General features: G+C 73.9%; 52 protein-coding genes, 1 tRNA gene and 1 pseudogene (2 of these 54 cut by a window edge). 24 read left to right on the top strand and 30 right to left on the bottom strand.

Going from position 1 to position 55,074, the window contains the following annotated elements; all coding sequences use genetic code 11:
- Positions 1–232: the end of a phosphoribosyltransferase family protein gene (locus VQH23_RS25515; protein ID WP_338663496.1), read on the top strand. It extends 440 nt beyond the left edge of the window; only the last 232 of its 672 coding nucleotides appear in the window; its start codon lies beyond the left edge, outside the window; it ends in the stop codon at positions 230–232.
- A gap of 28 nt (positions 233–260) precedes the next feature.
- Here the strand turns inward: VQH23_RS25515 and VQH23_RS25510 are convergent, their stop codons facing one another.
- From VQH23_RS25510 to fsa, 3 genes are read right to left on the bottom strand one after another with little or no spacing between them, the layout of a single operon-like run.
- Positions 261–938, bottom strand: a complete 678-nt coding sequence (locus VQH23_RS25510) for a DUF1963 domain-containing protein (protein ID WP_338663495.1) — start codon at positions 936–938, stop codon at positions 261–263.
- Between the two features lie 56 nt (positions 939–994).
- The gene (locus VQH23_RS25505; protein WP_338663494.1) at positions 995–1,234 is read right to left on the bottom strand and encodes a hypothetical protein; all 240 of its coding nucleotides are present in this window, start codon (positions 1,232–1,234) and stop codon (positions 995–997) included.
- Positions 1,234–1,890, bottom strand: a complete 657-nt coding sequence (fsa, locus tag VQH23_RS25500; protein ID WP_338663493.1) for a fructose-6-phosphate aldolase — start codon at positions 1,888–1,890, stop codon at positions 1,234–1,236. The genes VQH23_RS25505 and fsa overlap by 1 nt, the downstream gene beginning before the upstream one ends.
- 39 nt (positions 1,891–1,929) lie before the next feature.
- Here fsa and VQH23_RS25495 point away from each other — a divergent pair, with 39 nt between their 5' ends.
- A complete protein-coding gene (locus VQH23_RS25495; protein ID WP_338663492.1) occupies positions 1,930–4,257 on the top strand; it encodes a primosomal protein N' in 2,328 nt (775 codons plus the stop codon).
- Positions 4,258–4,267: 10 nt separating this feature from the next.
- On the opposite strand, the gene VQH23_RS25490 is transcribed toward VQH23_RS25495, so the two are convergent.
- Both VQH23_RS25490 and VQH23_RS25485 read right to left on the bottom strand, forming a co-directional pair.
- Positions 4,268–4,555, bottom strand: a complete 288-nt coding sequence (locus VQH23_RS25490) for a hypothetical protein (RefSeq protein WP_338663491.1) — start codon at positions 4,553–4,555, stop codon at positions 4,268–4,270.
- Positions 4,556–4,571: 16 nt separating this feature from the next.
- The gene (locus tag VQH23_RS25485; RefSeq protein ID WP_338663490.1) at positions 4,572–4,814 is read right to left on the bottom strand and encodes a hypothetical protein; all 243 of its coding nucleotides are present in this window, start codon (positions 4,812–4,814) and stop codon (positions 4,572–4,574) included.
- A 327-nt stretch (positions 4,815–5,141) separates the two neighbouring features.
- On the opposite strand from VQH23_RS25485, the gene VQH23_RS25480 reads away from it, so the two are divergent.
- The 7 genes from VQH23_RS25480 to VQH23_RS25450 all read left to right on the top strand — a co-directional run bounded on the left by VQH23_RS25480 (position 5,142) and on the right by VQH23_RS25450 (position 12,272).
- Complete coding sequence (locus tag VQH23_RS25480; protein WP_338663489.1) at positions 5,142–5,738, top strand: F0F1 ATP synthase subunit delta; 597 nt, start codon at positions 5,142–5,144, stop codon at positions 5,736–5,738.
- Between the two features lie 2 nt (positions 5,739–5,740).
- Complete coding sequence (gene atpA / locus VQH23_RS25475; protein ID WP_338663488.1) at positions 5,741–7,273, top strand: F0F1 ATP synthase subunit alpha; 1,533 nt, start codon at positions 5,741–5,743, stop codon at positions 7,271–7,273.
- A gap of 25 nt (positions 7,274–7,298) precedes the next feature.
- On the top strand, positions 7,299–8,186 hold the full coding sequence (locus tag VQH23_RS25470; RefSeq protein ID WP_338663487.1) for a F0F1 ATP synthase subunit gamma: 888 nt from the start codon (positions 7,299–7,301) through the stop codon (positions 8,184–8,186).
- Between the two features lie 13 nt (positions 8,187–8,199).
- Positions 8,200–9,630 (top strand): F0F1 ATP synthase subunit beta, encoded by a 1,431-nt coding sequence (gene atpD, locus VQH23_RS25465; protein ID WP_338663486.1) that lies wholly within the window; start codon positions 8,200–8,202, stop codon positions 9,628–9,630.
- A gap of 4 nt (positions 9,631–9,634) precedes the next feature.
- A complete protein-coding gene (atpC, locus tag VQH23_RS25460; protein WP_338663485.1) occupies positions 9,635–10,045 on the top strand; it encodes an ATP synthase F1 subunit epsilon in 411 nt (136 codons plus the stop codon).
- Positions 10,046–10,260: 215 nt separating this feature from the next.
- The gene (locus tag VQH23_RS25455; RefSeq protein WP_338663484.1) at positions 10,261–11,121 is read left to right on the top strand and encodes a ferritin-like domain-containing protein; all 861 of its coding nucleotides are present in this window, start codon (positions 10,261–10,263) and stop codon (positions 11,119–11,121) included.
- On the top strand, positions 11,118–12,272 hold the full coding sequence (locus VQH23_RS25450; RefSeq protein ID WP_338663483.1) for an endo-1,4-beta-xylanase: 1,155 nt from the start codon (positions 11,118–11,120) through the stop codon (positions 12,270–12,272). The genes VQH23_RS25455 and VQH23_RS25450 overlap by 4 nt, the downstream gene beginning before the upstream one ends.
- Here the strand turns inward: VQH23_RS25450 and VQH23_RS25445 are convergent.
- The 5 genes from VQH23_RS25445 to gpmI form a co-directional block, all read right to left on the bottom strand.
- Complete coding sequence (locus VQH23_RS25445) at positions 12,269–12,769, bottom strand: RNA pyrophosphohydrolase (protein WP_338663481.1); 501 nt, start codon at positions 12,767–12,769, stop codon at positions 12,269–12,271. The genes VQH23_RS25450 and VQH23_RS25445 overlap by 4 nt on opposite strands.
- Positions 12,766–13,935 (bottom strand): divergent polysaccharide deacetylase family protein, encoded by a 1,170-nt coding sequence (locus tag VQH23_RS25440; protein ID WP_338663480.1) that lies wholly within the window; start codon positions 13,933–13,935, stop codon positions 12,766–12,768. Before VQH23_RS25440 ends, VQH23_RS25445 begins: the two co-directional genes overlap by 4 nt.
- 25 nt (positions 13,936–13,960) lie before the next feature.
- On the bottom strand, positions 13,961–15,445 hold the full coding sequence (locus VQH23_RS25435; protein WP_338663479.1) for a S41 family peptidase: 1,485 nt from the start codon (positions 15,443–15,445) through the stop codon (positions 13,961–13,963).
- Positions 15,446–15,557: 112 nt separating this feature from the next.
- The gene (locus VQH23_RS25430) at positions 15,558–16,880 is read right to left on the bottom strand and encodes a peptidoglycan DD-metalloendopeptidase family protein (protein WP_338663478.1); all 1,323 of its coding nucleotides are present in this window, start codon (positions 16,878–16,880) and stop codon (positions 15,558–15,560) included.
- Between the two features lie 7 nt (positions 16,881–16,887).
- Complete coding sequence (gene gpmI, locus VQH23_RS25425; RefSeq protein ID WP_338663476.1) at positions 16,888–18,435, bottom strand: 2,3-bisphosphoglycerate-independent phosphoglycerate mutase; 1,548 nt, start codon at positions 18,433–18,435, stop codon at positions 16,888–16,890.
- Between the two features lie 158 nt (positions 18,436–18,593).
- On the opposite strand from gpmI, the gene VQH23_RS25420 reads away from it, so the two are divergent.
- Positions 18,594–19,655 (top strand): acyltransferase, encoded by a 1,062-nt coding sequence (locus VQH23_RS25420; protein WP_338663475.1) that lies wholly within the window; start codon positions 18,594–18,596, stop codon positions 19,653–19,655.
- On the opposite strand, the gene VQH23_RS25415 is transcribed toward VQH23_RS25420, so the two are convergent.
- From VQH23_RS25415 to VQH23_RS25365, 11 genes and pseudogenes are all read right to left on the bottom strand, one after another.
- Positions 19,637–20,395 (bottom strand): class I SAM-dependent methyltransferase, encoded by a 759-nt coding sequence (locus VQH23_RS25415; RefSeq protein WP_338663474.1) that lies wholly within the window; start codon positions 20,393–20,395, stop codon positions 19,637–19,639. The two genes, VQH23_RS25420 and VQH23_RS25415, sit on opposite strands and share 19 nt — an antisense overlap.
- Positions 20,396–20,496: 101 nt before the next feature.
- Positions 20,497–21,171, bottom strand: coding sequence for an NnrU family protein (locus VQH23_RS25410; RefSeq protein WP_338663473.1), 675 nt, complete (start codon positions 21,169–21,171; stop codon positions 20,497–20,499).
- Positions 21,172–21,230: 59 nt separating this feature from the next.
- Positions 21,231–21,698: a 23S rRNA (pseudouridine(1915)-N(3))-methyltransferase RlmH gene (locus VQH23_RS25405; RefSeq protein WP_338666161.1), complete on the bottom strand. Its 468-nt coding sequence runs from the start codon at positions 21,696–21,698 to the stop codon at positions 21,231–21,233.
- Positions 21,699–22,192: 494 nt separating this feature from the next.
- Positions 22,193–22,612, bottom strand: a pseudogene (gene rsfS / locus VQH23_RS25400) (ribosome silencing factor); the annotation flags it as partial.
- Between the two features lie 947 nt (positions 22,613–23,559).
- Entirely contained in the window at positions 23,560–24,333 is a 774-nt protein-coding gene (locus tag VQH23_RS25395; RefSeq protein WP_338663472.1) for a nicotinate-nucleotide adenylyltransferase, read from the bottom strand.
- 37 nt (positions 24,334–24,370) lie between these two features.
- Positions 24,371–25,243 (bottom strand): hypothetical protein, encoded by an 873-nt coding sequence (locus VQH23_RS25390; RefSeq protein WP_338663470.1) that lies wholly within the window; start codon positions 25,241–25,243, stop codon positions 24,371–24,373.
- 47 nt (positions 25,244–25,290) lie between these two features.
- A complete protein-coding gene (locus VQH23_RS25385) occupies positions 25,291–26,565 on the bottom strand; it encodes a glutamate-5-semialdehyde dehydrogenase (protein ID WP_338663469.1) in 1,275 nt (424 codons plus the stop codon).
- 88 nt (positions 26,566–26,653) lie between these two features.
- Positions 26,654–27,109: a DUF4126 family protein gene (locus tag VQH23_RS25380; RefSeq protein ID WP_338663468.1), complete on the bottom strand. Its 456-nt coding sequence runs from the start codon at positions 27,107–27,109 to the stop codon at positions 26,654–26,656.
- Between the two features lie 60 nt (positions 27,110–27,169).
- The gene (proB, locus tag VQH23_RS25375) at positions 27,170–28,288 is read right to left on the bottom strand and encodes a glutamate 5-kinase (protein ID WP_338663467.1); all 1,119 of its coding nucleotides are present in this window, start codon (positions 28,286–28,288) and stop codon (positions 27,170–27,172) included.
- 48 nt (positions 28,289–28,336) lie between these two features.
- Positions 28,337–28,573 (bottom strand): hypothetical protein, encoded by a 237-nt coding sequence (locus tag VQH23_RS25370; protein ID WP_338663466.1) that lies wholly within the window; start codon positions 28,571–28,573, stop codon positions 28,337–28,339.
- A 46-nt stretch (positions 28,574–28,619) separates the two neighbouring features.
- Positions 28,620–30,134, bottom strand: a complete 1,515-nt coding sequence (locus VQH23_RS25365) for an MDR family MFS transporter (protein WP_338663465.1) — start codon at positions 30,132–30,134, stop codon at positions 28,620–28,622.
- Positions 30,135–30,310: 176 nt separating this feature from the next.
- Here VQH23_RS25365 and VQH23_RS25360 point away from each other — a divergent pair, with 176 nt between their 5' ends.
- From VQH23_RS25360 to VQH23_RS25320, 9 genes are all read left to right on the top strand, one after another.
- Complete coding sequence (locus tag VQH23_RS25360) at positions 30,311–32,347, top strand: NAD(+) synthase (RefSeq protein ID WP_338663463.1); 2,037 nt, start codon at positions 30,311–30,313, stop codon at positions 32,345–32,347.
- 127 nt (positions 32,348–32,474) lie between these two features.
- Positions 32,475–32,843, top strand: a complete 369-nt coding sequence (locus VQH23_RS25355; RefSeq protein ID WP_209375196.1) for an HU family DNA-binding protein — start codon at positions 32,475–32,477, stop codon at positions 32,841–32,843.
- A gap of 386 nt (positions 32,844–33,229) precedes the next feature.
- Positions 33,230–34,684 carry a replication protein RepA gene (locus tag VQH23_RS25350; RefSeq protein WP_338663459.1) on the top strand — a complete coding sequence of 485 codons (1,455 nt, stop codon included), beginning with the start codon at positions 33,230–33,232 and terminating at the stop codon, positions 34,682–34,684.
- 64 nt (positions 34,685–34,748) lie between these two features.
- Positions 34,749–35,801 carry a type III polyketide synthase gene (locus tag VQH23_RS25345; RefSeq protein WP_338663457.1) on the top strand — a complete coding sequence of 351 codons (1,053 nt, stop codon included), beginning with the start codon at positions 34,749–34,751 and terminating at the stop codon, positions 35,799–35,801.
- Between the two features lie 32 nt (positions 35,802–35,833).
- Positions 35,834–36,496, top strand: a complete 663-nt coding sequence (locus tag VQH23_RS25340) for a methyltransferase domain-containing protein (protein ID WP_338663456.1) — start codon at positions 35,834–35,836, stop codon at positions 36,494–36,496.
- The gene (locus VQH23_RS25335; RefSeq protein ID WP_338663455.1) at positions 36,493–37,572 is read left to right on the top strand and encodes an FAD-dependent monooxygenase; all 1,080 of its coding nucleotides are present in this window, start codon (positions 36,493–36,495) and stop codon (positions 37,570–37,572) included. Before VQH23_RS25340 ends, VQH23_RS25335 begins: the two co-directional genes overlap by 4 nt.
- Before the next feature lie 43 nt (positions 37,573–37,615).
- Positions 37,616–38,800, top strand: a complete 1,185-nt coding sequence (locus VQH23_RS25330; protein WP_338663454.1) for a hypothetical protein — start codon at positions 37,616–37,618, stop codon at positions 38,798–38,800.
- 60 nt (positions 38,801–38,860) lie between these two features.
- Positions 38,861–40,027 (top strand): aminotransferase class I/II-fold pyridoxal phosphate-dependent enzyme, encoded by a 1,167-nt coding sequence (locus tag VQH23_RS25325; RefSeq protein WP_338663453.1) that lies wholly within the window; start codon positions 38,861–38,863, stop codon positions 40,025–40,027.
- Positions 40,024–40,950 carry a GNAT family N-acetyltransferase gene (locus VQH23_RS25320; protein WP_338663452.1) on the top strand — a complete coding sequence of 309 codons (927 nt, stop codon included), beginning with the start codon at positions 40,024–40,026 and terminating at the stop codon, positions 40,948–40,950. Before VQH23_RS25325 ends, VQH23_RS25320 begins: the two co-directional genes overlap by 4 nt.
- Here the strand turns inward: VQH23_RS25320 and VQH23_RS25315 are convergent.
- On the bottom strand, positions 40,910–42,850 hold the full coding sequence (locus tag VQH23_RS25315; protein WP_338663450.1) for a diguanylate cyclase domain-containing protein: 1,941 nt from the start codon (positions 42,848–42,850) through the stop codon (positions 40,910–40,912). The genes VQH23_RS25320 and VQH23_RS25315 overlap by 41 nt on opposite strands.
- A gap of 206 nt (positions 42,851–43,056) precedes the next feature.
- On the opposite strand from VQH23_RS25315, the gene VQH23_RS25310 reads away from it, so the two are divergent.
- A complete protein-coding gene (locus tag VQH23_RS25310; RefSeq protein ID WP_338663448.1) occupies positions 43,057–44,592 on the top strand; it encodes an alkaline phosphatase D family protein in 1,536 nt (511 codons plus the stop codon).
- 24 nt (positions 44,593–44,616) lie between these two features.
- On the opposite strand, the gene VQH23_RS25305 is transcribed toward VQH23_RS25310, so the two are convergent.
- Both VQH23_RS25305 and VQH23_RS25300 read right to left on the bottom strand, forming a co-directional pair.
- Positions 44,617–44,820, bottom strand: coding sequence for a hypothetical protein (locus tag VQH23_RS25305; protein WP_338663446.1), 204 nt, complete (start codon positions 44,818–44,820; stop codon positions 44,617–44,619).
- A gap of 154 nt (positions 44,821–44,974) precedes the next feature.
- Positions 44,975–45,064, bottom strand: a tRNA-Ser gene (locus VQH23_RS25300).
- Positions 45,065–45,299: 235 nt separating this feature from the next.
- On the opposite strand from VQH23_RS25300, the gene rplU reads away from it, so the two are divergent.
- From rplU to obgE, 3 genes are all read left to right on the top strand, one after another.
- Positions 45,300–45,614 (top strand): 50S ribosomal protein L21, encoded by a 315-nt coding sequence (gene rplU / locus VQH23_RS25295; RefSeq protein WP_338663444.1) that lies wholly within the window; start codon positions 45,300–45,302, stop codon positions 45,612–45,614.
- A 25-nt stretch (positions 45,615–45,639) separates the two neighbouring features.
- Complete coding sequence (rpmA, locus tag VQH23_RS25290; RefSeq protein WP_338663442.1) at positions 45,640–45,909, top strand: 50S ribosomal protein L27; 270 nt, start codon at positions 45,640–45,642, stop codon at positions 45,907–45,909.
- 72 nt (positions 45,910–45,981) lie between these two features.
- Complete coding sequence (gene obgE, locus VQH23_RS25285) at positions 45,982–46,986, top strand: GTPase ObgE (protein ID WP_338663440.1); 1,005 nt, start codon at positions 45,982–45,984, stop codon at positions 46,984–46,986.
- Here obgE and VQH23_RS25280 read toward each other — a convergent pair.
- Together VQH23_RS25280 and VQH23_RS25275 are read right to left on the bottom strand one after the other, a co-directional pair.
- The gene (locus VQH23_RS25280) at positions 46,983–47,741 is read right to left on the bottom strand and encodes a hypothetical protein (RefSeq protein ID WP_338663438.1); all 759 of its coding nucleotides are present in this window, start codon (positions 47,739–47,741) and stop codon (positions 46,983–46,985) included. The two genes, obgE and VQH23_RS25280, sit on opposite strands and share 4 nt — an antisense overlap.
- Before the next feature lie 5 nt (positions 47,742–47,746).
- Positions 47,747–48,856 carry an OpgC domain-containing protein gene (locus VQH23_RS25275; protein ID WP_338663437.1) on the bottom strand — a complete coding sequence of 370 codons (1,110 nt, stop codon included), beginning with the start codon at positions 48,854–48,856 and terminating at the stop codon, positions 47,747–47,749.
- Positions 48,857–48,944: 88 nt separating this feature from the next.
- Between VQH23_RS25275 and VQH23_RS25270 the strand changes: the two genes are divergently transcribed.
- Positions 48,945–50,165 carry a tetratricopeptide repeat protein gene (locus tag VQH23_RS25270; RefSeq protein WP_338663436.1) on the top strand — a complete coding sequence of 407 codons (1,221 nt, stop codon included), beginning with the start codon at positions 48,945–48,947 and terminating at the stop codon, positions 50,163–50,165.
- Here the strand turns inward: VQH23_RS25270 and VQH23_RS25265 are convergent.
- From VQH23_RS25265 to VQH23_RS25250, 4 genes are all read right to left on the bottom strand, one after another.
- Positions 50,162–50,905, bottom strand: coding sequence for an AAA family ATPase (locus tag VQH23_RS25265; protein ID WP_338663434.1), 744 nt, complete (start codon positions 50,903–50,905; stop codon positions 50,162–50,164). The two genes, VQH23_RS25270 and VQH23_RS25265, sit on opposite strands and share 4 nt — an antisense overlap.
- Positions 50,902–51,777 (bottom strand): hypothetical protein, encoded by an 876-nt coding sequence (locus VQH23_RS25260; RefSeq protein ID WP_338663433.1) that lies wholly within the window; start codon positions 51,775–51,777, stop codon positions 50,902–50,904. Before VQH23_RS25260 ends, VQH23_RS25265 begins: the two co-directional genes overlap by 4 nt.
- An 83-nt stretch (positions 51,778–51,860) precedes the next feature.
- A complete protein-coding gene (gene flhA / locus VQH23_RS25255; protein WP_338663432.1) occupies positions 51,861–53,912 on the bottom strand; it encodes a flagellar biosynthesis protein FlhA in 2,052 nt (683 codons plus the stop codon).
- Positions 53,913–53,918: 6 nt separating this feature from the next.
- Positions 53,919–55,074, bottom strand: partial view of a sigma-54 dependent transcriptional regulator gene (locus VQH23_RS25250; RefSeq protein ID WP_338663431.1) — the 3' portion only. It continues 224 nt past the right edge of the window; the window shows 1,156 of its 1,380 coding nt (coding positions 225–1,380); the start codon falls outside the window, past its right edge — the gene reads right to left on this strand; the stop codon is at positions 53,919–53,921.

Raw genomic sequence — 55,074 nt, 5'->3', positions numbered from 1 at the left:
GCACGCCCTCTGCCTCTTCCACCACGGCACCTTCCCCGGCGGGGCGGAGCGGATGGCGCATCTCGGGTTGGACCTGATGGCGCTGGCGAGCTGGCGCGACGTGCTGGCGGTGGAAGGCCCGGCGGCGCTGCCGGAGACGGACCGGGCGGTGCTCGGGGCCTTCCTGGCGGACCCGGTGGGGTGGTCCGCCGCGCATGGCGGGCGGGCGACGCTGGCGCGGCCAGCCCTTTAAGGGCGGGGCCGGGCCAGGGCCGGGCGGCCTACAGGAACTGGCAGGAGAACCGCCACCCGCCATCCGCGGGGCGATGGAAATACGCGATCCCCCGGTCGCCCCACATGAACCCGACCTTCGGCTCGGACCCGACCTGGAACACGAAGTCCTCCACGCCCGCCCCGTGCTGCACCTCGCGCGGGTAGCCGCCGACCTTGGTGCCATCGTAGCGCCGAAACTCGGAGAAGAACCTCTCGCTCGCCGCCTCGTCCCGGTTGATGGGGGTCAGGTCCATCAGCGACCAGGCGTCTTCCCAGCCCGGCGCGTCGTCCTCCACCGCATCCCAGCGGACCGGGAAAGGGCGGTAGGGCGTCTCCGGCCCGGGCAGCGGCACGAGCCCGTCGAGGGCCGGGTACTCGCGGATCAGCCAGCCCTCGCCGTGCGGGGCGTCGAGGGACAGGTCGAGCGTCACGAAGAGGACGAGCATCGCCGTCGCCTCAAGCTGGGGCGGGACGAAGGGCAGCTCGTCCACGCGGATCTGCAGCAGCGGGAACATCGCCCCGCCCCGCCATTCCGGCAGCGCCTCGCCGGGCCGCCCGGTGCCGTGGAGGAACCAGGAGGTGAGCGGGTCCTCCGGCGGGCGGAAGCCGCCGACGGTGGCGACCGAGGCGGGGCGCAGAAGGCGCCGCAGCCCTGCCAGGGCCTGATCTGCCGTGCTTCCGGTCATCCCATCCTCCTCCCGCTTCCCGCCGCGATCGGATGGGAAGCCCTGGCGCGCTTTACCTACGGCCCCCGGCCGCGCCCGATGATCCGGGACGCGACCATCAGCACCACCCCCAGCGCGATCACCGCGAAGGTGAGGGGCGCGGCGGCGATCGCGTCCATCAGGGCCAGCGGCACCCAGAACAGGGAGTCGAGAGCCCAGCGCGGGAACCAGAGCAGGGCGTCCCACCCCACTGCGTGGGCTGCGACGCCCACCGCCACGAGGAGGACGCCGAGCGACCAGAGCGCCTTGGAGTGCATCAGAGAATGGACTGGCCGGTCTTCTTCCAGTCCGCCAGGAAGCTCTCCAGCCCCTTATCCGTCAGCGGGTGCTTGTAGAGGGACTTGATGACCGCCGGCGGCAGGGTGGCCACGTGGGCGCCGAGCTTCGCCGCCTGGATCAGGTGAATCGGGTTGCGGATGGAGGCCACCAGCACCTCCGTCCGGATCGCGTCGTAGTTCTCGTAGATCTGCATGATGTCGGCGATCAGCTCCATGCCGTCCTGCCCGATATCGTCCAGCCGCCCTACGAAGGGGGAGATGTAGGTCGCCCCCGCCTTGCCGGCGAGCAGCGCCTGGGCCGGGGAGAAGCACAGGGTGACGTTGACCATCACCCCGTTGTTCACCATATGTTTGCATGCGCGCAGCCCCGCTTCCGTCAGCGGCAGCTTGATCACGACGTTGGGCGCGATGCGGCCGAGGTGCTCGCCCTCCCGCATCATGCCGTCGTAATCGGTGGCCGTGACCTCGGCGGAGACGGGGCCGGGGGTGATGTCGCAAATCTCCTTGATCACCTCGGCCATGGGGCGACCCGCCTTGGCGATCAGGGAGGGGTTGGTGGTGACGCCGTCGAGCAACCCGCTCTCGGCGAGGGCACGGATCTCGGAGACCTCGGCGGTGTCCACGAAGAATTTCATGATGGGGGTCCTGAAGGGCCTGCGGTCGGACAGATAGCCATGGAAGAGGCCGAGGCCAACGCCAACCAGCCGAGCTTCGACGGCGGCCTCTTCGGGGACGGCCTTGTTTCCGCCCCTGCGGCGACCGCCAAGGGCAAGCGCGGCGCCGCGCCGAAGGGCCCGCCGGTCCGCCGCATCCGCGTGCTGCTGCCCCTGCCCCTCGATACGCCGGGCGGCGGGGCCTACGACTACCGCGTGCCGAACGGCGCCCCCCTTCCGGAGATCGGCAGCTTCGTCACCGTGCCGCTGGGCGGGCGGGAGATGCTCGGCGTGGTGTGGGACGGCGATCCCGACCCGAACCTGCCGGAGGGCAAGCTGCGCGACATCCTCGGCGTGCTTCCCGCGCCGCCGATGCGGCCGGCGCTGCGCCGATTCGTCGAGTGGGTCTCGGCCTACACGCTTTCCCCGCCCGGCGCTGTGCTGCGGATGGCCATGTCCGTCCCCTCCGCCCTGGAACCGCCGGGGCAGCAGGCCGGGTGGAAGCTCTCCGCCGCCGGGAGGGCCGCGCAGGGCGGCGCCCCGGGCTACCGCATGACGCCCCAGCGCCGCCGCGTGCTGGACGTGATGGAGCCGGACGAGCCCCGCGCCGGCGCCGACATCGCGGACGAGGCGGGGGTCTCCACCGCCGTGCTGCGCGGGCTGGCCGATAACGGCCTGATCGAGCCCGCCCTGCTGCCGCGCCCGCGGGCCTTCGCCCGCCCCGATCCCGATCATCCCGGCCCCGTGCTGGGCGAGGAGCAGGCCGGGGCCGCCGCCACGCTGCGCGAATCCGTGGCGAAGCGCGCCTTCGGCGTCACCCTGCTCCAGGGCGTCACCGGCTCCGGCAAGACGGAGGTGTACCTGGACGCCGTGGCGGAGTGCCTGCGCCAGGGGCGGCAGACCCTCGTCATGCTGCCGGAGATCGCCCTCTCCACCCAGTGGCTGGACCGCTTCCGGGAGCGCTTCGGCTGCGCCCCCGCGCTCTGGCACTCCGAGCTCTCCGGCCGCCAGCGCCGGGCCACCTGGCGCGCGGTGGCGGATGGCGAGGCGGGGGTGCTGGTCGGCGCCCGCTCCGCCCTGTTCCTGCCCTACCCGGACCTCGGCCTCATCATTGTGGACGAGGAGCACGAGACCGCCTTCAAGCAGGAGGACGGGGTGATTTACCACGCCCGCGACATGGCCGTGGTGCGCGCCCGCATGGCGGAGGCCACCTGCGTCCTCGTCTCCGCCACCCCGAGCCTGGAGACGCTGACGAACGCGGAGCAGGGCCGCTACACCGCCCTGAACCTGCCCACCCGCCACGGCAGCGCCGGCCTGCCCGAGGTGACGGTGCTGGACCTCCGCAAGACCCCGCCGGAGCGCGGCCGCTTCATCGCCCCGCCGGTGATCGAGGCGATCACCGAGACCCTGGCGCGGGGGGAGCAGGCGATGCTCTTCCTCAACCGCCGGGGCTACGCGCCGATGACGCTGTGCCGCGCCTGCGGCCACCGCATCCGCTGCCCCAACTGCACGGCCTGGCTGGTGGAGCACCGCGCCCAGCGCCGCCTGCAGTGCCACCACTGCGGCCACGCCGAGCCCATCCCCCCGCACTGCCCGGAATGCGGCGCGGAGGGCAGCCTGACCGCCATTGGGCCGGGGGTGGAGCGGGTGCAGGAGGAGGCGGCGGTGCTCTTCCCCGACGCCCGACGCCTCGTGATGGCGAGTGACACCATTCCCGGCCCTGCCGCCGCCGCGGAGGCGGCGCGGCAGATCCAGGACCGGGAGGTGGACCTGCTGATCGGCACCCAGATCGTCGCCAAGGGCTGGCACTTCGCCCATCTGACGCTGGTGGGGGTGGTCGACGCCGATCTCGGCCTCGCGGGCGGCGACCTGCGCGCCGCGGAGCGCACGGTGCAGCTCCTCCACCAGGTTTCCGGCCGTGCCGGCCGTGCCGAGAGCCCGGGGCGGGTGCTGCTGCAATCCTGGAACCCGGACCACCCCGTCATGGAGGCCCTCGTCTCCGGCGACCTGCCCGCCTTCATGGCGGAGGAGGCGGAGGCGCGCCGCCCCGGCAACTGGCCGCCCTTCGGCCGTCTGGCGGCGCTGATCGTCAGTTCGGAGGATGAGCGCGCGGCGGACCGGGTGGCGCGCGATCTCGGGCTGTCGGCACCGGGCGGGACGGGGGTGGAGGTGCTGGGCCCGGCGCCGGCGCCGCTGGCCATGCTGCGGGGCCGCCACCGCCGCCGCCTGCTGTTGAAGGCGCGGCGCGACGTGGCGGTGCAGCCGCTGCTGCGGGAATGGCTCTCCCGCGTGGAGGTGCCAAACGCCGTGCGGGTCCAGGTGGACGTGGACCCCGTCAGCTTCCTCTAGAGGGAAGGACCTACCCCTGGCGGGGCAGGTCTTCCGTCGCGTTCCGCGCCATCGCGGTGGCCTCGCCCTCGACGATCTCCTCGGTGGCGTCGGGCGCCTCAGTGAAGCCGGGGAGGGGGGAGCGGGTTGCCGGATCGGCCTCCGGCGCGCCCTCGGCCGCGGCCTTGTCCAGCTCGTCGCCCCGCCCGGTCCCGGGCTGGAGACCGGGCCGCCAGCCGCCGGTCTCGCGCAGGGCCTTCTCCTCCGCGGCGCCCTCGTAGGACGCCGCGGAGGAGGGATCGGCCTTCGGGCCGCTCATGGCCGGCCCGCCCGCCTCAGGGCTTGCCGCCGGAGGGCGAACCCGGCCCGCCCTCGCCCTTCTCGGTCGAGGCGCCCGTATCCTCGCCCTCCGGCGAGATAAAGCCCGTCGTGCCGCTCTTCACCGCGGGGTCGGAGGCCGGGAAAGTGTCCTCCAGCGCCTTCTCCACCTTGGCGTTGGGGGTCGCGTCGGGCTTGAGGTCGGACACCCAGTGGCCGGTCTCGTGATCCCGCTTCTGGTCGGTCTTGTCGCTGTCCATCTTGTCCTCCTCCGGAGGGCTGTCGTGGGGCCGGTCATGCCCGGTCCCCCATGAAGCGCGGCAGATGGGCCAAGGGTTCCATTCCGGTCGCCGAAGCGGCCAGGGGAGAGCCCAGGAGAGAGCCCAGGAAGCGCCGAGGAGAAGATAGAACCGTTGCAGGGCGATGGACGTCCCGCATTGCACCGTGTTAAGGGGCGCGCGCCGGTGCCGGGGGGATTCTCCGGGCGCCCACTTAAGGCCCGCGAAGGCCCCGCCCGGAGGTACCGCCCCCGGGGCGGGCCGCGGAACGGGCCGGAAGGTTCTCACACCCCTCGAACGGGATCGCCAGTGGCCTCCGAAGCCGTCTCCAACGACAAGACCGCCGCCACCCCGGGCAGCCATGTCACGGGGGGCGCGGCCGGGCGCTACGCCCTGGCTCTGCTGGAGCTGGCCAAGGACAACAAGGCGGTGGACGCCACCGCCGCCGAGGTGGAGAAGCTCTCCGACCTCGTGGGTACCGACGAGGCGTTCCGTGCCTTCCTCGCCGACCCCCGGCTGGACTCCAAGACCCAGCGGGCCGGCGCCTTCGCCGTGCTGGACCGCGCGGGCGTGGGCGGGGAGGTGAAGAAGCTGGTGGGCGTGCTGATCGCCAACCGCCGCCTGGCCGTGCTGCCCGCCGTCCTCCACGCCTTTGGCAACCTGCTCGCCGACCAGCGCGGGCAGCAGACCGCCGAGGTGACCACCGCGCACGCGCTGACGGGCACCCAGCGCGCCCAGATCGCCGCCCGCCTCACCGAGGCCGGGTACTCCAACGTCCGCCTCTCCGAGACGGTGGACCCGTCCATCCTGGGCGGCCTGATCGTTCGCATCGGGTCCCGCCTCTACGACACTTCCATCAAGTCCAGGCTGCAACGCCTGTCATACGCCATGAAGGGGGCCGCCTGACCATGGACATCCGTCCCGCCGAGATTTCCGACATCCTGAAGCAGCAGATCGCTGGCTTTGACACCGAGGCCGACGTGGCCGAGGTGGGCACCGTGCTCACCGTGGGCGACGGCATCGCCCGCTGCTACGGCCTGCAGAACGTCATGGCCGGCGAGATGGTGGAGTTCCCCTCCGCCGGCGTGCGCGGCATGGCGCTGAACCTCGAGACCGACAACGTCGGCATCGTGATCTTCGGCTCCGACCAGCAGATCCGCGAGGGTGACACCGTCGCCCGCACCGGCACTATCGTGGACGTGCCGGTGGGCCGTGGCCTGCTCGGCCGCGTGGTCGATGGCCTGGGCAACCCGATCGACGGCAAGGGGCCGCTGACGGACGTCACGCGCTCCCGCGTCGAGGTGAAGGCGCCGGGGATCATTCCCCGCAAGTCCGTGCACGAGCCGATGCAGACCGGCATCAAGGCGATCGACAGCCTGATCCCGATCGGCCGCGGCCAGCGCGAGCTGGTCATCGGCGACCGTCAGACCGGCAAGACCGCCGTCATCATCGACACGATCCTGAACCAGAAGACCGTCAACGCCGGCACCGACGAGAGCAAGAAGCTCTACTGCATCTACGTCGCGATCGGGCAGAAGCGCTCCACCGTCGCCCAGCTCGTCCGCACGCTCGAGGAGCGGGGCGCGATGGAGTACTCCATCGTCGTCGCCGCCACGGCCTCCGACCCGGCCCCGATGCAGTTCCTGGCGCCCTACACGGGCTGCACCATGGGCGAGTTCTTCCGCGACAACGGCATGCACGCGGTCATCTTCTACGATGATCTCTCCAAGCAGGCCGTGGCCTACCGCCAGATGTCGCTGCTGCTGCGGCGTCCGCCGGGCCGCGAGGCCTATCCGGGCGACGTGTTCTACCTGCACTCCCGCCTGCTGGAGCGCGCGGCGAAGATGGGCGAGGGCGCTGGCCTCGGCTCCCTCACCGCGCTGCCGGTGATCGAGACGCAGGCGGGCGACGTCTCGGCCTACATCCCGACCAACGTGATCTCCATCACCGACGGCCAGATCTTCCTTGAGACCGAGCTGTTCTTCCGCGGCATCCGCCCGGCGGTGAACGTCGGCCTGTCGGTGTCCCGCGTGGGCTCGGCGGCGCAGATCAAGGCGATGAAGCAGGTCGCCGGCAAGATCAAGCTGGAGCTCGCGCAGTACCGCGAGATGGCGGCCTTCGCCCAGTTCGCCTCGGACCTCGACGCCTCCACCCAGGCGCTGCTGGCCCGCGGCGCGCGGCTGACGGAGCTGCTGAAGCAGCCCCAGTACGCGCCGGTGCCGGTCGAGGAGCAGGTGGTGTCGATCTTCGCCGGCACGCGCGGCTTCCTGGACAAGGTCCCGACGAACAAGGTGGGCGAGTTCGAGAGCCGCATGCTCTCCGAGCTGAAGGCGACGAAGCCGGAGATCCTGGAGTCGATCCGCAGCAGCGGGCAGATCACGGGCGACAACGACAAGGCGCTGGCGTCCTTCCTCGACGGCTTTGCCAAGTCCTTCGGCTGAGCAGGGGGCATAGGGAGCAGCCCTCATGGCCAGCCTGAAGGACCTGCGCGGTCGCATCAACAGCGTGAAGTCCACGCGCAAGATCACCTCGGCGATGAAGATGGTCGCCGCGGCCAAGCTGCGCCGCGCCCAGGCCCAGGCCGAGGCGGCGCGGCCCTATGCCCAGCGGATGGAGCGCATGCTCGCCTCCCTCGGCACGGCGGTGGCGGACAGCCCCGACGCGCCGCGCATGCTGGTGGGCACCGGGCGCGACCAGACGCACCTGCTGGTGGTGGTCACGGCCGAGCGCGGCCTCTCCGGCCCCTTCAACACGAATGTCGGCCGCTTCGCGCGCGCCCGCATCCGCGCGCTGGAGGCCGAGGGCAAGACGGTGAAGGTGCTGACGGTGGGCCGCAAGGGCGCGGCCTTCCTGAAGCGCGAGCTCGCCAGCCGCATCATCGGCGAGATCAGCTACGTCAACATCAAGCGCATCGGCTTCGAGCAGGCCGACGAGATCGCCACCCGCATCACCGCGATGCTGGAGGCGGGCGAGTTCGACGTCTGCACGCTGGTCTACAACCGCTTCCAGAGCGTGATCGCCCAGGTGGCGAGCGAGCAGCAGCTCATTCCCGCAGCCCTGCCGGCGAACGACACCGCGAACGCCTCCTCCGAGGCCGGTGCGCTCTATGAGTACGAGCCGGGCGAGGAGGAGCTTCTCGCCGCCCTGCTGCCCAAGAACCTCGCCATCCAGATCTATCGCGCGCTGCTGGAGAGCCAGGCCGGCTTCTACGGAAGCCAGATGACGGCCATGGACAACGCCACCCGCAACGCCGGCGACATGATCAACAGGCTGACGCTGAACTACAACCGCACGCGACAGGCCAACATCACCAAGGAGCTGATCGAGATCATCTCCGGTGCTGAAGCCGTCTGAAGGAACCCGCCCCATGAAGAACAACGTTGGCAAGGTTACCCAGATCCTTGGCGCCGTGGTGGACGTCCAGTTCCCCTCCGAGCTGCCCTTCATCATGAACGCGCTGACCACCACCGTGGGCGACCGCACCCTGGTGCTGGAAGTGGCCCAGGAGTTGGGCGAGCGCACCGTGCGCTGCATCGCCATGGACACGACCGACGGCCTGGTCCGCGGCACCGAGGTGGTGGACACGGGCAAGGGCATCGCCGTGCCGGTGGGTGAGGGCACGCTGGGCCGCATCGTGAACGTCATCGGCGAGCCGATCGACGAGCGCGGCGCCGTTCCCCACGACAAGACCTACACCATCCACCGCGACGCCCCCGCCTTCGACGAGCAGGCGACCGCGGCCGAGATCCTGGTGACGGGCATCAAGGTGGTGGACCTCCTCGCCCCCTACCTGAAGGGCGGCAAGATCGGCCTCTTCGGCGGCGCCGGCGTCGGCAAGACGGTGACGATCCAGGAGCTGATCAACAACATCGCCAAGGGCCATGGCGGCGTGTCCGTCTTCGCCGGCGTGGGCGAGCGCACCCGCGAGGGCAACGACCTCTACCACGAGATGATCGACGCCGGCGTCATCAAGCTCGGCGAGAATGGCGGCACCGAGGGTTCCAAGGTGGCGCTGGTCTATGGCCAGATGAACGAGCCGCCGGGCGCCCGCGCCCGCGTCGCCCTCTCCGGCCTGTCCATGGCGGAGTACTTCCGCGATGAGCAGGGCCAGGACGTGCTCTTCTTCATCGACAACATCTTCCGCTTCACCCAGGCGGGCGCCGAGGTGTCCGCGCTTCTCGGCCGCATCCCCTCCGCGGTGGGCTATCAGCCGACGCTGGCCACCGACATGGGCGCGCTGCAGGAGCGCATCACCTCCACGAAGAAGGGCTCCATCACCTCGGTGCAGGCCATCTACGTGCCCGCCGACGACCTGACGGACCCGGCGCCTGCCACCTCCTTCGCGCACCTTGACGCGACGACGGTGCTGAACCGCTCCATCGCCGAGCTCGGCATCTTCCCGGCCGTGGACCCGCTTGACTCCACCTCCCGCGCGCTCGACCCGCGCGTGGTGGGCGAGGAGCACTACCGCGTGGCCCGCGAGGTGCAGCGCGTCCTGCAGACCTACAAGTCCCTGCAGGACATCATCGCCATCCTGGGCATGGATGAGCTGTCCGAGGAGGACAAGCTGGTCGTGGCGCGCGCGCGCAAGATCCAGCGCTTCCTCTCCCAGCCCTTCCACGTGGCCGAGGTCTTCACCGGCACGCCGGGCGTCTTCTGCAAGCTCGAGGACACGATCCGCTCCTTCGCGGGCATCGTGGCCGGCGAGTACGACCACCTCCCCGAGGCCGCCTTCTACATGGTCGGCACCATCGAGGAGGCCGTGAAGAAGGCCGAGACCCTCAAGGCGAACGCCTAGTCCCATGGCCACCTTCGACCTCGAGCTGGTGAGCCCGGAGCGCCTGCTCCTCTCGCGCCCCGTCGAGATGGCGGTGATCCCGGCGCATGAGGGCGAGATGGGCGTGCTGCCCGGCCATTCCCCGATGATCGTCGCCCTCCGGGGCGGCGTGATCCGGGTGACGGAGGGCGGGCGTGAGACCGAGAGCCTGTTCATCATGGGCGGCTTCGCGGAAATCACCCCCACCCGGATGACGGTGCTGGCCGACGAGGCGACGCCGCTCGCCAGCCTCTCCCGCGCTGCCGCCGCGCAGCGCGTGGCGGAGGCGGAGGCCGCGCTGGCCGCCGCCGCGAACGACGCGCCGGAGGTGCGGGAGCGCGCCGCCGACCGCCTCCTGGCCGTGCGCGCCATGCAGGACGCCGCCGGGGCCGCCTGAGGCGGGCTCGCCGAAGAATTGAAGCGCCCGGCGCCGCTCGGTGCCGGGCGCTTCGTCGTTCGGGCTCGCCGCGTTCCGGGCGGAACGATCCGGGTGGCGGGGCGGTCACAACCCGACGTTGAAACCCGGTGGGACTTGAAAGAATCACCCCGGGACCTGCAAATGCGGAACAGGCGCGGCCCATCCTCCGGCCGCCCCGCGGGAAGACGGATTAAATGAAGCACTGGACGCTCGATCAGATCGCCTGGGACAGTTTCGATCCCTCCAAGGTCGATCCGGAGATCGTGCCACTGGTGAAGGCCGCCGCCCTGGTGGAGAAAAACGGGGTGGACTACGCCGTGTACCTGAACAACGTCTTCGTCGGCGATCCCGACTTCTCCAGGGCCGCCGACAACTGGGCGGTGGAGGAGGTTCAGCACGGCGACGCGCTCGGTCGCTGGGGCGAGATGGCCGATCCCGGTTGGTCCTTCGACGACGCCTTCGCCCGCTACCGCGCCGGCTACAAGATCGACATCAAGGCGGATGCCTCCATCCGCGGCTCCCGCACGGGCGAGCTGATCGCGCGCTGCATGGTGGAGACGGGCACCTCCTCCTACTACACCGCGCTCGGCGACAGCACGGAGGAGCCGGTGCTGCGCCAGGTCTGCCGGTTGATCGCGGCCGACGAGTACCGGCACTTTAAGCTCTTCTACGATCACATGAAGCGGTACCTGGCGCGGGAGAAGCTCTCCTTCCCCAAGCGGCTGCGCGTGGCCGCCGGGCGCATCGGCGAGTCCGAGGACGACGAGCTCGCCTTCGCCTACCACTGCGGCAACGAGACCGCGGACACCCCCTACAGCCACGACCGTTGCATCACCGGCTACATGGGCCGCGCAATGTCCTTCTACCGCTTCCGGCACATCGAGAGGAGCATGGGGATGGTGTTCAAGTCGATCGGGCTGGAGCCCCGCGGTCGCATGTCGGACCTCGCGGCCAAGGGCGCCTGGCGGCTGCTGCAATGGCGGCGTGAGAAGTATCGCCAAGCCCTGCTGCGCGCCGCCAACGAGAACGCCGCGCCCGGCCGCGCCGCCGCATGAGCCCCGCGCTTCCCCCGTCCCTCCCGGCGGGGGAGGCGACCCGTCGCACGGCGCTCAGCATGGCGCTGGCGGGCATGGCCGCCACCGCCCACGCCCAGCAGGCCAGCCCGGAGCTCAACCCGCCCCCCGGCCTGTGGCAGGTCGCGCGGGGCCGCGGCTTCACCTTCGGCGCCGCGGTCCAGGCGAACATGCTGGCGACCGACCCGCTCTACGCCGCCGCCTACGAGCGCGAGGCGGGCGTGCTGGTACCGGAGTTCGAGGCGAAGTGGTCCAGCCTGCAGCCGAAGGAGGGGGAGTTCGACTTCTCCGGGCTGGACGCGATCGTCAACTGGGGCCAGGCCCGGGGCCGCCCCGTCCGCGGCCACGCACTGGTCTGGCACGAGGCCTTCCCGGACTGGGCCCTGGCCGCGATCGCGGAAGGCCCGCAGCGCGCCCGCGGCGTGATGGCCGCCCACATCTCCCGCGTGCTGAACACCACCCGCGCGCGGATCCGCGACTGGGACGTGGTGAACGAGATCGTCGCCGATCCGCCCGGGAGCGACACGCCTCAGGCGGATGGCGAGCTCCGCAATTCCCCCTTCTTCCGCGCCCTCGGCCCCGGCTACATCGAGACCGCCCTTCGCATGTCGCGGGAGCAGGACCCGACGCTGCGCCTCGTGCTGAATGATTACGGGGTGGAGGAGGACACGCCCTGGGCGGAGGAGAAGCGCCGCCGCCTGCTGAACCTCGTCCGCGACCTCGTCCGCAAGCGGGTCCCGCTCGACGCAGTGGGCATCCAGGCGCACCTGCAGATGCGGAACCCCTTCAGCCCCGCGATCTTCGGCAGCTTCCTCCGCGCCCTTCGGGCCGAGGGCGTCTCCGTGCTGATCACGGAGCTGGACGTGCGGGAAGGCGACAGCGTGCCGGAGGACTACGTGGCCAGGGACCGGCTGGTGGCGGACCGCGTCGCCGCCTTCATCTCCGCCTCGGCGGAGGCGGGGGTGCGGACCTTCCTCACCTGGGGCCTCGTGGACCGATTCTCCTGGACGGTGATCCAGGCGGATGTGGCCCGCCGGGACGGCAAGCTGCACCGCGCCCTGCCGCTGGACTGGGAGTACAACCGCAAGGAGATGTGGCGGGCCATGGCCCGCAGCTTCAACACGGCCGCCTAGCCGGGCACGGCGTACCGCGCGAAGTCCAGGGCCAGCCGCTCGTAGATCGGCCGGCGGAAGGGCACGGCGATGGCGGGCAGCTCCGCCAGGGGCACCCAGCGCCAGGCGTCGAATTCCTGGTGCCGGTCGGCATCCAGCCGGATCTCGCTGTCCTCGCCGAGGAAGCGCAGGGCGAACCACAGTTGCGTCTGCCCGCGAAACCGCCCGCCCAGTGCCTTGCCGACGAGGTGGGCGGGCAGGTCGTAGTCCAGCCACTCCTCCATCCGACCCATCACCCGGGCATTGCGCGTGCCGATCTCCTCGGACAGTTCGCGCAGCACAGCGGCCTCGGGCTCCTCGCCCCCGTCCAGCCCGCCCTGCGGCATCTGCCAGGCGCCCGAGGCGGCCTCTCCCGCCGGCTGGTCCGCGCGGCGGCCGATGAAGACCAAGCCTTCGCGGTTGAAGAGGCAGGCGCCGACATTGGGGCGCAAGGGGAGTTGGGTCGAAGGTTGAGTCATCTCGGTTCCCGCGGGATATCCTCGGGGCGACGGATCAGGGCGGTGAGGGGGGCCATCACCGCGCCCCGCTCCGCCAGCCCGGCGGCCCAGGCGGCCACGCGGTCCACCAGCACGGGGGAGACGTCGCCGGCAAGCCCGAGCGCCGTGCCCCTCTCCCGCGCGATGCGCTCCAGCTCCGCCAGCCGGCGGTCGATCTCGCCCCGCGTGGCGGGCTCGTCCACCACCACGTCCACGCTCCGGCCCCAGGCGCGGGCGGGGGAGGGGGCACCGGGGCGTGGATCGACGTAGAGAAGGCCGCGCCCGCGCAGCACGTCCTGCAGCCCGCCCAGGGATTCCGGCAGCGCCGCAAAGCGCTCCCCCCGCATCGGCCCCAGCGCCCCGACCGCCCCCACCTGGCCGGCGATGCGGGAGAGGGACCAGGCCAGCCGGTCCGCGTTCTCCGCCACCGGCAGGGTGGTCAGCAGTGCGCGGTCGCCGGGATCGTTCACCGGGTAGTTGGCGGGTTCCAGCGGCAGCGCGCTGAGCACCTCCATGCCCCGCGCCCGGGCGCGCTCGAGCAGAGGGGCGGGGCGGGCCGCGTAGGGGGAAAAGGCGAGGGCGGCCTCCGGCGGCAGGCGCCGGATCGCCTCCTCGGAGAGGGCGGCGGAGAGGCCGAGGTTGCCGACCACCAGGGCGATGCGCGGGCGCGCCTCGGCGCGGTCATAGGGGCGGCCATAGGCGCGGATGGAGGTGCGCCCATCCACCCCCGCGCGGGGCAGGGGGCCGTGGGGGGAGGGTTCCTGAAGATTCGGGTCCGGCGGCGGGATGGGGCGATCGGTGGACGCCTCCGCCCGGCCGGCCGGGGCGGACAGGGGCGGCGGCTCGGGCGCGCTTGGGGGCGCCTCCGGTGGGCGGGGCTCCGGCGAGCTGGGCTCTGGCGGACGAGGCTCTGGCACCGCCGCAGGTGGCGCGGCTTCGCCCACGGCGGCGGGCACCTCCGGCGAAGCGGGGGCCGGCGCGGCAGGAGCCGGCTCCCCGGCCACCTCCGGCGGGGCGGACGGATCGCCGCCCTCCCGGCGCAGGGAGGCGGGGATCCCGCCCTCGGGCGGCCCCGCCCGGTGCAGGGCGAGAGCGCCGGCCCCGAGCGCGGCGAGAAGGAGCAGCCAGAAGACGCCGAGGGCCTTCATCGCGGGCTTCGGCGTCCTCCCGGCCTCAGCGGCTGGCGCGGCGCTGCGGCGGGTTGGCCGCGATGCTGTGCAGCAGCCCGATGGCCTGCTGGAGCTGGTGGTCCGTCTCCGGCTTCGTCGCGTCGAAGGCGGGCGCGCCCTCCGGCGGCATGCGCTGCACGGCGGAAAGGGTCGCCGGCGGCAGGTTCAGCGGCGGCAGCGGCGCGGGCGGGCGGGCGCTGGCGCCCTGGGCCGTGCCCGGCGTCGGGTTGTTGTCGTTCCGCAAGGCGCGATTCAGGTCCGCCTCGCGGTCGCGCTCGCGGGTCTGCTGCGCGTCCTCGCGCTGGGCCAGCACCTCGATGTCGGGCTGGATGCCGGTCGCCTGGATGGATCGGCCGGAGGGGGTGTAGTAGCGCGCGGTGGTCAGGCGGATGGCGCCGTTCCCCGGCAGCGGCATAACGGTCTGCACGGAACCCTTGCCGAAGCTCTTCACGCCCATGACGATCGCGCGCCGGTGGTCCTGCAGCGCGCCCGCCACGATCTCGGAGGCGGAGGCGGAGCCGGCATTCACCAGCACCACCACGGGCAGGCCGTTGGTGATATCGCCGGACTTGGCGTTCCAGCGCTGCGCGTCCTCCGCCCGGCGGGCACGGGTGGAGACGATCTCGCCCTGGTCCAGGAAGTCGTCGGAGACCTGGATTGCCTGGTCCAGCAGCCCCCCCGGGTTGTTCCTGAGGTCCAGCACGACGCCCTTCAGGTTGCCCCCGGCCTGGGAGCGGAGGCTCTGCAGTGCCCGGCGCAGGCCCACCTCGGTCTGCTCGTTGAAGGAGGTCAGGCGGATATAGGCGATGTCCCCCTGCTCCAGCCGCGCGCGCACCACCTGCGGGCGGATCACGTCGCGGGTCAGGCTCACCTCGATCGGGGTGGCCGTGCCCTCGCGCCGGATGGTCAGGCGGATGCTCGTGCCCCGCTCGCCCCGCATCTGGTCCACCGCCTCCTGGAGGGTGAGGCCCTGGGTCGTCTTCTCGTTGATGTGGGTGATCAGGTCGCCGGGCTTCACCCCGGCGCGGGCGGCCGGCGTGTCGTCGATGGGGGAGATCACCTTCACGTAGCCGGCCTCCTGCGAGACCTCGATGCCCAGCCCACCGAACTCGCCGCGGGTCTGCACCTGCATGTCGCGGAAGTTGCGAAGGTTCATGTAGGAGGAGTGCGGGTCCAGCCCCTGCAGCATCCCGTTGATCGCGTTCTCGATCACCTCGCGGTCGTTCACGGGCTCCACGTACTCGGCCCGCACCCGCTCGAACACGTCGCCGAACAGGTTCAGCAGCCGGTAGGTCTCGGCGCGCGATCCCTCCTGGGCCCAGGCCGTCACCACGGGGCCGGCGATGGCGCCGGCGGTGAAGGCGGCGGCCACGGCCGCGACGGTGCGGGCGCGGAAGCGGGACCTCCCGCCGTTCTCGGCCCCGTTGCCCTCGCCCGCGTTTCCGCCCGCGCTGCTGTTGGTCGAGGAACGCTCAGCAGGAACTCGCATCCGTCAGACACCCCTCTCGCCGCGGTGGGCCACGGCGCTGTCATATTGCCGCGGGGCGTGCTGCCCAGCAGTTAAGCCACGCGGGGTGCCGGCGCGCGGCAGCCCCTGCGCGTCAGCCCCTGGAAGTCCAGCCCGCGGGGTCCACGGGTTGCCCGCTGCGGCGCAGTTCAAGGTATAGCGTCGCGCGGCCCCCGCCAGATACCCCGGCGTTACCAAGTGTTCCCACGGCCTCCCCGGCCAGAACGCGCTGCCCGGGCTCCGCGTCCAGCCGGTCGAGACCGGCCAGGACGAAATGGTATCCGCCGCCGCAATCCACAATCAACATCCGCCCGTAGGACCGGAACGGGCCGGAGAAGACCACCCGCCCGCCGCAGGGGCTGACCACCCGCGCCCCGGCGGGGGCGGACCAGGTCTGGCCATTGGCCCCGCCCTGGCCGAAGGCCCGCTGGACGGACCCCGCCACGGGCGCCCCGCGGCTGACGCGGGGCGGCGCCGCGGCCTCGCGGAGCCGCTCCCGCGCGGCCTCGGCGCTCTCCCGCGCCTCCTGCTCCTCCCGCGCGGCCTGGCGCGCCTCGTTCTCCCGCGCGCGGGTCTCGGCCTCCTGGCGGCGCCCGGCCGCCTCGCGCTCGCGGGCCTCGGCCGCGCGCTCGCGCCGCTCCGCCTCGGCGCGCTCCCGCGCCTCCCGCGCGCGGGCCTCGCGCTCCAGCCGCTCCACCGCGCCGCGCAGGTCCCGGGCGCCGGCCGCGGCGTCGGCGGCGCGGCGGGTGGCGGTGTCCTCGGCGTCCCGTGCAACCTCCCGCCGGGCGCGGGCCTCGGCCAGCGCCGCCTCCACCGCCTCCGCCGCCTCCCTGGCCGCGGCGCGGGCGGCCACCAGCCGGGCCCGCTCCGCCTCCAGCACGACCGTCTTCCGGTCCGCCTCCTCCTTCGCCGCGCGGTACTCCGCCGCCTCCCGCGCCAGGCGGGCGGCGACCCCGCGCAGCACCAGCGCGCCGCGCAGCGCCTCCTCCGGCGGGGCGGGGATCACCAGCAGCGTCTCGGCCGGCCAGAGGCCGAGGCGGCGCATGGCGGGGATCAGGGGCGCCAGCGCCTCGGCGCGCCGCGTCAGGTCGGCCTCGGCGGCCTCGCGGGCGGCGGCGGCGGCCTCCAGCCGCCCCTCCGCCTCGGCCACGGCCTCCTCGGCGGCAACGGCCCGCCGCCCCGCCTCAGCGCGGCGGGCGGAGAGGGCGCGCTCCGCCGCCTCCGCCGTGCGGGCGTCGCGGGCGATGGCGGCGGCCTCGTCGCGCGCCGTGCGGGCGCCGCGCTCCACCTCCTCCAGGGCGCGACGGCTGGGCTGCGCCAGGACGAGGGAGGGGATCAGCCCGAGCAGCAGGGCGAGGCGGAGGGTTCCGCCCCGCCGCGCCTGTGGGAAGGGGGCGCGGGCGCCACCCGGGCTCACGTCATGCTCACCCGGTCGTCGTCGCCCGGGGCGGGGTGTTGATCAGGCTCCGTCCGGTCATGGCCTGCGGCTGGGGCAGGCCGAGCAGCGCCAGCATCGTGGGCGCCAGATCCGCCAGCCGGCCGTCATGCAGCGAGATGCCCGCAGGGCCCCCCATCAGCAGCACGGGCACGGGATTCAGCGTGTGCGCCGTGTGCGGGCCGCCCGTGACGGGATCCCGCATCATCTCCGCGTTGCCGTGGTCCGCCGTGACCAGCAGCGCGCCGCCGGCATCCCGGATGGCCCCGGCGATCCGGCCCAGCCCGGCATCCGCCGCCTCGCAGGCCTTGATGGCGGCCTCCAGCCTGCCGGTGTGCCCGACCATGTCGGCGTTGGCGAAGTTGAGGATGATCATGTCGTAGTCGCCGGAGCGGATCGCGGCCTCCGCCTTCTCCGCCAGCTCCGGCTCCGACATCTCCGGCTGCAGGTCGTAGGTCGCGACCTTCGGCGAGGCGACCATCACCCGGTCCTCGCCGGGCGAGGGCGTCTCCTCCCCGCCGTTCAGGAAGTAGGTGACGTGCGGGTACTTCTCCGTCTCCGCCATGCGGAGCTGTCTCAGTCCCGCCATCGACACCGTCGGGCCGAGCAGGTCAGCCATGGATTGAGGCGGGAAGAGCGTGTCCAGGAAGGGATTCAACGCCTCGGAATACTCCGTCATCCCGATGGCGGCGCAGAACGCCGGCGCGCGCGGCCGGTCGAAGCCGCCGAAGGCCGGGTCCAGCAGCGCGGCAAGGATCTGGCGCACCCGGTCCGCGCGGAAGTTGAAGCAGACCAGCGCGTCCCCGTCCTTCATGCCCGCATAGCCCGGCAGGACCGTGGCCGGGACGAACTCGTCCGTCTTGCCCGCGGCATGGGCGGCCCGCACCGCCTCCAGCGCCGTCGGGGCGCTCGCCCCCTCGGCGAGCACCATGGCCCGCCAGGCCTGGGAGACACGCTCCCAGCGGTTGTCGCGGTCCATCGCGAAGTAGCGCCCGGTGACGGTGACAATGCGCGCCCCGTCCGGCAGGGCCATCTCGAAGGCGGGCAGGGTGGTCTCGGCCCCCTGGGGCGCGGTGTCCCGGCCATCGGTCCAGGCATGGACGGCCACGGGGATGCCCTGCGCCGCCACGATCCGCGCGATTGCCAGCGCGTGGTCCTGGTGCGCGTGCACGCCGCCGGGGGAGAGCAGGCCGAGGAGGTGCAGCGTGCCGCCCGTGGCCTTCAGCTTCGCCCCCAGGGCCACGAGCGGCGGTAGGGCGGCGAGGGAGCCGTCCGCGACGGCGGCGCCGATGCGCGGCAGGTCCTGCATCACCACCCGCCCGGCGCCGATGTTCAGGTGCCCCACCTCGGAATTGCCCATTTGCCCCTCCGGCAGGCCCACATCGGGGCCGCAGGTGCGCAGGAAGGCGCGCGGGCAGGAGGACCAGAGGCCGTCGAAGGTCGGTGTATCCGCCAGGAGCACGGCATTGTCCGCCCGCTCCTCCCGCCAGCCCCAGCCATCGAGGATGACGAGCATGACGGGCTTCGGACGGGCCATCGGGCGCTCCTGGCGTGCGGGGTGGCCTGCCATAGCGCCGGGGCAGGGGCTTGAACAGGGCGCCGCCCCCTCGCTGCCCCGCCGCCGCCGCCTCCGCCGCGCGATCTCCGGAAAGAGCCAGCCTTGCAACATGGTGAGACCGGCCCGATGACCCGGCCATGCCCGCCCGCATGCCCCAGCTCGTCTCCGTCCAGTACCTGCGGGCGCTCGCCGCGCTGATGGTGGTGCTCTACCACGCCCGGCTGCAGACGGACCGGCTCGGGCTCCCCCTGGCGGGCACGGACTGGCTCGCGGGCGGGGTGGACGTGTTCTTCGTCATCAGCGGGCTCATCATGTGGGTGACGACGAGCCTGCAGCCCGTGAGGCCCGCCGCCTTCCTGTGGCGCCGGGCCGTGCGGGTGGTGCCGCTCTACTGGGTCCTCACCGCGATGCTCGTGGCCGTCTCCCTCGTCGCGCCCAGCCTTCTCCGCACGGCGCGCTTCGACCCGGCGCACACGCTGGCCTCCTTCCTGTTCCTGCCCTGGCCGCACCCTGCCATGGGGCTGCCCCTGCCGGTCCTCATCCCCGGCTGGACCCTGAACTACGAGATGGCCTTCTACCTTCTCTTCGGCCTGGCCCTGCTGCTGCCCGCGCGGGCGCGGTTCTGGGCGGTGGGGGCGGCGCTGGCCCTGCCCGTGGCCCTGGCGCAGCTCCTGCCCCGGCCTGGCCTCGGGCTCGCCTTCTACGGCTCCACCGTGGTGCTGGAGTTCTGGCTGGGCATGGCGCTCGGGCGGCTGCTGCTCGCCGGGCGGATGCCGGGGCCGGGCGCCTCCGCCGCGCTGCTGGCGCTGGGCTTCGCCCTGCTTCCCCTGGGCTGGACGCTGTCGGAGCCCCTCTCCCGCGGGCTCGCCCTCGGCCCCCCCGCCGCGCTGGTCGTGCTCGGCGCCCTGGGGCTGGAGGCGGCGGGGCGGGTGCCCTCACGGCGGGGGCCCCTGCTGCTCGGCGACGCCTCCTACGCCCTCTATCTCTGCCACGGCACCGTGCTGGCAGCGCTGGCGGAGGCCTGGCGGCGCCTGCCCATGCCGGGCGGGATGGGGGGCACGCTGCTCTTCCTTCTCGTCGCGGCCGGCGCCTGCATCGCGGCGGGGCTGGTGCTCTACTGGCTGGTGGAGATGCCGCTGCGGCGGGCGATGCGGGGCCGGGCCGTGCGGGCCGCCCCCGTTCAGGCCCGGGCGGTGTAGGCCCGGAAGACCTCCAACTCCGTCGCGCAGGCCGCGTCGCGGAACCCGGCCGCGCCCAGCGCGCCGAGGATGGTCTCCGCCGGCACGCAGGCCTCGATCGTCTCCCAGTAGTAGCGCATCAGCTCGCCGGAGCGGTGCCGGGGCGCGGCGATGCGGCAGAGGGCGGGGATCACCGCGCCCATGTAGAAGCGCTCCACCATCCGGGCGAGTCGGCTCTCCGGCCGCCCGATCTCCAGCAGCAGCACCGTGCCGCCCGGGCGCAGCACGCGCCGGTACTCCGCGAAGGCCGCGCCGAGATCGGCCACGTGGCGCAGCGCGTAGCCCATGGAGAGGAAGTCCATGCTGCCGTCCGGCAGAGGGATCCGCTCCGCCCGCCCCTGGACGAGGGTGACGCCGGGCAGGCTCTTCCGCGCCTCCGCCAGCATCCCCTCGCTCGGGTCCAGCCCGGTGACGAGGGCGGGGTCGCCGGTGATCGCCACGGCCTGCCGCGCGACGAGCCCGGTGCCTACGGCCACGTCCAGCACCCGCATCCCCGGCCGCAGCCCCGCCTCCCGCAGCGCGCGGCGGCGGTAGCCCGGCCCGGTGCCGAGAGAGAAGACGCGGTCGATCCGGTCGTAATGCGGCGCCGTCTCGTCGAAGAGGCTGCGGACGAAGCCCTCCCGCTCCTCCGCCCGGCCGTAGCGGTGGGCGAGGACGGGGTGGGGGGCCACGGCGTCGGTGTCCGGCGTGGTCCGGGTCATGCGGGGCCACTCCCTGGAGGATGGGCGGGCAGGAATCGCCCGCCCGGCCGCCAGGTGCAAGGGCTGTCTGGAGGAGCCGTGCAGGAGGGACGGCGCCGGGATCAGTCCGGCAGGGGCGAGACGCCGAAGATGGCGGGGTGGAGGTGCAGCATCGCCGCCCAGGCCAGCAGCCCCACCAGGGCCGGCAAGGCCACCTCCCGCCAGGCCAGATGGTTCCGCGCGCCCAGCACGGCGCCGAAGGGCAGGACCGAGGTGCGGGCCGCGAAGCCGGCCCAGCCCTGCGGGTCCCGCGCCGCCACCTTGGCGTCCAGCGAGGGCATGCCGAGCGCGGCCGTGGCCAGGAAGGCACCGAAGAAGACGAGGGAGGAGAGGTCGCCATTGCCGAGGATGTGGACCGCCGCCCAGATGGCGAAGGACCAGAGCATCGGGTGCCGCGTGATCCGCAGCACGCCCCGCGGCTCCGCCGACAGCGCCCCGCCCTGGCCCACCGCGGTCGGGTTCCGCGCCATGAGGCTGCCGGCGAAGAGGATGAAGGCGGGGAGCATCGCCGCCACCAGCACCCAGCCGAGGGGGCGCGGCACGGCCCAGAGCGGCGCCGTGCGCGCGCTGCGCCAGGCCAGCACCAGAAGGGTGATCGCGAGGGCGGAGGCGAGGGAGAAGGTGGCCCGGAACCCGCCCTCGCCCAGCCGCGCCGCCCAGGCCGCCCGCGCCCGCGTGCCGGCAATGCCGACGTGGAGCCCGATCCAGATCATCGCTGCGACGACGAGTGCGATCATAAGGGCGAGCTTACCTCACATCCCCGTGACCACAACGTTTTTCGCGGGGGGGCCGCGGATTAGCCCGGCCGCCAGGCGCGGTGGTAAGGGTGGTTCGTGCGGATGCACTGCGACCGGAACAACGCCTCGGCCAGCAGCCCGCGCACCAGCATGTGCGGCCAGGTGAGCGGGCCGAGGGAGAGGCGGTGGTCGGCGCGGGCCAGCACCGCCTCGTCCAGCCCTTCAGCCCCGCCGATGACGAGGGCGAGCTGGCGTCCGGATTCCGCCCAGCCCGCCGTCAGGGCCGCCAGCCGCGCGCTGTCCGGCATCTCGCCGCCGAGGTCGAGCGCCACGGCCAGCGCCTCCGCCGGGATGGCGGCGAGGAGAAGCGCGCCCTCCCGCCGCCGGATCTCGGCGGGGGTGCCCTTCGCCTCCGCCAGTTCCCGCAGGTGCAGGGCCGGGCGGAGGCGGGCGTTGTAGTGCTCGAACAGCGCCGCCTCCGGCCCGCCGCGGGCGCGACCGACGGCGAGAAGAAGGGGCGGCTTCAGTCCTGCTTACCCTTCCTGCGGGTGTTCGCGCCCTCGCTCAGCGAGGCGGCCCCGCCCGACTCCTCGTCCGGGAAGGTGGGCTGCATGTCCTCGCCGGTGACGTCGAAGGCGAAGCCGGCCGGGCCGTCCAGCGCCTCGCCGCGGGGCAGGATGGCGCCGTCGCCGTTCCCGCCCGGGCGGCCATCGCCCAGCTCGCCGATATAGGCGCGGTCCTGCGCGTCTCCGGCCTGCGCGTCGTCGGCGTCGCCGTCCACGATCGGCTTGCGGGGATCGGGATCGGCCGCGGTCTCGTCGCCGTTCATGTCATCGTCCCCATCGGTGTCGTCGTCGTCATCATCGTCGTCGTCGTCGTCCAGGTCCTCGCTCCGGACGACCTCGTCGGCGTCGAGATCCTCGTCGTCCAGCCCCTCGTCGTCGGCCTCGGCCGCACCCTCATCCCCGGCCGTCCCGCCGGAGGGGCGCGACGGCATGGTGGTCTCCTCGGGCGCGGGGCTGTCCGGGCCCCACATGCGCTCCAGCGCGTAGTTCTGCCGCGCCTCGGGCTTGAAGAGGTGGATCACCAGGTCCCCGGCATCGAGCAGCACCCAGTCCGGCGAGGCCTCCGTGCGGATGCGGCGGATGCCGTGCTCGGCCAGGGCCTCCTCCACGTGGCGCGCCATGGCCTCGATCTGCCGCTCCGCGAGGCCGGTGGCGACCACCATGCGGTCGGCGAAGGCGGAGCGGGAGGCGACGTCCAGCACCACCACGTTCTCGGCCTTGTCGTCCTCCAGGCTCGTCACGGTGGCGCGCACCAGCTCCTCCAGCCGGTCGGGGCTGGGGGCGGGGCGGGGCGGCGTGCGCCCGCGCCCCTTCGGGCCGGCGACGGTGGCGCGCTTGCGCGAGGTGGGGGCGGGCTCCGCCTCCAGCTCCGCGATGCGGGCCGCGGTCTCGTCGGGCACGGCCTTGGCCGCGCGGGCGCGGGACGGAGCCTTCACGGGAGGCTGCGCCGCGACCTCCGTCCCGGTCCTGGCCGCGGCGCGCGCGGGCGTCCTGCGGGTGGTACGGGTTTCCGCCGCCGGAGCCTTCTCGGCGCGGCGGGCCGCGGCGGGGCGGGCCGGCGCCTCGTCGCGCGCCGCAGCGCCCGACCCTGCGCGGGCGGAGGCGCGGGAGGGCGTGGTGCCCGCGCGCGCGGCGGGGGCGGGCCTGGCGGCGGCGCGGGGCGCCGGGCTCGCGGCCGCCTTCGGGGCAGACCTGGCGCGCGACGGCGCGGCGGGCTTCGGCGCGGCCTTGGCAGCGCGGGCCGGGGTAGTGCGGGCAGGGGTGGCGCGGGCCGGCGCGTCCTTCCTCGCCGTGGCGCGGGAGGCGGGGGCGGGCTTCGCCGGAGCGCGGGCCGGGGTCGTGCGGGCGGAAGCCGCCTTGGTCGGGGCTGCCTTGGTCGGGGCCGCCCTGCTGGGAGCGGCGCGCTTCGGCGTCTTCGCCGGAGTCCGGGCCGTGGAGGCCTTCGCGGCAGGAGCCCTGCTCGCCGGGGCCTTCGCGCGGCTCGCCGGCGCGGCAGCCCCGGCGCGGGTGCCATTGGAGGTGCGGGATGCGGCCGCGGGCGCCTTCGCCCGCGCGGGGGCGGCCGGGGCCTTGGCACGGCCTTCGGGCTTGGAGGCCCCCGCCCGGGCGGGGGCAGGCTTCGCCGGCCGCGCCGCAGTCTTGGCCGCCGCCGGCTTGGCCGCGCGCGCTGGCGCCCTCGCGGCCGGTGCCTTGCGGGCGCCGGCAGGGGGCTTCGTCCCGGTGGTCCGGCTGCGCGTGCCGCCGGTGGGTTCCTTGGGGGTGCGGGCCATGGCTCGCTCCTCTCTTCCGTCGCTGCCTCGTGGCGCCGCGCGCGGCGCCGGGTTCAGTTCGTCCCGTCCGGCGCCGCGAGGGGCGGCGGGGCGTTCTCATCAGAAGGGCCGGAAGTGGCTGTGGTTGCGCGGGCCCGCAAGGCCCGTATCGCCGTCGCGCTCGCCGGGTGCTCCCGCGCGGGCACGAGGCACCACGGCGCGTGCCCGCCTGAACGGCGTGACGGCGCGCGCCCATGGAATTGGCGCGACGTCTCCGCCATCAGCGCACCGCAGGGGCTGCGGTGACGGCGCAGCGCCCCCGCCGCGGCGCCGTGCAGGGCCCGCCGTGTGTAGCCCGGGCGCGGCAGCACGGCCATCGGCGTGCCGCGCGCCAGCTTTCGCCAGCGCCGCCATCGCGGCAGCTGCACCATGTTGTCGGCCCCCATGATCCAGACGAAGCTGGCGCGCGGGAACAGGCGGCGCAGGCGGGAGAGGGTGCGCTCCGTCTCCCGCAGCCCCAACCGCGCCTCGATGTCCACGGCGATCACGCGGCGGCCATCCGCGACGCGGCGGGCCGAATCGAGCCGCTCCTCGAAGGGCGCCATGCCCGCGCGCGGCTTCAGCGGGTTGCCCGGGGAGACGAGCAGCCAGACCTCGTCCAGCCGCAGCACGTGCAGCGCCATCTCCGCCACGTGGCGGTGGCCGGCATGGGCGGGGTTGAAGGAGCCGCCGAGCAGCCCGATCCGCGCCCGCCGCCCGTCGCCGTAGCGGCCGGGCTCGCGGTGTGAAGGGGCAGGGCGGGGCGAGGGCGCCCTCTCGCGGCCAGCCGGCGGAACAGGGGGCGGCATGGGGGCTAGAAGCCCCCCCGCGATGCAGGATCCGGTGTCAGGGTGTTCGCACCGAGACGGTCACCGGGCGCTCCGCCAGCCCCTCATAGGTCGCGGTGACGGTGCGGCCCGCCTCCGTCGGCAGGGCGGGTGAGAAGCCGCCGAGGGAGATGATGTCCCCCGCGCGCAACCGCCTGCCCTCGCTCTTCAGGTCCTGGACCAGCCAGGGGATCGCGTTCAGCGGGTGCCCCAGAAGCGCCGTAGCCGGCACGCGGGACAGCTCCTTCTGATCATTGGCCAGCACCACCGTCATGGACCCAAGCCGGGCCGCGAACTCCGCCGTGGCCTGGACCGGGATGGCGTCGCCCAGCACGCCCAGCCGGGCGCCGACGTTGATCGCCACCAGCCCCGGCCCGCTCATCTGCCCCGGCGCGAAGACGAGGTCCGGCATCTCGATGAAGGGGATCACCTGGTCGAGGTGGCGCAGGATGGCGACGTGGTCCGTCCCCGCCTCGTTGATGCCCTCGTCGCGCACCCGCACCAGCAGGTCGCTCTCCACGTTCGGCACGGCGCCGAAGGCGGCCGGGACCTCGGCGGGGCTGCCCGCCGTGCCGCGGGCGCGGACCGTTGCCTGGAAGATCGTGCCGCGCACGGGGTGCGGGATCCCGAAGCGGCCCTGCGCGGCGGCGTTGGTCAGCCCGACCTTGTAGCCCACCGGCGGCCCCAGCCGCTCCGCCAGGATCGCGACGATCTTCGCCCGCGCGCAGGCCGCGTCCTCCATCGTCAGCCCCGGGCCGTAGCCCTGGGCCGGGCGGTTGGCGAGGATGTCGCCCGCCATGCGCTGCACGTCGGCGTCGGACGGGCAGGAGGCCCGCGCGGCGCCTCCTCCGACGATAAGGGCCGTGGCGGCCAGCAGCGCGATGCGGCGCATGGGTGTGATCCTCCTCCGGGCCCGGGTCCTTCCCGTGGCAGGCCGGATCAGGGACGAACCTGTCCGGTCCCGATCACATGGTAGCGCCAGGTGCAGAGCTGCTCCAACCCGACCGGCCCGCGCGCGTGCAGCCGGCCGGTCGCGATGCCGATCTCCGCGCCGAAGCCGAACTCCCCGCCGTCGCAGAACTGGGTGGAGGCGTTCCACAGCCCGACCGCGGAGGAGAGGCCGTCGAGGAACGCGCGCGCCACCTCCGCGTCCTCGGTGATGATCGCATCGGTGTGCTCGCTGCCGTGGCGGCGGATGTGCTCTAGCGCGCTCTCCACCCCGTCCACCACGGCGACGTTGAGGATCGCGTCCAGCCATTCCGTGGAGAAGTCGGCCTCGCCCGCGGGCTCCAGCCCCGGCACGATCGCGCGCGCCGCCTCGTCCGCGCGGAAGCTGCAGCCCAGGGCGCGCAGATCGTCCACCAGCACCGGCAGCAGCGCGGGGGCGACGGCGCGGTCGATGAGCAAGGTCTCCGTCGCGCCGCAGACGCCGGTGCGGCGCATCTTCGCGTTCGCCAGCACGGAACGCGCCATGGCGGGATCGGCGGCCGCGTGGATGTAAGTGTGGTTCAGCCCCTCCGCATGGGCGAGCACGGGCACGCGCGCCTCCTGCATCACACGCGTCACCAGGCCCTTGCCGCCGCGGGGGATGATAAGATCGATCAGCCCGGCGGCGGCCAGCATGGCGCCGACGAAGGCGCGGTCCGTGTTCGGCGCGACCTGCACGCAGGCCTCGGGCAGCCCGGCCGCGCGCAGGCCCTCCACGATGCAGGCGTGGATGGCTGCGGCGCTGTTCAGGCTCTCCTTCCCGCCGCGCAGGATCACGGGGCTGCCGGCCTTCAGGCAGATGGCGGCGGCATCGGCGCCCACATTGGGGCGGCTCTCGTAGATCATGCCCACCACGCCGATGGGCTGGGCGACGCGGCGGATCACCAGGCCGTTGGGGCGGGTCCACTCCGCCAGCACGCGGCCCACGGGATCGGGCAGGGCCGCCACCTCCTCCAGCCCGCGCGCTATCGCCTCCACCCGCGTGGGGTTGAGGGTCAAGCGGTCCTTGTAGGCGGAGGAGAGGTCGGGTGCGCCGGCCAAATCGGCCTCGTTCGCGGTCAGGATCTCGTCCTGCCGCGCGCGCAGCGCTGCGGCGGCGGCCAGCAGGGCCGCGTCCTTCGTCGGTCGCGGGGCGAGCGCCAGGATCGTGGCGGCGGCGCGGGCGGCCTTGGCGGCCTCCTCCAGCGCGGCGCGGGCGATGGCGGCGGGATCGACGATCGCGTTCATGGCTCTGAGGTAATCCCGCGCGGCGATGAGGGGAAGCGCCGCGCGGCGCGCCGGTGCGCGGGACAGACCGGCGCGGCCCGCGTGACCGCTAGTCGCGGCGGGCGCCGCGTACGATCCATAGCGTGGCCGCCAGCACCATCGCGTCCTCCATCAGCCCCGTGGAGACCTGCCCATGGTGCCGCATGGAGCGGATCCGGGCGTCGAAGGTGATGTAGGAGGCCGCCACGGCGGTCGCGGCGCCAAGGAAGGCGGCGAAGCCCCGCCTCTCGCGCGGGGCCAGGGCCATGCCCGCCACCGCGCCGGTCACCATCCGGGCCGCGATGCCCGGCGCGATGATCCGGTCCGGCGCGGAGGGGAGCTTGTCCCCGATCAGCTCCCCGACCGCGAGCGCCACCGCGCCCCAGGACGCCCAGGGGTGGGAGAGGATCGACGGGGCGCCGTTGTCGCGGGGCAGCGCGCCGCGCCGGGCCGCGAGGGTGACGGCAGCGAGCGGCGTCATGGACCGCATGCCGCCGGGGATGCCGATAAGCAGGGAACGGAACAAGCGGAGCCTCCGGGCGGCAGGGTTGCCCCCGCCCAACGGCCCGCGCGGGACCCGGTTCCCTCAGACCAGGACCATGTCGTCCCGGTGGACCATCACGTCCCGCCCGCGCCAGCCGAGGATGGCCTCGATCTCCGCGCTGCGGCGGCCGGCGATGCGGCGCGCGCTCTCCGCGTCATAGGCGGAGAGGCCGCGGGCGAGCTCCCGCCCGTCCAGGGCGCGGACGGAGACGGCGTCGCCCCGGTCGAAGTCGCCCTGCACCTCCCGCACCCCGGCGGGGAGGAGGGAGCTGCCTTCCGCCAGAGCCTTCGCCGCGCCGTCATCCACCACCAGCCGCCCGTGCGGGGCGAGGGAGCCCGCGATCCAGCTCTTGCGGGCGGAACGGCCCTCCGGCGCCGGAAGGAACCAGGTGGAGCGCGCCCCCGCCAGCATCGCGGAGAGGGGGTTGTTCTCCTTCCCGATCGCGATCGCCATGGCGCAGCCCGCGCCGGTGGCGATCCGCGCCGCGATCAGCTTCGTCCGCATCCCGCCGGAGGAGTAGCCGGGCGGGGGCTCGCCACCCATCGCCATGATCTCTTCCGTCACCCGCTCCACCAGGGGCAGGTGCCGCGCCTCCGGGTCGCGGCGGGGATCGGCGGTGTAGAGGCCGTCGATGTCGGAGAGGAGGACCAGCGCGTCCGCCTCGATCATCTCCGCCACCCGGGCGGCCAGGCGGTCGTTGTCGCCGAAGCGGATCTCGGCGGTGGCGACCGTGTCGTTCTCGTTGATCACGGGCACGCAGCCGAGGTTCAGCAGGGTCTTCAGCGTCTCCCGCGCGTTCAGGTAGCGGCGGCGGTCCTCGCTGTCCTCCAGGGTCAGCAGCACCTGGGCGGCGGTCATGCCGTGAGCGGCCAGCGCCGATTCCCATGCGCCCGCCAGGCGGATCTGGCCCACGGCGGCGGCGGCCTGCTTCTCCTCGAGGCGCAGGGCGCGTCGGGTGAGGCCGAGCTGGTGGCGCGCCAGGGCGATGGAGCCGGAGGAGACGAGCACCACTTCCGCCCCGCCCTTCCGCAGCCGCGCCACGTCCGCCGCGACGGAGGCCAGCCACGCCTCCCGCGGCGCCGCCGTCGCCGGGTCCACCACGAGGGCGGACCCGATCTTCACGACGACGCGGCGGGAGGTGGCGAGGGAGGGCGAGGACATGCCCGCGCCGTTACCACGGGCGGGCTGCCGCCGCGACAGGGCGCGGGATCAGGGCACCCCCGAGGGCGATGCAGGACCGGGCGAAGCAGGACCGGGCGCTGCAGGACCGGGTGGGGTCGGTCCGGGGCGGGTTCCCTCTCCCGGCTGCAACGCCTCGTCCTCCGCGGTTTCCATCCGGTCCTCCGCCTCGCCGCCCTGCTTGCGGACCTCCCCGTCCTCCGGGCCGACGCGCCGGCGCTCGAGCCGCCGCACCCGCTCCTCGAAGCTTTCCTCGCGCTCGCTCATGGCCGGTTCTCCTTCAGGCATGGGAACGCGGGGCGGGGGAGGGGGTTCAGGCCGGCTGCTCCTCCACCGAGGCCCGCAGCGTCTGCTCGGGCAGGCCGAGGACGAGGAAGAAGGCCGCCGTCATCACCGCGGCGCTGAGGCTGAAGCAGCCGAACAGCGCGGTCCGGTAGGCCTCGGACAGCACGGCGTGCTGCTCCGGGGTGAGGGCGGCGAGGGCGGCGGCCCCGCCGCGCGTGATCGCCTCCACGTCCACGGGCCCGGCCAATCTGGCGGCGAGGATGGCGCCGGACGCCGCCACCCCCACCGCGCCGCCGAGGGAGCGCAGGAAGGTCATCGCGCCTGTCGCGGCACCCAGTTCCTTGTAGGCCACGGCGTTCTGCACGGCGGTGGTGAGGTTCGGCATCCCCATCCCCATGCCCAGCCCCAGCAGGGCCAGAGCGACGAGGAAGGCGGGGGTCGGGGCGGCGAAGTAGGAGAAGGCGGCCAGGGCGCAGAGCGCCACCGCCTCCAGCCCGATGCCCCAGAGCATGAAGATCTTGTTCTTTCCCATCCGCGCGGCCGCCCGGCCGCCGAGGATCGAGGTGAGCACCATCCCCGCGACCTGCGGCAGCATCATCGCCCCCGCGCTCGCCGGGGTCATGCCGAGGACGAGCTGGAAGTAGAGGGGCAGGAAGACGGTGGAGCCGAGCATGGCGAAGACCATCATCCCGCCCACCGCCACCCCGCGGGAGAAGACGGGGTTGCGGAACAGGCCGAGCCGGACCAGCGGGTCCTCCGCCCGGCTCTCCCGCCAGACGAAGCCGGCGAAGAGCAGGACCACCAGCGCCGCCATCCCCGCGCTGGGCAGGGAGGACCAAGGGAACTCCGTGCCGCCCCAGGCCAGGTAGAGCAGGAGGGTGGCCGTGAAGCCCGCCATCAGCAGCACCCCCGGCAGGTCCAGCGGCTTGCGCCCGCCGGAGGGCGGGGTGCGGAGCCCGAAGCCGATCAGCAGCAGCGCCACCGCCCCCAGCGGCAGGTTCACGTAGAACACCCAGCGCCAGGAAATGGCCGAGGTGATGACACCGCCCAGCAACGGCCCCGCCACGCTGGCCAGGGCGAAGACCCCGGTGAACAGCCCCTGGTAGCGCGGCCTCTCCCGCGGTGGGATCACGTCGCCGATCGAGGCCATGGCCAGCACCATCAGCCCGCCTGCCCCCAGCCCCTGGAGGGCGCGGAACCCGATAAGCTGCCCCATCGACCCCGCCGCCCCGCAGAGGAAGGAACCGGCAAGAAACACCACGATCGCAACGAGGAAGAGCTTCCGCCGCCCATAGGTGTCGGAGAGCTTGCCGTAGAGCGGGGTGGTGACGGTGGAGGACAGCATGAAGGCCGTGACCACCCAGGAGAGGTGCGCCATCCCCCCGAGATCCGCCACCATGCGCGGGAGGGCCGTGTTGACGATGTTCTGGTCCAGCGCGGCCAGCAGCATGCACAGCATTGCCCCCGCGAAGACCGTGCGGCGGGGTGCCGGCCGGGGCGGGGGAGGGGAGGTGGCGGAATCCGGCGCGCTCGTATCGGGCATTCCCTGGCCGTTCCCCCTCGTGCCGGCATCCTCCGCGGCGGATCGCCGCGCAGCGACAGCCCGGCGCGGATCGGCCCTCCGCCGCGCGCAGGGGGCGGGTTGCGCCCGCCAGACCCGCGGATGATCTTGCGTCACCCCGCCAACGCGGGCGGCCCGGGATCGTTCAGTCGGACATCATGAGCTTCCACGCCCTCTACCGTCACGGCTTCGCGCGGGTCGCCGCCTGCACCACGCGGGTCCACCTTGCCGACCCCGCCGCCAACGCCACCGCCATCCTCGCCGCCGCGAGGGAGTGCCACGCGCGCGGCGCAGCCCTGGCCGTGTTCCCCGAGCTGGGCCTCTCCGGCTACGCCATTGACGACCTGCACCTGCAGGACGTGCTGCTGGACGCGGTGGAGGAGGCGGCCGCGCGGTTGGTCGCTGAATCGGCCGGGCTGCTGCCGGTGCTGATGGTGGGCGCGCCGCTGCGCCACATGGGGCGGGTTTATAACTGCGCCCTGGTGATTCATCGCGGCCGGCTGCTGGGCGTGGTGCCGAAGATCCACCTGCCGAACTACCGCGAGTTCTACGAACGGCGCTGGTTCGCCTCCGGCGCGGGGACGGAGGGCGGGACGATCCGCGTGGGCGGCCACGGCGCGCCTTTCGGCCCCGACCAGATCTTCGCCGCCGATGACATGCCCGGCCTCGTGATCCACACCGAGATCTGCGAGGACCTCTGGGTGCCGGACCCGCCGAGCAACGCGGGTGCCCTGGCCGGTGCCGTGGTGCTGGCGAACCTCTCGGCCAGCAACATCACGGTTGGGAAGGCGGATACGCGCCGGCTGCTCTGCGCCTCCCAATCCGCCCGCTGCATCGGCGCCTATATCTACGCCGCGGCCGGGGCGGGCGAATCCACCACCGACCTCGCCTGGGACGGACAGGTCTCGATCTTCGAGAACGGCGCGACGCTGGCCGAGAGCGAGCGCTTCCCCGCCGAAGGGCAGACGGTCTTCGCCGACATCGACCTCGACATGCTCCGGCAGGAGCGGGCGCGGCAGGGCACCTTCGACGACAACCGCCGTATCCACGCGCGCCCCTTCCGCACCGTGCCCTTCCGCCTGGACCCGCCGATGGACGACATCGGCTTCGAGCGGCGGGTGGAGCGCTTCCCCTTCGTGCCTGCCGACCCCGCGCGGCTGAACCAGGACTGCTACGAGGCCTACGCCATCCAGGTCTCCGGCCTGGTGCAGCGCCTGACCGCCATCGGCAACCCGAAGATCGTCATCGGCGTCTCCGGCGGGCTGGATTCCACCCAGGCGCTGATCGTCGCCGCGCGCGCGATGGACCTGATGAAGCGGCCGCGCACGGACATCATCGGCTTCACCATGCCGGGCTTCGGCACCAGCGCCGGCACGAAGAGCAGCGCGCACCGGCTGATGGCGGCGCTGGGGATCGACGCGCGGGAGCTGGATATCCGCCCCTCCGCCACGCAGATGCTGCGCGACCTCGGCCACCGCTTCGCGGGCGGCGAGCCCGTGTACGACGTGACCTTCGAGAACGTGCAGGCCGGGCTCCGCACGGACTACCTCTTCCGCGCCGCGAACAACGAGAACGGGATCGTCCTCGGCACCGGCGATCTCTCGGAACTGGCGCTGGGCTGGTGCACCTACGGCGTGGGCGACCAGATGTCGCACTACAACGTCAACGCCGGCGTGCCGAAGACGCTGATCCAGCACCTGATCCGCTGGGTGGCGGAGGAGGGGATCTTCGAGGCGGAGGTTTCCGACATCCTGACCGGCGTGCTGAACACGGAGATTTCGCCGGAACTGGTGCCGGCCGATGCCGCGGGCGCCCTCCAGAGCACCGAATCGAAGATCGGCCCCTACGCGCTGCAGGACTTCAACCTGTTCTACACGCTGCGCTACGGCTTCCGCCCCTCCAAGATCGCCTTCCTGGCGCTGCGGGCCTGGGGCGATGCGGCGCGCGGCGCCTGGCCGCCCCACTTCCCGGAGGAGCGGCGCGGCGCCTACGACCTGCCGGCCATCCGCCGCTGGCTGGAGGTCTTCCTCGGCCGTTTCTTCGGATTCGCCCAGTTCAAGCGCTCCGCCATGCCGAACGGCCCGAAGGTGGCTGCGGGCGGCTCCCTCTCCCCGCGCGGGGACTGGCGCGCGCCCTCCGACGGCAACGCGGCGGCCTGGCTCGCCGAGCTGCGGCGCAACGTGCCCGAGTCGTGACCCGGCAGGTGTGGCGGGAATGCCGAATTTGCCCGGATTTACTGGATAAACCCGCCATCCCACTTGTTGACCCCCCGGCTTCGTGGTGATTTCGGCGACCACGCGCAACAGACATCAGGCGGATCACATGGCAAAGGCAGCGGCACCCAAGAAGCCCGCGGCGAAGGCTCCGGCGGCGAAGGCCCCCGCGAAGGATGCGGCGGCGAAGCCCGCGGCCGCCGCGGTGGTCAGCCTGAAGCAGCTCGCGGCCTCCCTCGCGGAGAGCCACGACATGCCGAAGAAGCAGGCCGAGACGCTGGTGAACGACTTCGTCGCCTCCCTGGCGGACCACCTGAAGGAGGGCGCCAAGATCCGCATCAACGGGCTCGGCATCCTCGAGGTGAAGTCCCGCCCCGCCCGCATGGGCCGCAACCCCGCAACGGGCGAGCAGATCCAGATCGCGGCCTCCAAGAAGATCGCCTTCCGCCCCGCCAAGGAGCTGAAGGAGGCCGTCTGACGGCCCTTCCAGGGGATCCGGGCCGGCCCACCGGCCCGGGCACCCGCGCCCGGCCCCGCGTGGGGGCGGGCCGCCACCCCGCGCAGGGCGCGGGCACGCCGGCGCAGGCCGGACATCCATCGCTTTTCCCGTCGAGCGCTCTCCCCGTCGAGTCCGGTCGATTCCGGCAGGTCGCGCGGCCCCTGAACTCTGGGCACGGACCGACAGCGAAGGCCGATCGGACCGCCTTCCACGTCCACGGTCGCCGGGCGCCTCGCAGCAGGGCGCGCGCCCGGGCTTGCCGCCGCGCCCCGCGGCCATTATCTGGCTGAAGGTCTGGCCGCCTCTTTATCGGCACCTGCCGCGCGGCCCCCGTTCCTCATTCCTCTCGAGTACACCTGCCGTCCATGACGTCCCGCACCGATCCTGCCGTTGCGGCGGAAGCCGATCGCGCGTCCGCGCCCGAGTCCGTCCTCTGGCAACACGCGGCGTTCTGCCGCCTCGCCCTGCCGGTTGAGCCGGGGGCGGAGGCGTGGCGGCGCGAGGGGCTGGATGCCGTGATCCGCATCGCCCCGGGCGCGGCGGGGGAGACCTTGCCGGACGGGCCGGGTCTGCGCCTGCTGCTCGCCTTCCTGTGCGACTCCGCGCTGCGCGCCGGCGGGGCCACCGTGGCGCTGGGCGCGGATGCCGCGGCGCTGGCCGCGCGGATGGGCCTGTCCGAGGGCGCGGCCACCCCGCTGGCCGAGCAGATGGACCGGATCCTCGGTGCCCGGATCACCGCTTCCGTCGATGGCGGGCCGGAACTGGCGGTGCTCGACGCCCGCAGCCGCCCGCGCGGCGGCGGCTGGCCCGCGCAGGTGAAGCTCAACGCGCGCTTCCTGGCGAGCCTGGAGTCGAGCGCCGTGCCGCTGGACCGCGGCATCCAACGCGCCCTCTCGGGTTCCGCCGAGGCGATGGACGCCCATGCTTGGACGCGCGAGGCGCTGGCCCGCGCGGGGGCGGAGGCCACGGTGACCACCCCCTGGCCGGAGCTGCAGGCCCGCTTCGGCGTGCCGGGCGCCTCGGCCGAGGCCTTCCGCGAGGCCTTTGAGGGCGCGCTCCGGCTCGTCTTCGAGGCGGACCTGTCGATCGAGCTCGCGGTGGATGATGATGGCGTGAGCGTGCGCCGGGCGCAGCCGCAGGAAGCGGCCGCTGTTGAGGCGCCTGTCCCTGCTGCGCCTGCCCCGGCCGCACCCGCCCCTGCTGCACCGATTCCGGAAGCGCCGCTCCCGGCACCCGTCCTCCCCCAGGAGGCACCTGCCGCTCTGTCTTCCCCCGTGGCGGAGGAGACTCGCCCGCGGGAGGATCGCCGCCGCGACGAGCGGCCTCGTGATGAGCGCCCCCGGGAAGAGCGCCCCCGGGAAGAGCGCCCCCGTGAGGAGCGGGTGCGTGACGAGCGGCCGCGCGAGGACCGCCCCCGCGAGGACCGCTCGCGCGAGGATCGCGGCCGCGACGACCGGCGCCGCCGCGACGAGGGCGCCGAAGGCCCCGTGGACGCGATCATGGACGACATGATCCGGCTGCGCTCCCACCTCACGGGCCTGCCGCAGGTGGTCTGGCTGCGGCGCGGGCACGGGGAGGAGAACATCCTCGTCGGCGTCACCCCCGGCACGCGCATGGACACGGACCGGCTGACGGTGCTGATGGTGGAGCCCATCGTGATGCAGGTCAGCGGCGGGCTCGGCCAGAACGACTTCGACCGGGTCTCCGCCTGGGTGATGGCGAACCGCGACCTGATCGACGAGTTCTGGGAGGGCAACATCGCCTCCGCCGAGGAGGTGAACAGCCGCGTTCGCAAGGCCCCGGGCCCGACCTGGCGATAGCTGCCGCGGCCTTGTGAGGCCGCGCCCCCTGACAATTCCCGGCGCCGTCCCGATCTGCACGGGGATGGCGCCCGTCTTCCTCAACCGCATCGGCACGGCCACCCCGCGCCATGAGGTCCACGGCACCTTCCGCGCTTTCGCGGAGGGGCTGATCCCCGAGGGGCGCGAGCGCCGCCTCTTCTCCCGCATGGCCGACCGGGCCGGCATCGCCCGCCGCTGGAGCGTGCTGGAGCCCGATGGCCGCCCGGGGCTGGTGGACGCGGAGGGCTTCTACGCCCCCGGCGGCTTCCCCTCGACCCGCGCGCGCATGGCGCGGTGGGAGGCCGAGGCCCCCGCCCTGGCCTTCCGCGCGCTGGAGGCGCTGGGGCCGGTGGAGGGCATCACGCACCTCGTCACCGCCTCCTGCACCGGCTTCGCGGCGCCCGGCCTGGACCACGCCATCTCCGCCCGGCTGGGCCTGGCGGAGACGGTGGCGCGCACGAATATAGGCTTCATGGGCTGCCAGGCCGCCATCGTGGCGCTGCGGGCGGCCAACGACATGGTGCGCGCCGACCCCGCCGCGCGCGTGCTGGTGGTGAACCTGGAACTCTGCACCCTGCACCTGCAGGAGAGGCCGGAGGTGGAGCAGCTCCTCTGCTTCCTCCTCTTCGGCGACGGCTGCTCCGCCGCCCTCGTCAGCGCCGATCCGCAGGGGCTGCGGCTGGACGGCTTCCGCTGCGCCCTGATGCCGGAGGCGGAGGAGCAGATCGCCTGGCGCGTGGGCGACAACGGCTTCGACATGGTGCTCTCCGGCGAGGTGCCGAAAAGCCTCTCCCGCGCCCTGCCGCCGCGCCTGCCCGCGCTGCTGGACGGGGCGGAGTCGGCCGCCTTCGACCTCTGGGCGATCCATCCCGGCGGGCGCTCCGTGCTGGACGCGGTGGAGGAATCCTGCCGCCCGCCACAGGGGGCGCTCGCCGCCTCCCGCGCGGTGCTGGAGGGGCACGGGAACATGTCCTCCCCCACGGTCATGTTCGTGCTGCGCGCGATGATGGAGGAGCGGGAAGGGGGGCGGCGCGGCATCGCCATGGCCTTCGGCCCCGGCCTCTCGGCCGAGACGATGCGTTTCGAGACCGTCTAGTGCTCCGCTCGCGCTCCTCCGCGCCGGAGATCATGGACGATTCGGCCCAGGACTTCGCCGCCTTCTCCGGCGCGCTGAAGGATCTGGAGCGCATCAACCGCATGAGCCTGGCCTACCGCCCGACGCTGCGCTGGCTGGACGCGCTGGCCCGGCGCACCGGCGTGCGGCGGCTGAGCGTGCTGGACGTGGGCGCGGGCGGCGGCGACATGCTGGCGCGGGTGGCCGAGTGGGGTGCGCGCCGGGGCGTGGCGGTGGAGCTGGCGGCGCTGGACCGCTCCCCGCACGCGGAGGCGCATGCGCGGGCGCGCCACCCGGATCTGGCCGCGCGCTGGATCACCGCCGACCTCTTCGCGCTGGATCCCGCGGAACGGTTCGACGCGGTGGTCTGCTCCCTTTTTGCCCATCACCTCGACGACGCAACGCTCGTCCGCTTCCTCCGCTGGATGGAGGAGCGGGCGCGGCTGGGCTGGCTGGTGAGCGACCTGCACCGCCATCCGATCCCCTGGGCCACCGTCTGGGCGGGTGTGCGGCTGCTGCGAATGGACCCGATGGTGGTGCATGACAGCACCGTCTCCATCGCTCGCGGCTTCTCCCGGGCGGACTGGCAGGCGCTGATCGACCGCGCGGGCGCGCGCGCCGAGCTGCGCTGGGCCTTCCCCTTCCGCTGGATCGTCACCGGCCCGGGGATGCCGTGACGGCGGTGCTGGTGGTGGGCGGCGGTCCGGCCGGGGCCGCGGCCGCGATCCTCCTCGCGCGCGGGGGTGCGCGGGTGACGCTGGTGGAGCGCGAGGCGGCGGCGCGGGAGAAGGTCTGCGGCGAGTTCCTCGGCCCCGACGCGGCCGCGCTGCTGGGAGCGCTGGGCCTCTCGCTGCCCGCGCTGGGCGCCCTGCCTATCGGGACCGCACGGCTCGCCGCGGGGGAGCAGGAAGCCTCCTGGCGATTGCCCTTCGGCGCCTGGAGCCTGCCGCGCGCCGTGCTGGACGAGGTGCTGCTGACGCTCGCCGCCGAAGCGGGCGCACGGCTGCTCCGCGGCGCCGCCGTGGCCACCGCCCGGCGCGAGGGGGCGGAGTGGCACGTGCGGCTCTCCGGCGGAGAGGTGCTGCGGGGTGACGTGCTCGTGCTCGCCACTGGCAAGCACGAGCTGCGCGGCCATGCCCGGCCGAAGGCGGGCGGGGCGGTGGGGCTGAAGCTGCCGCTGCGTCTGGCGGCGCCGCTGCCAGATGCCGTGATGCTGCTCCCCTTTCCGGGCGGTTATGCCGGGTTGCAGCCCCGGCCCGATGGCGGGGCGAATCTCTGCGCCGCGCTGCGCGCGGTGGAGGCGACGGATTCGCGCGCGCTGCTGGCACGCGTCGCGGCCGGATCCGCCCGGGGCGCGGCGCTGCTGCGCGGCGCGGCGCCACTTCTGCCCCGCCCCATGGCCGTGGCCGGCGTGCCCTACGGCTTCCGCCACCGCGACGGGAAGGCGCCCGACCCGGGTCTCTATCGCGTGGGTGACCAGTTCGCGGTGGTGCCCTCGCTGGCCGGGGATGGCGTGGCCATGGCGCTGGCGGGCGGGGAGGAGGCGGCCCGCGCCATCCTGGCCGGCCGCCCGGCCCCGGCCTGCCACGCGGCGCTGGACCGCCGCCTGGACCGGCCGATGCGCTGGGCCGGGCTGCTGGCGCGCGGGCTGGACCGGGCGCCCGCCGCCCTGGCCCTCGCCGCCCGCCTCTCTCCCGCCCTGGCCCGGCTTGCGGCGGCGCAAACCCGGATGCCCGGCTTCAGCGCCGCTTAACCGCTCCCGCCACATCCTCCCCGCGTTTCAGCAGGGGGCCAGGATGGCCGGGCACGTCGTCACCTTCATCGGCGAGAACGAGAACGGCATCCTTGCCGAGCTGAACGGCGCCTTCATGCAGCGCCTGCAACCCATGGGGCTACAGGGCCACGTCATCGACCTGCACCAGCCCGGCTGGACCGACCGCCTGCTGCCCCTGGCGCGGGAAGGCATCGCCCTTGCCTGGGGCTCCGCCGGAATCGGCGCCACCCTCTCGGTGGGGGAGGGGAACCTCTGGGACATGCTGCAGGTCCCCTTCATCTCCGTCCTCGCGGACACGCCCTGCCAGCTGCCGGCGAACCACCGCGTCCTCTCCCGCTGGGTGGCGAACGGCTACATGATGGAGGACTGGCTGGCGGTGCAGCGGCGCCTGATCCGCTCGCCCCAGATTTCTGCCCTGCTGCCCTTCGGCGTGCTGCCCAACCCCTACCGGGACCGCACGCCCTGGTCCCGCCGCCCGCACCGCATGGTCTTTGTGAAGACCGGGGAGGACCCCGCACGCCGCCGGGCGGAGTGGGAGGGATGGCCCGCCCCCCTCCGACGCGCCCTGAACGACGCGGCGGCGGAGGCGGCGCGGCGCCCCACAGGCGACATCACCGAGCTGGTGATCGAGGCGACGCGCGCGAACGGCCTGCACCTGGAGGAGCGGCTGGAGATCCTCTTCGCCGTCGCTTTCCAGGTGGACATGCACACCCGCGCGCTGCGGTCCAACGCCTTCGCCCGCGCGCTGCTGCCACTCGGCGCGCTGATCATCGGCCGCGGATGGGATCACCTGGACACCGCCGGCGCCCGCGCCGCGCTGCGCCCCGCGCTGCACGCCGCGGAGCTGCCCGCGCTCTACGCCGAGACGCAGTTCCTCGTCAGCACCACGCCGAACTTCGGGGGCGGCGTGCACGAGCGCGTGGCCGGCGGCTTCGCCGCGCGCGCCTGCGTCGTCTCTGACAGCAACGCCTACACCCGCGCGCGCTTCGCCGACCTTCCCGCCTTCCACGGCCTGGACTGGACGGCGGGAAACCTGCCCGAGCAGGTCGCCGCGATCTTCCACGGCCGCGCCGACCGCGACGCGGACGCCGCCGCCGCCCTGGCCGTGGCGGAGCGCGACTTCCCGCCGGAAGTCTTCCTGCGCGCCCTGGTGGAGCTGGCGGAACTCGTGCGCGCCGGAAACCGGCTGGAAAGGTTTCCCGCCTAGCCTCTCCGATGCCGCCCGGATGCCGGGCGGCACCCGATCAGGACGATCAGGAGCGTCACCATGCCCTTGGATTCGGCGCGTCTCGCCGAGCCCGCCCGCCCGCCGGTCCTGGCGCGCGGCTTTGCGGCGCCCGGCATCCCCGTGGCCCGGCCGCGCCTGCCGGCGGCGGAGGCGATCCTGCCCTACTTGCAGGAGATCGACGCCAACCACTGGTACGCCAATCACGGCCTGCTCTGGCTGCGCCTCCAGTCGCGCCTGGCCGCGCACTGGGGGATGGGCGGCGATGAGGTGGCGCTGACGGCGAACGCCACCCTCGCGCTCGCGCTCGCGCTGCGCGCCACCGGCGTGGCGCCCGGGCGGAAGTGCCTGATGCCGGCCTGGACCTTCGTCGCCACCGCCGGCGCGGCGCGGGGAGCGGGGCTGGTGCCGCACTTCGCCGACGTGGATGCCGGGACCTGGGCCCTGGACCCGGATGCGGTGGAGGCGCGGCCGGACCTGGGGGAGATGGGCGCGATCCTCGTCGTCGCGCCCTTCGGCCGCCCGCTGGACCTGGCGCGGTGGGATGCCCTCTCGGACCGCACGGGTGTTCCCGTGATCGTCGATGCCGCCGCCGCCTTCGACGCGCTGCGCGACGGCGGCCCCATGGCGGTCGGCCGCGCGCCGGTGGTCGTCAGCCTGCACGCCACCAAATCCTTCGGGATTGGGGAGGGGGGCGCGGTGCTGTCGCGCGACGCGGCGTGGCTGGAACGGCTGCGGCGCCTGTCCAACTTCGGCTTCCTCGGCTCGCGGGACGCGGTGCTGGCGGGCACCAACGCGAAGATGTCGGAGTACGCGGCCGCCATCGGGCTGGCCGCGATGGATGCCTGGCCGGGAACGCGCGCGGGCTGGCGTTCCATCACCCGCCACTACGCGGATGCCCTCGAGCATGCGGGCCTCCCGTCCTCGCCGGGTTTCGGCGGGGACTGGGTCAGCGCCACCCTCTCCGTGCTCTGGCCGGGGGAGGGGGCGGACGGCGCGGCGGCCCTGGCGCGGGAGGGGATCGGCACGCTGCGCTGGTGGGGCGATGGCTGTCACCGCAACCCCGCCTACGCGGATTGCCCGCGCGATCCGCTGCCCGTCACGGAAGCGATCGCCCGGCGCGCCATCGGCCTGCCCTTCTGGCGGGACATGACGGCGACCCAGGTGGAGTACATCTGCGGCGTGGCGCGGCGGGCGGCGGGCGCGTGACGCACCCCTATGCCGGCCTCCGCTACGCCGCGACCCTGGCGCATGTGGGCCGTGCGATCTGGGTGGAGCCCTGGGACGCCACCATGCTGCTGCGCGAGGCGCCCGGCGGCGCGGTGGACGCGGCCGGCCCGCACCCCTTCGGTGCCCTGGGGGAGGCGGCCGACCTGTGCGGCGGGCTCGAGGCGCTGCGCGCGGCCGGCGCCGTCAGCGCGGTGCTGGTGGCGGACCCTTTTCACGGCCCGGCGCCGGACCGCCTGCGCGCCGCCTTCGACATTGTCGCCCCCTTCAAGACGCACCTGACGGTGGAGCCCCGGGCCGGGGCCTTCGCGCCGAGCGCGCACCACCGCGGCTGCATCCGCCTGGCGGAGCGCCGGTGCCGGGTCCGCCAGGCCGCCCTGCGGGACCATCTGGACGAGTGGTGCCGGCTCTACGGCGAGCTCACCCGCCGGCACGGCATCACCGGCACCCACGACTACCCCCGCGCCTCCTTCGTCGCCCTGGCGGAGACGGAGGGGCTGCACGGCTTCCTCGCGGAGGGCGCGGCAGGGGAGGTGATCGGGATGCACCTCTGGATCGACGACGGGCGCGTGGCCTACAGCCACTTGGCCGCGACCGATGCGGCGGGCTACCGCGCGGGCGCGCCCTACGCCCTGCACGCCGCCGCCATCGCGCACTTCGCGGGGCGGGAGGCGATCGACCTCGGCGGCGGCGCCGGGCTGGCGGACGACGCGGCGGACGGGCTGGCGGCCTTCAAGCGCGGCTTCGCCAACGCCTCCCGCGTCGCGCATCTCTGCGGCCGGGTGCTGGACGGGGCGGCCTATGCCCGGCTCTCAGCCGGTCGCGAGGAGCGGGGCTACTTTCCCGCCTACCGCGCGCCGCGGCTCAGCGCCCGCCCCCCTGCGCCGCGCGCCGGGTTCCCATGACGGTGATGGAGGGCGCATGGACCACTCGGTTCCGCCCGGTACGCTTGGCCTCGTAGAGCGCGGCGTCAGCGGCGGCGACGAGCATGGAGGATTCCGGCTGGGTGGCGGCGACGGGCTGCGCCGCCGCCACGCCGATGCTCGCCGTGACCAGCCCGGACTCGTTCGCTTCGTGCGGGATGCCGGCCCGCGCGATGGCCGCGCGGGCCAGTTCGGCCACCTCCCGCGCGCCGGCGGCGTCGGTGTTGGGCAGGATCACCGCGAACTCCTCCCCGCCGTAACGCGCGGCGAGGTCGCCGGGGCGGCGGATCGCGGCCTCCATCGCCCGCGCCACGGCGCGCAGCGCGTCATCCCCCGCCAGGTGCCCGTAGCGGTCGTTGAACATCTTAAAGCGGTCCACGTCGAGCAGCAGCATCGACAGCCAGGTGCCCTCGCGCGCCGCGCGGCGCCACTCCACTGCCAGCGCCTCGTCGAAGCGGCGGCGGTTGGCCAGGCCGGTCAGCCCGTCCGTCGCGGCCAGCTCCGCCATGCGCTCCTGCATCTGCCGGCGCTCGGTCACGTCGCGGGAGACGGCGACGTAGCCGTCGCGCTCGGCCTCCGCCCCGCGGACCTTCTGGATCGTCGTCTCGATCCAGCCGCGGCCCCCGTCCGGGCGCGTGATGCGGCTGGTCACGTCCACCGGCGCGCGCGAGGCGGCCGCCTCCTCCAGCGCGGTCTGGAGCGCCGGGCGCTCCTCGGTGTCGGCGAGTTCCGGCAGCGGGCGTCCCAGCAGCGAACGGGACGGCAGGCCGAGGAGGCGCGCCGCGGCCGGCGAGGCGTAGCGGATCCGCCCGTCCGGCCCAATGCGGGAGACCATGTCGCTCGCGTGCTCCGCCAGGAGGCGGAACTGCGCCTCGCTCTCCGCCAGGGTCCGCTCGGCCGCCCGGCGCTGCCGCGCGTGGCGGATGAGCCTTTGGCCCAGGAAGGCCAGGATGGCGGCGAGCACGGCGGCGACCGCGATCCGCAGCAGCGCCCGCCAGGTCCATCCGCCGAGAGCCTCCTGTGTTCCCCGGCCGACCAGCACGGTCAGCGGGAAGCGCTCGCCGCTCCAGTAGGCGCCGATGCGCTCCACCCCGTCGATTGGCGAGGCGAAGTGGAACCGCCCGGATTCGCGGCGCGCGACGGAATCCCGCAGCGGCGTCCGGCTCAGGACGGGCGTGCCGAGCGCCGCCTCGTCCGCCGGCACGCGCGCGAGGACCCGGCCATCGGCGCGGACGAGGGTGATGGAGCCGTGCTCGCCGAGGTCGAACCCCACGAAGCCGCGCGCCAGCGCCCCGATCCCCATCGCCGCCACGGCGACGCCGCCGAACCGCCCCTCCCGGTCCCGGAAGCGGCGCGAGAGGGTGACCACCCACTGCCCGTCCAGGCGGCTCCGCACGGCCGTGCCGAGCCGGGGGCTGGGGGAGGGGTCCTCCCGGTGCAGGCGGAAATAGTCCCGGTCGGCGATGCCGATGCCCTCGACCGGCGAGGCGTAGGAGCTGAGCAGCAGCGCCCCGTCCGCCCCATAGACCGAGAAGTTCCGCAGTTCCGGCTGGTTGTCGAGCTGCCGGCGCATGAGACGGGAGAGCTGGCCGAGGCTGTCGGGACCGGTTCCCTCCGTCTCCAGCTGCTCCACCAGCCCGACCAGGGCGACGTCCGCCATGGCGAAATCCCCCTCTGCGTCGCGGACAAGGGAGCGGGCGAGGTTCGCGGAGGCCGTCCGCACCTCCTCGATCCGGCCCTGCCGGCCGGACCATTCGTGCCAGACCGTCAGCGGGAGGAGCAGCGCGCTGACGCTGAAGAGGAGGGCGTATGCCAGTCTGACAGCCCGGGAAGGCCGGCCCGGGGCGGGTGCTGCCCCGGTGGAGACGGTCAAGGCTGGCAAGGCGATCCCCCTTGGCGATCCGGTCTGGCCAGCCGCTCCGTGCTGCAACGACCGGCCACATTCCCGACGATAACGCGATTGATGCTAAAGATTTTCTATCACAGGTTGTATGTTTGTGGCGGTGCATCGATGCCGTGATGTCACCCTGTCTGCCTCGCGGCTGGTGTAATCGGAAGGTTATGGACCAAGCGGCATGGCGGGCGGGGATGTCAGCACCTGAGCTTCTTCTGCCGCGCCGCGGCCTTCTCGCCCTGCCCGGCCTGGCGCTGATGGGCCATGCCCGGGCCCGGGCGGCGGAAGGGGCGGAGCCCGACCTGTTCCTCCTCGGGGTCGCCTCCGGCGAGCCGGCGCCGGACGGCTTCGTGCTCTGGACCCGGTTGGCGACGGCCTGGCGCGGCGGCGGCATGCCCGCCCGCCCCGTGCCCGTGGACTGGGTGGTGGCGCGGGACGAGGCGCTGCGCGACGTGGTGCGGCGGGGGCAGACGATGGCGGTGCCGGAGGACGCGCACTCCGTCCACCTGGAGCTGACGGGCCTGGAGCCGGACCGGCCCTACTGGTACCGCTTCACGGCGCTCGGCGCCGCCAGCGAGACGGGGCGCACCCGCACGGCGCCGCTGCCGGGCTCCGCCCCCGCGCGGCTGCGCTTCGCCTTCGCCTCCTGCCAGAACTACGAGGCGGGGTTCTACGGCGCCTACCGCCACATGCTGGCGGAAGACCCGGATCTCGTCGTCTTTCTCGGCGACTACATCTACGAGGCCTCCACGGCGCGGAACCCGGTACGGAGCCACGAGGCCCCGACGGCGCGGGACTTGGCGGGCTACCGGGACCGCTACGCCCTGTACAGGACCGACCCCGACCTGCGGGCGATGCACCGCGCCTGCCCCTGGCTCGTCACCTGGGACGACCACGAGGTGAGCAACGACTACGCCAACGATCGCGACGAGCGGGAAGGGGGCGAGACGGTGCTGGCGAAGCGCGCCGCCGCCTACAAGGCCTTCTGGGAGCACATGCCGCTGCCGGAATCGGCGCGCCCCCGCGGCGCGGCCACGCGGATCTACCGCCGCGCCGGCTTCGGCGGGCTGGCGCGCTTTCACATCCTCGACGACCGGCAGTACCGCGACCACCAGCCCTGCCCGAGGCCCGGCATGGGCGGCGGCAACCAGGTGTCCCGCGAGGCCTGCCCGGCGTTGGACGATCCCGGCCGCACCATGCTCGGGGCCGCGCAGGAGGCTTGGCTGCGCGAAGGGCTGGCCGAGGGAGGCGCGCGCTGGACGATCCTGGCGCAGCAGACCCGCATGGCCCGGCTCGGCACGCCCGAGGAGCCGCCGCGCTACCAGACCGACAACTGGGACGGCTACCCCGCGGCCCGGCGCCGCCTGCTGGAAGGGGTGGCCGCGAGCCGCGCGCAGAACCCGATCGTGATCGGCGGCGACGTGCACGCCCACATCGTCTCCGAGCTGCGGACGGACTTCGACCGGGCGGAGACGCCGCCCGTGGCGGTGGAGTTCACCGGCACCTCCATCTCCAGCCCCGGCCCGCCCTATGGCCGGGCCTACCCGGCGGACCCGCACGTCGCCTACGCGGACGGCCGTTCCCGCGGCTACGTGATGATGACGCTGACACCGGAGACGGCGACCGCCGAGCTGCGCGCCCTGTCGAATGTGCGGGACCCCGGCACGGGCAGCGCGACCCCGCGCCGCTACGTGGTGGAGGCGGGGCGGAGCGCGCTGCAGGCGGGGTAGCCGAGCGCCTGCCCGGAGCCAGGCCTACATCGCCTCCGGCATCTCGGGATCGGGCGTGTCCCCGGGCGGAAGCGCGGTTTCGGCATCCAGCGGCACGGCCCGGGCGAGGAAGTACTCGGCCATGTCGAGCAGGAAGTCCTTCGCCGGCCCCGGCCCCGGCCCGGCCCGGTCCGCCAGCCCCAGGAAGAACTCCGCCATTCTGTTGAGCCGCTCGAGTTCCGCAGACATGCGCCCTCACTCCTGCAGCGTCCCGCGCCGGGCTGGGACATTCCCGCTCGATCGCAACCTCGCAGCGGCAGATTGGATGCGGACGGGACCGAAACGTGGCGGCGCCGCGACAATGCGATGGCGTTGCGGCGGAGGATCGTTGCAGGGGGAGGGCTGGCGGAGAGGGTGGGATTCGAACCCACGGTAGGGTTGCCCCTACTCCGGTTTTCGAGACCGGCCCAATCGGCCACTCTGGCACCTCTCCGGGGCGCGTGACCGCCGTATAATGGGCCCCGCGGCCGGGTGCAACGCGCCGCGCGGGGCAGGAGGCGGGTCCGACGCGAGGGGGCGGCGCGGCGCGGGGTGCGGAATGGTTGACTCCCGCATGACAAGCCCGCTATACGCCGCCCCTCTTCCGGTGGGCCCCCCTTCCAGGGCGCGGGCCGTGCCGGCATCTGCACGACCGAAACACGAGCCCGAGACGAGGCGGACCCGCCCCCATGACCTACGCAGTGATCCGCACCGGCGGGAAGCAGTATCGCGTCACGCCGAACGCCGTTCTCACCGTCGAGAAGCTCGAGGCCGAGGTGGGCGCGACCGTCACCCTGCACGACGTACTCGCCCTTGGCGGCGCGGCCGGTCTGCAGATCGGCGCCCCGACCGTTCCCGGCGCCTCCGTGACCGCGACCGTGCTGGAGCAGAAGCGCGGCGACAAGGTGATCATCTTCAAGAAGCGCCGCCGGCAGAACAGCCGCCGCAAGAACGGCCACCGCCAGCACCTCACGGTGCTGCGGATTGGCGACTTCGCGGCCTGAGCGCTTAGACCAGGAGATCTGAGAGATGGCTCATAAGAAGGCCGGCGGCTCCTCCCGCAACGGGCGCGACTCCGCCGGCAAGCGCCTCGGCGTGAAGCTGTTCGGTGGCCAGGCCGTGCGCGCCGGCAACATCATCGTGACCCAGCGCGGTACGAAGATGATGCCGGGCCGCAACGTGCTGGTTGGCCGCACCCACTCCATCCACGCCCTCGTGGACGGGCACGTGAAGTTCGAGCGCAAGGCCGACAACCGCGTGGCGGTCTCGGTGGAGCCGCTGGCCGTCGCGGCCGAGTAAGCCTCCAGCCCAGCGCTGAGGATCACGGGGGCCGCTCGTCGGCCCCCGTTTTCGTTTGGAATACGCAGAGCCATGAAGTTCCTCGACGAGGCGAAGGTCTACCTGAAGGCCGGTGACGGCGGGGACGGCGTGGTCGCCTTCCGGCGCGAGAAGTACATCGAGTTCGGCGGTCCGGACGGCGGCAACGGCGGCCGCGGCGGCAACGTGCTCGCCCAGGCGGTGGAGGGGCTGAACACCCTCATCGACTACCGCTACGCCCAGCACTTCAAGGCCCGCAAGGGCGGTAACGGCGCGGGCTCGGACCGCACCGGCGCGGCGTCGGACGACGTGGTGCTGAAGGTCCCTGTCGGCACCGTGATCCTGGCGGACGACAAGGAGACGGTGCTGGCGGACCTGACCAAGCCCGGCCAGACCGAGGTCCTTTGCCGCGGCGGCGATGGCGGCCACGGCAACGCCCACTTTAAGACGAGCACCAATCGCGCCCCTCGCCGCGCCGACAAGGGCTATCCGGGCGAGGAGCGCTGGGTCTGGCTGCGGCTGAAGCTCATCGCCGATGCCGGGCTGGTGGGTCTGCCCAATGCCGGCAAGTCCACCTTCCTCGCGGCGAGCAGCGCCGCCCGCCCGAAGATCGCGGACTACCCTTTCACCACCCTGCACCCGCAGCTCGGCGTGGTGCGGCCGAGCGCGACGGAGGAGTTCGTCCTCGCCGACATCCCCGGCCTGATCGAGGGCGCGCATGAAGGCGCCGGGCTGGGCGACCGCTTCCTCGGTCATATCGAGCGCTGCGCCGTGCTGCTGCACCTCATCGACGGCACCCAGGCCGACCCGGCCGAGGCCTATCGCACGGTGCGCGCGGAGCTGGAGGGCTATGGCGGCGGCCTGTCCGAGAAGCCGGAGATCGTGGCGCTGAACAAGATGGACGCCATGACCCCCCAGGCAAAGGCCAGCCGGGTGAAGGCCCTGGCCCGCGCCCTGGGGAAGGAGCCGCTGCTGATCTCCGGCGCGACCGGAGAGGGGGTTCCGGGGGTGCTGCGCATCCTCGCAGATACTGTTGCCGCCGCGCGGAAGGCCGACTAGCGCCGCGCCTCCGCCACTCCGCGCGCGATCATCTCCTCCAGACCCTGCGCCAGGCAGCGGTTGAGCTTGTCCACCTCCACCACCTTCAGCCCCTGCGGCGCGCGCTCCACGTCTACCGTGCCGGCCTCGGCCCAGGCGCCCATCAGCGCGTAGCGACTGAACAGCCCCGCGCCGGCGGCGGCGGCGGCCGCGCGCAGGGCGTCGCGGTAGGATTCCACGTCGGCATTGGCGCGCAGGAAGCGCGACCACTGGGGATCGAGCAGGATCAGGTCGCCGCCCGCCTCCCGCACCCGCTCCGCCCCCTCCTGGATGGCATCGGTCATCTCGCCCACATCGGTGCCGCGCACCGTCTCCACCGTCCCGGCCTGCCAGAGCACCAGGGCGCGCCGTCCGTCGGCCAGGGCGTCCCGGATCAGGGCGAGGTGCTCGGCCGCCAGCGTGCCGCGGGCGCCGCGCACGGCCACCTCCACCCGCACGCCGGGGAAGGCGCGGGCGAGCAGCGCCTGGAGCTGGGCCGGGTAGGCGCTCTCCGACCCGCTGCCGCCGGGCCCGGAGACGCTGGCCGAGCCCACCACGAGAACGGGCAGGCTTCCGGCCGAGATCGCGGCGGCGGCGGCGGGCAGGGGTGCGGGCTCGATCAGCTCGTCCGGCGCGCCGCAGGGCGCGGCCAAGACGCCGACCGGGGCGAGGAGGGGGGCGCCGGCCGCCAGGAGCAGCAGGAGGGCAGGCACGAATCGGGCGGCCCGGCGGCGCATCGTCCCTAAGCCGTATCGAGGGCGGGGGCGGGCGGCAAGACGGGCTTCGGGGGCTTCCGGTCCGCCCAGGCCACCACGGCCGCGATGGCCACCAGCGCCCCCAGCCCGGCGGCGTTCACGGCCAACTGCATTTCCCACCCCTCCCGCCACTCCAAGGCCAGCCGGCCGAGGAAGGAGAGGAAGATCCCCGCGCAGAACACCGGAAGCCCCTGCTGCCCGATGAGGACAAAGGGGCGGGCCAGCAGCCCTCCCAGCCAGGCGGCCCCGCGCGGTACGGCGTGGGCGACGAGGTAGGCCAGCGCCAGGATGGAGAGCAGGCGGAACGGGTGCAGCGCCGACTTGTCCACCGCATCCACCACCGTCGCCACGGGCAGCGGCAGCAGCCCGATCAGGTCCCGCCGGAGATAGACGACGAGTGTGGCGGCAAAGGAGAGCACGAGGACCAGCCCGCAGGCCGCGCCGACCCAGGGCCGCCAGCCCACCCCCTTCTGCTTTCCCTCGTTCCCGCCGCCGCCCAGCACCGCCCCGACGGCGAAGAGGAGCTGCCAGGCGAAGGGGTTGAAGAACCACCCGCCCCCCGTCCAGGAGGGCAGGTTCACCTCCCCTAGCCGCGCCGTTGCATAGAGGAGCGCGGAGGCGCCGAGCATCAGCCCCGGCCGCCGCAGCAGCGGCAGCGCCAGGGCGAAGAGGCCGAGCACCACGACGTAGAGGGGCAGGATATTGAGGAAGGCCGGCTGGTAGGAGAGGAGCAGCGCTTTCAGCAGCGCTAGGTAGGGCGCGTCCCGGAAGGGGTCGAGGTGCAGCTCGTCGAGATAGGCGCTGGCGTCCAGTGTCGCGGCCGAGTACCCGACCTGCGCCGTGAAGACGACGAAGAGGAAGATGTGGGCCACGTAGAGGGTGAAGCACCGCCCTGCCACGCGCGCCCCGGCGCGCAGCCAGCCCTCCCGCTCCAGCTGGCGGCCATAGGCGATGCCGGCGGCGTAGCCCGCCAGCAGCACGAAGACCTCCGTCGCGTCGCAGAGCAGCACGTTGCGGATCGTGAGCCGCCCCAGCACATTGCCGGGCACGTGGTCCACGAAGATGAACCAAAGGGCGATTCCCCGCGCGAGGTCCACGCGCAGGTCACGACCTCCTCGGATCAAGCCCCCCAGAAGCAGTGGCGTGCGGATCGATTCCCCCATGCCGGCCTTTCCGGAGCCCCTCATGCCCCAGCCTAGCACGCCGCAGGACAGCCGTCAGACCTTGGACGCCATCGTGCGGGAGGGGGCGGCGCGCCAGTCGGTCGGCGACGTCCAGGGAGCGATTGCCCTGTACCGCCGCGCCTTCGCGATCGACCCGGACGAGCCGAACGCCACCCACCTGCTGGGGATCATCGCCCGGCAGAGCGGCGACCTAGAAGCGGCCCTCACGCTGTCCAAACGCGCCCTGGCGCGGATGCCGGAGAGCCCGGTCTTCCTCGCGGGCCGCGGCGCCACCCTGGCGGCGGCCGGCATGCTGGAAGAGGCGGTGGAGGTGCTGGGCCGCGCCGTGGCGAAGCGCCCGGCCGACGCCGTCTCCCACCGCAACCTCGGCCAGGCGCTCTGCGCCCTCGGCCGGGTGGGGGAGGCGATGCCGCACCTGCGGGAGGCCGTGGCCCTGACGCCGCAGGATCCGGAGGCGCAGCTCGCCCTCGCGCACGGGCTGCGGGATGCCGGCGCACCGGGCGCCGCCGAGGCCGCGCGCCGCGCCCTTTCGGCCGGGGGCGAGGTGGCCGCCCAGGCCCGTTTCCTCCTCGCCTCGCTCGGCGAGGGGAAGGCGCCGGCCAGGCCCTCCGCCGCCTATGTGCGCACCCTTTTCGACAACTACGCGCCCCGCTTCGAGGCGGAGCTGACCGGCGCGCTGGGGTACCGCACGCCGGAGGCCCTGGCCGCCCTGCTGCGCGGGGCCGGGCTGGAGCCGGCGGGCGATCTGGACGTGCTGGACGCGGGCTGCGGCACCGGCCTCTCCGGCCAGGCGCTGCGCCCCTGGGCGCGGCGCATGACGGGCGTGGATCTCTCCCCGCGCATGCTGGACGCGGCGCGGGCCCGCGGCGTCTACGAGGCGCTGGAGGAGGCGGAGCTGGTGGAGTTCCTGGCCCGGCACCGCGGCGCCTACGACCTGGTGGCGGCGGCAGACGTGCTGAACTACCTCGGCGACCTCGCCCCGGCGCTGAACGCCATGGCGGCCGCGCTTCGCCCGGGCGGCCACGCCGCTTTCAGCCTCGAGACGGGGCTCGGGGCGCCCTACGCGCTCGGCCCGGGCATGCGCTACCGCCACGACCCCGCCCACGTCATCGCGCTTGCGGAGGCCACGCGGCTGAGCCTGCTGGAGCTGGAGGACGTGACGCTGCGCGAGGAGCGCGGGGCGCCGGTGGCGGGCACGCTGATGGTGCTGCGCCGGAGCTAGGCCGCCGCCCGTGCCGCCATCAGCCCCGCCGCCAGTGCCTCCAGGTCGCGCGCGGCGGGGCAGGTGGGGTGGCGGGTGAGGAGCGGCGCTTGGTGGCGGATCGCGTCCCGCACCTTCGGGTCGCGCCGCACCACCCCCGCCAGGGGCACCCCGCGCCCGAGGAAGCCGCGGCAGGCCCGATCCAGCGCGGCGTGGGTGCGCGCGCCCGCGGCGGTGTCGGCGGCGAGGTTCACCACCACCCGCGCCTCCGCCGCCGGAGCATCGCGCCGCAGCAGCTTCAGCACGGCGTAGGCGTCGGTCAGGCTCGTCGGCTCGTCGGTCGCCACAACCAGCAGCGCGTCGCAGCCGGCCGAGAGGCGGCGCGGCACGGGATCCAGCCCCGCGCCGATATCCAGCACCACGTCGTCCTGCGGCGCCTCCCGCAGCAGGGCTAGGAAGCGGTCGATCCAGCCCGGATCCAGCCCCGCGAGCGCGCCGGAGCCGGAGCGGCCGGGCAGCACCTCGAAGCCCGCCTCCACCCGGATCGCCGCCCCGCCCAGCGCCACGTCGCCGGCGAGCACGGCCATCAGGTCGTGCCGCGCCTCCAGCCCCAGCTGCACGTCCACGTTCGCGAGACCCAGATCGCCATCGGCCAGGAGCACGCGGCGCCCGGCACGGGCCAGGGCCTGGGCGAGCCCGATCGCCAGCACCGTCTTCCCGACGCCGCCCTTGCCGGACGCGATCCCAATCAAGCGGCTCATGCGGCCTCCTGTGCGGCCCTCGGGCGGGCGGGGCCTTGCAGCCGCTCCGCCAGCCCGGCCGGGGTGAGGGGGGTGAGGCCGTCCGCCGCGCCCGGACCGGTCCCGGCCTCCGTCAGCGCGAGCGGCCCGGCGAGGGCAGCGGCCAGCACGCCGCCAAGGCGCCGGGCGCCGTCCAGCCGCGTCGGCAGCAGATGGCGGGCGCCCAGCGCCGAGAAGGCGCGCGCCGCCTCCATCGCCTCCTCCGCGTCCAGCCCCGCGGGCAGGACCAGCACCGGCGCCGCATCCGTGACACGTAGCAGGGCAAGGAGCTGCTCGGCCTGGGCGGGATCGAAGGGATCGCAGCCCGCCGTGTCCAGCAGCAGGGGCTGGCCGGCCTGCCGCCCCGCCATGGCAGCGGCCAGCCCTGCGCCCGTGCCGGCAGCGACGAGCGGGATGCCCAGGACCCGCGTGAAGGCCGCGATCTGCTCCGCCGCCCCCGCTCGCTGGGAATCGGCCGTGACGACCAGCGGGCGGGCGCCGCGCATCACCATTCGGGTGGCAAGCTTCGCGACCGTCAACGTCTTCCCCGCCCCCGGCGGCCCCACCAGGGCCAGGGGGCGCGCCGCGGCGTCCGGCAGTGCCGCGAAGCGGAACGCGGCGGCGAGGCAGGCAGCCCCGCCCGCGCCGATGCGCCCGCGCAGGGCCGGCGGGATATTGTGGCGTGCCAGCGGATCGGCGGCCGCGGGAGCCGCGGCCGGTAAAGGCAGCGGCGGCGGGGGAGGGGGCTCCTCCTCCGCCGGCTCGAGCGCGGCCGTCACCTCCACCCCCGAGGCGGTGCGCCGGGTGGAAAGGATCAGCGCGTCGGGGCCCAGCGCCAGGCGGAGTTCCGCCATGGCGTCGGCCATCCTGGCTGCGCGGATGACTCGGAGCCGCATGGGTTAAGCCTGGGCCGCCCGTGGTTGCCGGAAGGTGAAGATCAGATCGCCCCCACCGTGCGGATGCGCGCGCGCGGGTGGATCTCCGTCTGCGCCAGCACGGGGGTGGCCGGGCGGAAGCGCTCCACGATCGCGCGCACATGCGCCCGCACGCCCGGGCTGCAGACGAGCACGGGAGCCTCGCCCTGCGCGGTGGCACGGTCGAAGCTGTCGCGCAGCCGCGCCATGAAGTCGTGCAGGCGGGACGGCGCCATGGCCAGCTGCCGCTCGTCGCCCGGCCCCACCAGGGCTTCGGCGAAAGCCTGCTCCCACTCGGCGGAGAGGGTGATCAGCGGCACGTAGCCGGCCGGCCCCCGCGCGGCATCGGAGAGCTGGCGCGCCAGCCGCGCCCGCACCACCCCCACCAGCGCCGGCACGCCGCGGGCGCCGGCCGCCATCGCCTCCTGCACCCCCTCCAGGATGGTGGGCAGGTCGCGGATGGAGACGCGCTCGGCCAGCAGCGCCTGCAGCACGCGCTGCACGCCCCCCGTGGTGATCTGCTGCGGGATAAGGTCGGCGACGAGCTTGCCGTTCTCAGGCGGCAATTCATCGATCAGCTTCTGCGCCTCGGCGTGGCTCAGCAGCTCCGGCATGTTGTCCCGCACGATCTCCGTCAGGTGCGTCGCCAGCACGCCCGCGCCGTCCACCACCGTGCAGCCGCGCGCCAGCGCCTCGTCCTTGCGGTGCTCCTCGATCCAGAGGGCCGGCAGGCCGAAGGTGGGCTCTTCGCACGGCTCGCCCGGCATGTCCGGGCGGCCGCCGGCGGGGTCGATCGCCAGGTGCATGGGGATCCGCAGCTCACCCCGTCCGGCCTTGATCTCCTTCACGCGCACCACGTACTCGTGCGGGCGAAGGTGCAGGTTGTCCTGCAGCCGCACGCTGGGCAGCACGAAGCCCATCTCCTGCGCCACGGTCCTGCGGAGGTTGCGGATCTGCTCCGTCAGCCGTGGCCCTTCGCCGGCCGCAAGCGAGAGCAGCCCGTAGCCCAGCTCGATCCGCAGCATGTCGATCCGCAGCGTCTCCGCGATCGGTGCCTCGGCCGGGGCGGCGGGCGGGGCGGCGGCCACCTCCTCCGCCTTCACGTCGGCCTTGCGGCGCTGCCACGCCCCGGCCCCGAAAGCCCCGGCCAGCAGCAGGAAGGGGATGAGCGGCATCCCCGGCAGGAAGCCCATCATCCCCGACGCGCCGGCCGCGATCCAGAGCGGCTTGGCCAAGCCGAGCTGCTGCACCAGCGCCTTGTCCGCCGTGCCCTCCGTGCCGCCCTTCGTCACCACGATGCCGGCCGCGACGGAGGTGAGCAGCGCCGGGATCTGGGACACGAGGCCGTCACCCACGGTGAGCGAGGCGAAGGTGGTGATTGCCTCCATGAAGGGCAGCCCGTGCCGCCCCGCGCCGATGGCGATGCCGCCCAGCAGGTTGATGCCGGTGACGATCAGCCCCGCGATCGCGTCCCCGCGAACGAACTTCGCGGCACCGTCCATGGCGCCGTAGAAGCCGCTCTCCGCCTCCAGGTCCGCGCGGCGCTGGCGGGCCGTCTTGTCGTCAATGAGGCCGGCGGAGAGGTCGGCGTCGATCGCCATCTGCTTGCCGGGCATGGCGTCCAGGCTGAAGCGCGCCGCCACCTCCGCGATGCGGCCGGACCCCTTCGTCACGACCATGAAGTTCACGACGAGCAGGATGGCGAAGACGATCATGCCCACCAGCACGTCGCCCCCCATCAGGAAGCCGCCGAAGGCGGAGACGACATGGCCCGCCGCCTCTGGCCCCTCATGCCCGTGCGTCAGGATGGTGCGGGTGGTCGCGACGTTCAGCGCCAGGCGCAGCAGCGTGGTCAGCAGCAGGATGGTCGGGAAGGAGGTGAAGTCCAGCGGCCGCTGCAGGAACAGCGCCGTCATCAGCACGAGCACGGAGAGCGTGACCGAGAGCGCTAGCCCCCCGTCCAGCAGAACCACCGGCAGGGGTACCACCAGCACGACGATGAGCATGGCGACACCGATCGCCAGCGCCACGTCGGTGGAGCCGCCGAGGTTCCGGAGCCAGGGGGGAAGCGCCATGCGCGGTCAGCCCAGCTGCGCGTAGGGGAAGGGCGCCATCGGCATCTGCCCCGGCGCCATCGGCACCGCGGCACCGGCCGCGCGGTACTCATGCAGCTTGTTCCGCAGCGTGCGGATGGAGATGCCGAGGATCTCCGCCGCGCGTGTGCGGTTCCCCAGGCAGTGCGTCAGCGTCTCCAGGATCAGGTCGCGCTCCACCTCCTCCATGCGCCGCCCGACGAGTGCGGCCACGCCCACCGGTCGCGCGGCCTGCGCTTCGGGCATGGCGGCCGTGGCGGCGCGCGGCGCGGGGACGTGCAGCTCCACGGCCTCCGCGCCGATGTCGTCGCCCTCGGCCAGCAGCACGGCGCGGTGCACGGTGTTCTCCAGTTCTCGCACGTTCCCCGGCCAGGTATGGCCCAGCAGCGCGGCGCGTGCGGCGGGGGCAAAGCGCCGCTGCGGCATGCCGTTCGCCTCGGCGTAGCGGCGGGCGAAGTGCTCGGCGATGGGCAGGATGTCGTCAGGCCGGTCGCGCAGGGCGGGGATGCGCAGCGCCACCACGTTCAGGCGGAAGAACAGGTCCTCCCGGAACCGCCCCGCCGCCACCTCGGCGGACAGGTCGCGGTTGGTGGCGGCCAGGATCCGCACGTCCACCCTCACCGGGCCGGCTCCGCCCAATCGGTCGATCTCCCGCTCCTGCAGGGCGCGCAGGATCTTGGCCTGCAGGCGCGGGTCCATCTCGCCGATCTCGTCCAGCAACAGCGTGCCGCCATCGGCCTGCTCGAACTTGCCGCGGCGGGCGGCCACGGCGCCGGAGAAGGCGCCCTTCTCGTGCCCGAACAGCTCGCTCTCCAGCAGCGCCTCCGGCAGCGCCGCGCAGTTCAGCGCGACGAAGGGACCTTCGGCCCGGCGGGAATGGCGGTGGATGTGCCGCGCCAGCACCTCCTTGCCCGTGCCGCTCTCCCCGGTGATGAGCACGCTCGCCTCAGCCCGCGCGACCCCCTCCGCCCGCTTCAGCACAGCGGCCATGGCGGGATCGCGGTGCACGGGCGCGTCCGCCTCGCCCATGGCGGCTTGGAGCATGGCCGCGATCAGCTCCGCGTCCGGCGGCAGCGGCAGGAACTCCTTCGCGCCGGCCTGAATGGCGCGCACAGCGGCGGCGGCATCGGCGTTGCGTCCGCAG

This window comes from Pararoseomonas sp. SCSIO 73927 (genome assembly GCF_037040815.1).
Lineage (GTDB): Bacteria > Pseudomonadota > Alphaproteobacteria > Acetobacterales > Acetobacteraceae > Roseomonas.
The sequence above is the reverse complement of the archived record's forward strand: the minus strand, read 5'-3'. Positions and strand labels throughout refer to the sequence as shown.

What these genes read in the sequence shown, in the direction of transcription:
- VQH23_RS25490 (WP_338663491.1), bottom strand. Translation starts at nt 4,555, where the DNA reads ATGAGCGGCCCGAAGGCCGATCCCTCCTCCGCGGCGTCCTACGAGGGC.
- VQH23_RS25420 (WP_338663475.1), top strand. Translation starts at nt 18,594, where the DNA reads ATGCCCGCCCGCATGCCCCAGCTCGTCTCCGTCCAGTACCTGCGGGCG.
- VQH23_RS25265 (WP_338663434.1), bottom strand. Translation starts at nt 50,905, where the DNA reads ATGAGCCGCTTGATTGGGATCGCGTCCGGCAAGGGCGGCGTCGGGAAG.
- VQH23_RS25305 (WP_338663446.1), bottom strand. Translation starts at nt 44,820, where the DNA reads ATGTCTGCGGAACTCGAGCGGCTCAACAGAATGGCGGAGTTCTTCCTG.
- VQH23_RS25395 (WP_338663472.1), bottom strand. Translation starts at nt 24,333, where the DNA reads ATGCCGCCCCCTGTTCCGCCGGCTGGCCGCGAGAGGGCGCCCTCGCCC.
- VQH23_RS25280 (WP_338663438.1), bottom strand. Translation starts at nt 47,741, where the DNA reads ATGCGCCGCCGGGCCGCCCGATTCGTGCCTGCCCTCCTGCTGCTCCTG.
- VQH23_RS25345 (WP_338663457.1), top strand. Translation starts at nt 34,749, where the DNA reads ATGGCGCCCGTCTTCCTCAACCGCATCGGCACGGCCACCCCGCGCCAT.
- atpD (WP_338663486.1), top strand. Translation starts at nt 8,200, where the DNA reads ATGAAGAACAACGTTGGCAAGGTTACCCAGATCCTTGGCGCCGTGGTG.
- rplU (WP_338663444.1), top strand. Translation starts at nt 45,300, where the DNA reads ATGACCTACGCAGTGATCCGCACCGGCGGGAAGCAGTATCGCGTCACG.
- VQH23_RS25325 (WP_338663453.1), top strand. Translation starts at nt 38,861, where the DNA reads ATGCCCTTGGATTCGGCGCGTCTCGCCGAGCCCGCCCGCCCGCCGGTC.
- VQH23_RS25370 (WP_338663466.1), bottom strand. Translation starts at nt 28,573, where the DNA reads ATGAGCGAGCGCGAGGAAAGCTTCGAGGAGCGGGTGCGGCGGCTCGAG.
- VQH23_RS25390 (WP_338663470.1), bottom strand. Translation starts at nt 25,243, where the DNA reads ATGCGCCGCATCGCGCTGCTGGCCGCCACGGCCCTTATCGTCGGAGGA.
- fsa (WP_338663493.1), bottom strand. Translation starts at nt 1,890, where the DNA reads ATGAAATTCTTCGTGGACACCGCCGAGGTCTCCGAGATCCGTGCCCTC.
- VQH23_RS25410 (WP_338663473.1), bottom strand. Translation starts at nt 21,171, where the DNA reads ATGATCGCACTCGTCGTCGCAGCGATGATCTGGATCGGGCTCCACGTC.
- VQH23_RS25450 (WP_338663483.1), top strand. Translation starts at nt 11,118, where the DNA reads ATGAGCCCCGCGCTTCCCCCGTCCCTCCCGGCGGGGGAGGCGACCCGT.
- VQH23_RS25365 (WP_338663465.1), bottom strand. Translation starts at nt 30,134, where the DNA reads ATGCCCGATACGAGCGCGCCGGATTCCGCCACCTCCCCTCCCCCGCCC.
- VQH23_RS25510 (WP_338663495.1), bottom strand. Translation starts at nt 938, where the DNA reads ATGACCGGAAGCACGGCAGATCAGGCCCTGGCAGGGCTGCGGCGCCTT.
- VQH23_RS25470 (WP_338663487.1), top strand. Translation starts at nt 7,299, where the DNA reads ATGGCCAGCCTGAAGGACCTGCGCGGTCGCATCAACAGCGTGAAGTCC.
- VQH23_RS25355 (WP_209375196.1), top strand. Translation starts at nt 32,475, where the DNA reads ATGGCAAAGGCAGCGGCACCCAAGAAGCCCGCGGCGAAGGCTCCGGCG.
- atpA (WP_338663488.1), top strand. Translation starts at nt 5,741, where the DNA reads ATGGACATCCGTCCCGCCGAGATTTCCGACATCCTGAAGCAGCAGATC.
- VQH23_RS25385 (WP_338663469.1), bottom strand. Translation starts at nt 26,565, where the DNA reads ATGAACGCGATCGTCGATCCCGCCGCCATCGCCCGCGCCGCGCTGGAG.
- VQH23_RS25435 (WP_338663479.1), bottom strand. Translation starts at nt 15,445, where the DNA reads ATGCGAGTTCCTGCTGAGCGTTCCTCGACCAACAGCAGCGCGGGCGGA.
- VQH23_RS25440 (WP_338663480.1), bottom strand. Translation starts at nt 13,935, where the DNA reads ATGAAGGCCCTCGGCGTCTTCTGGCTGCTCCTTCTCGCCGCGCTCGGG.
- VQH23_RS25455 (WP_338663484.1), top strand. Translation starts at nt 10,261, where the DNA reads ATGAAGCACTGGACGCTCGATCAGATCGCCTGGGACAGTTTCGATCCC.
- VQH23_RS25415 (WP_338663474.1), bottom strand. Translation starts at nt 20,395, where the DNA reads ATGACCCGGACCACGCCGGACACCGACGCCGTGGCCCCCCACCCCGTC.
- gpmI (WP_338663476.1), bottom strand. Translation starts at nt 18,435, where the DNA reads ATGGCCCGTCCGAAGCCCGTCATGCTCGTCATCCTCGATGGCTGGGGC.
- VQH23_RS25350 (WP_338663459.1), top strand. Translation starts at nt 33,230, where the DNA reads ATGACGTCCCGCACCGATCCTGCCGTTGCGGCGGAAGCCGATCGCGCG.
- flhA (WP_338663432.1), bottom strand. Translation starts at nt 53,912, where the DNA reads ATGGCGCTTCCCCCCTGGCTCCGGAACCTCGGCGGCTCCACCGACGTG.
- atpC (WP_338663485.1), top strand. Translation starts at nt 9,635, where the DNA reads ATGGCCACCTTCGACCTCGAGCTGGTGAGCCCGGAGCGCCTGCTCCTC.
- VQH23_RS25310 (WP_338663448.1), top strand. Translation starts at nt 43,057, where the DNA reads ATGTCAGCACCTGAGCTTCTTCTGCCGCGCCGCGGCCTTCTCGCCCTG.
- VQH23_RS25270 (WP_338663436.1), top strand. Translation starts at nt 48,945, where the DNA reads ATGCCCCAGCCTAGCACGCCGCAGGACAGCCGTCAGACCTTGGACGCC.
- VQH23_RS25445 (WP_338663481.1), bottom strand. Translation starts at nt 12,769, where the DNA reads ATGACTCAACCTTCGACCCAACTCCCCTTGCGCCCCAATGTCGGCGCC.
- VQH23_RS25330 (WP_338663454.1), top strand. Translation starts at nt 37,616, where the DNA reads ATGGCCGGGCACGTCGTCACCTTCATCGGCGAGAACGAGAACGGCATC.
- VQH23_RS25505 (WP_338663494.1), bottom strand. Translation starts at nt 1,234, where the DNA reads ATGCACTCCAAGGCGCTCTGGTCGCTCGGCGTCCTCCTCGTGGCGGTG.
- VQH23_RS25340 (WP_338663456.1), top strand. Translation starts at nt 35,834, where the DNA reads ATGGACGATTCGGCCCAGGACTTCGCCGCCTTCTCCGGCGCGCTGAAG.
- VQH23_RS25495 (WP_338663492.1), top strand. Translation starts at nt 1,930, where the DNA reads ATGGAAGAGGCCGAGGCCAACGCCAACCAGCCGAGCTTCGACGGCGGC.
- VQH23_RS25485 (WP_338663490.1), bottom strand. Translation starts at nt 4,814, where the DNA reads ATGGACAGCGACAAGACCGACCAGAAGCGGGATCACGAGACCGGCCAC.
- VQH23_RS25260 (WP_338663433.1), bottom strand. Translation starts at nt 51,777, where the DNA reads ATGGCGGAACTCCGCCTGGCGCTGGGCCCCGACGCGCTGATCCTTTCC.
- obgE (WP_338663440.1), top strand. Translation starts at nt 45,982, where the DNA reads ATGAAGTTCCTCGACGAGGCGAAGGTCTACCTGAAGGCCGGTGACGGC.
- proB (WP_338663467.1), bottom strand. Translation starts at nt 28,288, where the DNA reads ATGTCCTCGCCCTCCCTCGCCACCTCCCGCCGCGTCGTCGTGAAGATC.
- rpmA (WP_338663442.1), top strand. Translation starts at nt 45,640, where the DNA reads ATGGCTCATAAGAAGGCCGGCGGCTCCTCCCGCAACGGGCGCGACTCC.
- VQH23_RS25360 (WP_338663463.1), top strand. Translation starts at nt 30,311, where the DNA reads ATGAGCTTCCACGCCCTCTACCGTCACGGCTTCGCGCGGGTCGCCGCC.